The following is a 57,159-nucleotide window of genomic DNA, read 5'->3' on the forward strand; positions in this document are numbered from 1 at the left end:
CCTCAAATACATCGCCGCCGCCCGCGAACGCGGCCTCGGCGTCATCTTCATCACCCACAACCCCCACCACGCCTACATGGTCGGCGACCACTTCACCGTGCTGCGCCTCGGCACCCTGGAACTCTCCGCCGGGCGCAGCGAGATCACCCTGGAAGAGCTGACCAACCACATGGCAGGCGGCACCGAACTCGCCGCCCTCAAGCACGAACTGTCCCAGGTCCGCGGAGTCGACACCGAGGAACTCCCGGAAGAGGAGGACCTCACCGCGCCCGCGGTGACCGGTCCGGAAGGAAAGTCCTGACCCATGGCGAACGCCCTCGACCGCATCCGTGTCGGCTCGGCCCCCGACTCCTGGGGCGTCTGGTTCCCGGACGACCCCCAGCAGGTCCCCTGGGAACGCTTCCTCGACGAGGTCTCGGAGGCCGGGTACTCCTGGATCGAACTCGGCCCGTACGGTTACCTTCCCACCGACCCGGCCCGCCTCACCGACGAGATCGCCCGGCGGAACCTGAAGGTCTCGGCCGGCACCGTCTTCACCGGCCTGCACCGCGGCCCCGCCGTCTGGGACTCCACCTGGGAGCACGTCAGCCAGGTCGCCGCGCTCACCCAGGCGATGGACGCGAAGCACCTGGTGGTCATCCCGTCCTTCTGGCGGGACGACAAGACCGCCGAGATCCTGGAGCCGCACGAGCTGACCGGCGAGCAGTGGGCCCACCTCACCAAGGGCATGGAACGGCTCGGCCACGAGGTGAAGGAGACGTACGGCCTGGACATCGTCGTCCATCCGCACGCGGACACCCACATCGACACCGAGGAGCACGTGGAGCGCTTCCTCGACTCGACCGACACGGACCTGGTCAACCTCTGCCTCGACACCGGTCACTACGCCTACTGCGGCGGCGACAGCGTCAAGCTGATCGAGACCTACGGCGAACGGATCGGCTACCTCCACCTCAAGCAGGTGGACCCCGCGATCCTGGCCGACGTCCAGGCAAAGGGCACCCCGTTCGGGCCGGCCGTGGCCCAGGGCGTGATGTGCGAACCGCCCACCGGGGTACCGGAGCTGGGCCCGGTGATGGAGGCGGCGCAGCGGCTGGGCGTCGACCTGTTCGCCATCGTCGAGCAGGACATGTACCCCTGCGAGCCGGACAAGCCGCTGCCCATCGCGGTGCGCACCCGGCAGTTCCTGCGGTCCTGCGGCGCCTGAGCCCGGGAACACACGCCAGGACCCGGACGTTCTTCCGGACGACGAGACGAAACCGAACTCCGCCGCGGTGGCCACCACGCCGCCGTGGCGGAGGACACGGGCCATGGGGGCGAGGATGACCTACGAAGAGCAGGCGGAGCCGGACGTCGAGGCTGCCGACGAGGTGCTGCGGCACCGGCGTTTCGGCGCGCTGCCGGATCGGATCCGCCCGGAGCAGATGGTCGAGACCAGGCCGGCGATCGGGCACGACCCGGACCGGGACGCCTACGACCCGGACGAGTTCGCGGTGCGTTACGGCCTCTGAACCGCCGGGACCGCGACCGCGCCGCGGGCGAGCAGGCTCCCGGCGCAGTCCAGCACCGTCTCCCGGGCCGGGGCGCGGCTGCCGGCCGAGCAGCCGCGCCGCCTTCTCGGTGGTGTGCCGGTCGCGCCGGCCCAGCGCCGGGGTGATCTCGCGCGGCGCGGGGTCCCGGAAGCGGGCCGCGACAGGCCGTTCGTGCACGCCATCGGAACGGCTCGACGCCGGCGCCGCGGACGGCACGCTCAAGCCGGACCCGGAGGACGTACTCCTCCAGCTCAGCGTGGTGTGGCGGATCGACCCGGCGCGCGGCGGCGCGGCGGCGCGGATCCTGCGGCTGACCGTGGACGGGCTGCGGGCCTGGGCAGGCGGGAAACGACGACGGGGCGGGCGGAGAGACCGGAGTACGGTCTCTCCGCCCGCCCCGCCGCCGTGCCCGGTGTCAGGCGCCGCGTACCTCCGCGATCGTCACCGGACGGTGCTCGTGCAGGGACAGCGTGCAGGCCTCCGCGATCCAGCCGGCCTCCAGGGCGTCCTCGACCGTGCAGGGGGAGGGGCGGCTGCCGGCGACGACCTCGGTGAACGCGGTGAGTTCGGCGCGGTAGGCCGCGGCGAAGCGGTCCATGAAGAAGTCGTGCGGGGTGCCCGCAGGGAAGGTCACCCCGGGTTCGACCGAACGCAGCGGGAGCTTGTCCTCCAGACCGACGGCGATCGAGTCCTGGAACCCGTGCAGCTCCATACGGACGTCGTACCCCCGGGCGTTGTGGCGGGAGTTGGAGACCACCGCGATGGTGCCGTCGTCCAGGGTGAGGATCGCGCCGGTGGTGTCGGCGTCGCCTGCCTCCTTGATGTAGTCGGCGCCCCGGTTGCCGCCGACCGCGTACACCTCGGTGACCTCACGGCCGGTGACCCAGCGGATGATGTCGAAGTCGTGCACGGAACAGTCCCGGAAGATGCCGCCGGACACGGCGACATAGGCGGCGGGCGGCGGCGCCGGGTCCAGCGTGGTCGAGCGGACGGTGTGCAGCTTGCCCAGCTCGCCGGCCTGGACCGCGGTACGCGCGGCGACGAACCCGGCGTCGAAACGGCGGTTGTAGCCGATCTGGATCGGCACTCCCTTGCCCTGCACGGCCTCGAGGACCGCGACACCGTCACTCATGTGCTTGGCGACGGGCTTCTCGCAGAAGACGGGGATGCCGGCCTCGACACCGGCCAGGATCAGGGCGGGGTGGGCGTCGGTGGCAGCGGCCACCACGATGCCGTCCACGCCGGCGGCCAGCAGCGCCTCGGGCGAGTCGACGACCTCGCCGCCGAACTTCTCGACGGCGGCCTTGGCGGCGTCCGCGAACGGGTCGGTCAGGACGAGCGACTCGACGATGTCGAGCCTGGAGAGGGTCTCGGCGTGGAAAGCACCGATGCGGCCGAGGCCGAGGATTCCCATACGCATGGGCGTTGTACTCCTTGCAGTTGAAGCGCCCCGTCAGGGGCGGGGGCTATGTCGATATGCGGCTCCGCCGCGTGGACGCGACCAGCCACAGCGGCGCCGCAGACGACTCACGGCCTGGCGCGGCACATCCTTAGTCGAGCCCGCCCAGCACGTTCTGGTCCCAGTCGATCACCGACCCGGTCACCACCCCTGACCGTTCGGACAGCAGAAACACCACGAAGTCCGCGATCTCGTCCGGTTGGCCGAGCTTTCCCATCGGCAGCCTGGACGCGGCCTCCTCCCGCCAGCCGTCCTCCGCCCCGTGGAACGCCCGCTGCGTCGCGTCCTCGCCCTCCGTCGCCGTCCAGCCGATGTTCAGGCCGTTGATCCGCACCCGGTCCCAGCGGTGCGCGTGCGCCGCGTTGCGGGTCAGGCCGATCAGGCCGGCCTTGGCGGCGACGTACGGCGCGAGAAACGGCTGCCCGCCGTGCGCGGCCGAGGTGATGATGTTGACCACCGTGCCGGGCGCCTTGCGCGCGACCATGTCGGCGACCGCCGCCTGCATCGCGAAGAACGGCCCCTTGAGGTTGATCGCGATGTGCTGGTCGAACAGTTCGGGCGTGGTGTCCAGCAGGGTGCCCCGGGAGGTGAGCCCCGCCGAGTTGACCAGGCAGTCGATCCGGCCGTACGCGTCGACCACCGCGGCCACCGAGGCCTTGGCCTGTTCGGCGTCCGAGAGGTCGGCCCGCACGTACAGCGCCTTGCCGCCGGCGGCGGAGAGCTCGGCCACCAGCGCCTCGCCGGGCTCGGGGCGGCGGCCGGTGACGGCGACCGTGGCGCCCTCCCGGACCGCGGCCCGCGCGATGGCCGCGCCGACGCCCTGACTGCCGCCATTGACAAGGACGACCTTGTCGTCGAGAAGTCCCATGGAATCCTTGACCTTTCAGCTCTCGTGCCGGGCCGAGGCGGCCCGCAGTTCGTCCCGCAACACCCGCGCGGTCCATCCCTCGCGCAGCGCCCGCCGTACCAGGTCCGCCTGGGAAGGCGGGGCCATGCCGTCGACCGGCGGATCGCTGTCGAGGTTGGTCGGGAACGGGTAGCCCTCGGCGCTCGCCGCGATGACGTGTTCCAGCCAGGCCTCGGCGGCCCCCTCCGTCCGGCGCCGGCGCAGTACCGGGTAGACCGCGTTGGTCACCGCCTCCCGGTCCACCGTCTCCATGGCCCGCCCGAAGGCCGAGGACACCTGGAGCAGGTTGGCCATCCGCCGTACGTCGACGCTCCGGTTGGTGCCGGCCGCGTGGAACACCGCCGGGTTGAAGAACGCCGCGTCGCCCTTCGCCAGCGGCAGTTGCACGTGGTGGGCCTTGAAGTAGTCCTGGAACTCCGGCCGCCGCCAGGCCAGGTAACCCGGCTCATAGGTCTGGGAGTAGGGGAGGTACAGCGTCGGCCCGGACTCCACCGGCATGTCGCAGTGCGCGACCGCGCCCTGGAGGGTGAGCACGGGGGAGAGGCGGTGCACATGGGCCGGGTAGGCCTCGGCCTGCTCGTCGGAGAGGAAACCGAGGTGGTAGTCGCGGTGCGCGGTCTGCGCCATGCCGCCCGGGTTGACCACGTTGATCTGCGAGGTGACCTGGTAGCCGGGGCCCAGCCAGGCGCGGGAGACCAGGGCCAGGATGTCGTTGGCGTAGTAGTCGGCGAACCCCTCCGGGTCGTAGAGCGCCGCCTTCTCCAGCGCGTTCCACACCCGTTCGTTGGCGCCCGGCTTCGCGAAGTGGTCGCCCGCCCCGACACCCGACTCCTTCTGCTCCGAGATCAGCGCGTCGAAGACCGCCGTGGCCCGGTCGACGACCGTCGGATCGGGGAACGCGCCCTTGAAGACGACGACGCCCGGGCCGTCGCTGAGGGCGCGCACGAGTTCGGTCCGCACCTCGCGGGGCGCGTCGGCGGTGCGCAGCCGCTCGCTGTCGTAGACGAGGACGTCGCGCTCGACGGCCGAGGCGTGCGGGTAGGCGGCCAGGTCGGTGGTCCGCTCGACCAGCGCGCGGAAGGTGTCGAGGTCGCAGTCCTGCGGGGAGAACCAGGCGCGGCCCTGTTCGGCGGCGAGGGACATCGGTGTCCTTCTTTCGGTCATGGCCACGGTCATGGCCGCAGTCAGGGCCATGGGAGGGTGGGGCTCTGTCATTCTTGTCAGTACAAACCCCTCGAACAACCAGCAGTGAGCCATCAAAAACCCCTCAAGGAGCCAGGCCGTGGGCCATCCCTTCCCGATCCGTGAAATCGCACGTCAGGCAGGGCTCAGCGAGGCCACCGTGGACCGGGTGCTGAACGGCAGGGGAGGGGTGCGGGAGAGCACCGAACGGGAGGTGCGGCAGGCGATCGCCGATCTGGACCGGCAGCGCACCCAGGTCCGGCTGGTGGGTCGCACCTTCATGGTCGACATCGTGATGCAGGCACCCGAGAGGTTCACCACCGCGGTGCGCGGGGCGCTGGAGGCCGAGCTGCCCTCGCTGCACCCGGCGGTGGTGCGCTCCCGGTTCTACTTCCGGGAGACCGGGCCGGTGGCGGAGCTGGTGGGGACGCTCGACCGGATAGCCCGCCGGGGTTCGCAGGGCGTGATCCTCAAGGCGCCGGACGTCCCCGAGGTCACCGCCGCCGTGGGGCGTCTCAGGTCGGCGGAGATCCCGGTGGTCACCCTGGTCACCGACCTGCCCGCCAGCGGCCGACTCGCCTACGTCGGCATCGACAACCGCGCGGCCGGTGCCACCGCCGCGTATCTGATGGGCCAGTGGCTCGGCGACCGGCCAGGCAATGTCCTCACCAGCCTCAGCAGCGGCTTCTTCCGCAACGAGGAGGAGCGCGAGATGGGCTTCCGCAGCGTCATGCGGGCCACCCATCCCGAGCGCACGGTGGTGGAGATCGCCGAGGGACAGGGGCTGGACGCCACCCAGTACGACCTGGTGCGCGCCGCCCTCGAACGCGACCCGGAGATCCGCGCCGTGTACTCCATCGGTGGCGGCAACAACGCGACCCTGCGTGCCTTCGCCGAGCTGGGCCGGGAGTGCGCCGTGTTCGTCGCCCACGACCTCGACCACGACAACACCCGCCTGCTGCACGAGCACCGCCTGTCCGCCGTCCTCCACCACGACCTGCGGCAGGACATGCGTGAGGCCTGCCACCTGGTGATGCGCGCCCAGGGCGCCCTGCCCCCGGCGGGCCCGACCGTGCCGTCGGCGATCCAGGTGGTCACGCCGTACAACGTGCCGGCCCCGACGGGACGCTGAGCCGGGTGGTTCTCGGGGACCGGCCCCCTACCCGTCTCACGGACCGGCCGGACCCCTCTCACAGATTGATCGCGTACGCCTTGCGCAGCGTCTCGTGCACCGTCCACGTCGTACGGTCGCCCGCGCGCAGCACGGCCATGTCCCCGGGGCCCACCGTGAACGCCGGGCCGCCCTCCACCTCGATCGTCGCCGAGCCGCTGACCACCACGAACAGCTCGTCCGCCTCGGTGTCGGTGACCACCCCCGGGGTGATCTGCCAGATCCCCCGGATCTGCTTGCCGTCGGCCGACTCCCAGACCACCTTCCCGCTGACCTCGGGCGTGCCGGAGACGATCTGGTCCGGGTCCAGCGGGTCGGGTTCGAGCTCGGCGTCCGGGATGTGCAGGGCGAAACTGTGCGTCGTCATACGGCGACCCTAGCGACCCTGCCGGTGCCTGGGCGTGGACAGGGTGTGGGGCATCGGGCCTGGTGGGAGGACACTTCGTCGGGCCGTCCGGACTGGCGGGGGCGGCGCGCCGGGGTGATCGTGGAGAGCATGGCCGACTCCACGGCAGCGGTGGCGGAGCCGCACCCGCACGACACCCGCGAGGCCGTCCTGTTCGGCGGGGTCTACGGCGCCGTGCTGGCCTCCTCCATGGTCGCGGCGCTCACCCAGTACGGTCACACCTCCGCCGCGAGCCGCCGCTACGACGCCCTCTGGCTCCTGGTGACCGCCTGTGCCTCCGCCCTGGCCCACGGCTACGCCCACTACATCGCCGAGCGTGCCCCGCACCGGCGCTGGGACGGGCTGCGCTCCCTGGCCGACGAGTGGCCGCTGGTCACGGCCGTGCTGCCCACGGTCTTCCTGCTCGCGGGCGCCGGCTGGGGCTGGTGGCCGCCCAAGGGCGTCGAGTACCCGGCGTTCGTCCTGAACATCGTGATCCTGTTCGGCCTGGGACTCGTCACGGCCCGCTGGTCGGCGCGGAGTTGGCCCGCGGCCGTGCTCATCGGCATCCTCGACGCGTTGCTCGGGGTGATCGTGGTGGTGGCCAACGCGCTGATCAAGTAGATCCGTTCATTGAACGGTGAACGGTCTACGCTCGGGCGTCTACCGCACCGTCCTCACCCCGTCCAGGGCGATGCCCATCACCCGGACGCGCTGGGCCTCGTCCACGAAGGCCGTTGCCGTGATGCCCGAGACCATCCGGAGCAGATCGCCGATCTCCATGTCCGTCCGCACCACGCCCGCCTTCTGGGCCCGCTCCAGCAGCGGGCCGCCGGCGCCGTACATCGAGTCGCGGCAGGCCTGGAAGATCTCCGACTCGTCGTTGAGGGCGTCGCGGACCGCCCGCTTGGTGACCATGTAGGCGGTGAAGCGGTCCAGCCAGGAGGTCAGGGCCTGCCACGGTTCCAGCTCGGCCAGCTCCACGGCCACCCGGCACAGGGTGTTGACCTCGTCGGCGTAGACGCTCTCGAAGAGGTCGCGGCGGGTGGGGAAGTTGCGGTACAGGGTGCCGATGCCGACCCCGGCGCGGCGGGCGACGTCCTCCAGGGAGGCCTCCGCGCCGTTCTCGGCGAACGCCTCGCGGGCGGCCGCGATCAGCGCGTCGTAGTTGCGGGCCGCGTCTTTGCGGTGCGGTCTGCGGGACGCGACGATCTCACTGACGGGGAAGGGACCGACGGTCACTGCTGCCTCCCGGGGGACGGACGAAGGTGAACCGGAGGAATTCCTCGACTTCGATTGAAGCGGAGGATTGCCTCCAGTACAGTGGAGGCGTACCTCCACTTTAGCAGTGTGGAAAGGGCCCGCCATGGCCGGCCGCGGCCTGCGCCCGCGCCCTTCCGCACCGACCCAGACATCTCTTTCCCCGCTCTTTCCCTCCGTGTCCGATGTTCGGAGAGGCTCTTTCATGCCCCGGAAGTCCACCCGCCTCACCTTCGCGGTCCTCGCGACCGGTGCCGGCGTGTTCTCCATGCTCCAGTCGCTGGTCGCGCCGGCCCTGCCGACCGTCCAACATGCCCTGCACACCTCGCAGTCCAACGCGACCTGGGTGATGACGGCCTATCTGCTGTCCGCCTCGGTCTTCACCCCGATACTCGGCCGCGTCGGCGACCTGGCAGGCAAGAAGCGCACCCTGGTCGCCGTCCTGCTGGCCGTCCTGGCGGGCTGTCTGCTCGCCGCCCTGGCGCCGAACATCGGCGTCCTGATCATCGCCCGGGTCGTCCAAGGCGTCGGCGGCGCCCTGTTCCCGCTCTCCTTCGGCATCATCCGGGACGAGTTCGCCCCGGGCGAGGTCAGCGGCAGCATCAGCAACCTGTCCGCGGTGATCGCGGCCGGCGGCGGCGTCGGCATCGTGGCCGCCGGGCCCATCGTCTCGGCGCTGGACTACCGCTGGCTGTTCTGGATCCCGGTCGGCGTGGTCGCCGTGACCGTCCTCATCGCCGCCCGCTATGTCCCCGAGTCGCCCAAGAGGGCCGAAGGCAGCGTCAGTTGGCTCGGCGCGGGGCTGCTCTCCGCCTGGCTGGTGGCGCTGCTGCTGCCGCTGAGCCAGGCCGGGCAGTGGGGCTGGGGCTCGGCCAAGGTGCTCGGTCTGTTCGGTACGGCCGTCGCGCTGTTCGCGGTGTGGCTGCTCGTCGAGGCCCGCTCCCGCACCCCGCTGATCGACCTGCGCGTCATGCGGCTGCCCGTCGTCTGGACCACCAACGCCGCCGCCCTGCTCTTCGGCGCGGGCATCTACGCCCTCTGGTCCTTCCTGCCCGGCTTCGTCCAGACGCCGTCCACCGCCGGATACGGCTTCGGCGCCGGCGTCACCGCCTCCGGGCTGCTGATGCTCCCGATGCTGCTCGCGATGTTCCTCTCCGGCATCCTCAGCGGCCGGCTGGAGCCCAGGGTGGGCGCGAAGGCGCTCCTCACCGCCGGAGCGGCCTTCGGCGCCCTCGCCCTCGGCCTGCTCACCCTGTGGCACACCGCCCAGTGGCAGATCGCCGTCGTCTCCGGCCTGTTCGGCCTCGGTATCGGCCTGGCCTTCGCCTCGATGGCCAACCTCGTCGTCGGCAGCGTGCCGCCCGAGCAGACCGGCGCCGCGACCGGCATGAACGCCAACATCCGCACGATCGGCGGCTCCATCGGCGCCGCGCTCACCAGCGTCCTGGTCACCGGCCGGCTCCAGCCCTCCGGACTGCCCTACGCCTCCGGCTACACCCACGCCTGGGCCCTGCTCACCCTGTTCTGCCTGACCGCCGCCGGGGCCGCGCTCCTGGTGCCGGTCCGCCGCGGACAGCGCGTCACCGCAGCGGTCACGGAGCGGACGGCAGCATCACCGGCACGCGTGCGGTAGTGTTGACCTGCGTGATCACGCGGGACACACCGCGTGACTCCGCAGCGGGACGTGGCGCAGCTTGGTAGCGCACTTGACTGGGGGTCAAGGGGTCGCAGGTTCAAATCCTGTCGTCCCGACTTTTCGAAGTCGCAGGTCAGGGGCCGCTTCAGAGGAAATCTGAAGCGGTCCCTTGATCATTCTCGGGGACCAGTTGGGGACCAGCGCACTTGACTGGGGCGAAGCGCGCCGTGACCCAGTCAAGGCGCCTCATGCGGCCCGTCGTTGTACGCACTTCCACCCTCGACAGGCCAACGCCCGCACGCCCGCGCCCGAGGGGACCGGGGCACGGGCCCGAGCGCGGGGCGACGATCGGCCCTACGGCGGCCGGCTTCCTCCCGCCCTCTGGCCGCCTGCATACCGTCGACGGACGTGGAGCGGCGACTCTGCCCTGCCGTAACTCTGCTCTGCCGTGAACCGGGGTCAGCCGAAGCGCTCGACGCGGATCCGCTCCACGGGCTGGCCCAACTCGGCGAGCAGCCGGGAGGCGTGTTCGGCGAAGGCGTTGGAGCCGCAGACGTATGCCTCCCAGCCCTCGGCCGGGGGCCGCGCCAGGTAGGGCTCCAGGTGGGCGGCCGAGAGGCGGCCGGGGCGTACCCCGGGCGGCCCGGTGCGGGTGAAGACGGGGGTGGTCTCGGCCCCGTACTCGTCCGCGTAGATCAGGTCCTCGGGAGTGCGCGCCGAGACCAGCAGGCGCACGGGTACGGTCAGTCGGCGCAGGCGGTGGTCGCGGACCATCGACATGAGCGGTACGACGCCGGAGCCGGCGCCGAGCAGCAGGGCCGGCCGGTCACCGGGCCAGGCGAAGAACCCGCTGAGCGGGCCGCGTACCTCGACGGTGTCGCCTGGCCGGGCCACCCGGTGGAACCAGCCGGACACCTCGCCGCCCTCGACGTGGTCGAGGGTGAGCTCGACGTGGCCGCTGTCACCGGGCGCCGACGCGATGGAGTAGTGGCGCTGGGCGACGTATCCGTCGGCGGCCGTCAGGCGCAGCATCAGATGCTGGCCGGGCAGATGGCCCGCCCAGCCGGGCACGGCGAAGCGGAACGTCGAGGCGCGCGGCGTCTCGCGTCGGACCTCGACGAGGCGGGCCGGCTGCCAGGTGGCCGCGGCACGGTTGCTCACGGCGATCCGTCCCGGCACGGCGAACCGGGTCGGGGGAGTGAACGTCTCGGTCGCGCCCTCAGTCACCGGCGTACCGCTCCTCGTTCCAGGGGTTCCCGCGGGCGTGGTAGCCGTTCTGCTCCCAGAAACCCGGCTCGTCGTGATCGAGGACGCGCAGGCCCGCGATCCACTTGACGCTCTTCCAGAGGTACAGATGGGGTACCACGAGCCGTGCCGGGCCGCCGTGTCCGGGGTCCAGCGGCTCGCCGCCGAACTCCCAGGCGATCCACGCGCGTCCGCCCGTCAGGTCGGACAGCGGCAGGTTCGTGGTGTATCCGGTGTGCGCGTACGCGACGGCGTGCGTGGCCGAGGGGTGGGGGCGGGCCAGCTCCAGGAACGTGTCCAGGGACACGCCGCCGAATTGCACCCCGAACTTCGACCAGCTGGTGACGCAGTGGATGTCCCCCACGTACCCGGACCGTGGCAGCGCGTGCGCCTCGTCCCACGACCAGGTGCGCTCCTCGGCCACCAGACCGTCGACGCGGAACGTCCAGTCGGCAGGCGTCAGGTCGGGGGTGACCTCGGCGGACAGCACGGGCCAGGAATCCCCCGCGTCGTACTGGCCGGGAGGCAGCCGTGGATCGCGGTCGTCGGCGCGTGAACGTCCGGTGAAGCCCCGGGTGACGGTCATGCCAGAACCTCCAGGTCGGATCGCGCGTCCAGGCCGGACCGTGCGTCCAGGTCCGACAGGGCCTTCAGGGCCGCGGCCTCGTCGAGGGTGGTGAGCGCGCGGTCGCGCATCAGGACCCGTCCGTCGACGACCGTGTCCCGTACGTCGGAGGAGTGGGCGGCGTAGGCGAGCATCGACCACACGTCGTGGCGTGGGGTGAGATGAGGCTTGTCGAGGTCCAGCACGATCAGGTCCGCGCGCTTGCCCGGCTCCAGGGAGCCCAGCTGCCCGTCGAGGCCGAGCGCGTGGGCGCCCTCGATCGTGGCCATGCGCACAGCCTGCTCGGCGCCGACCGCCGTGGGGTCGCCGCCCGCCTTGTGCACGAGCGCGGCCTGCCGCACCGCGCCCAGCAGGTCCAGGGTGTTGGAGCTGACCGCGCCGTCCGTACCGAGTCCGACGGTCACACCCGCATCGAGCAGCCGCGGCACGGGGGCGATGCCGCAGCCGAGCTTGAGGTTCGACACCGGACAGTGGGCGACCGAGGTGCCGGTGCGGGCCAGCGCCGCGATCTCGGGTTCCGTCAGGTCCACGGCGTGGGCGAGCAGCAGGTCGGGGCCGAGCAGTCCGAGCGCGCCCAGCAGCTCCACGGGGCGTCTGCCGTGCGTCGCCTCGACCGTGGCGACCTCGGCGGCGTTCTCCGCGGCATGGATGTGCAGCAGCGCGCCGAACTCCCTGGCCAGCGCGGCGATGTCCGTCAGCTGCTCCGGAGACAGCGTGTAGGCCGAGTGCGCGAAGAGGACGGGCCGGGTGCCGGGCCGGACCTGACGTGCCGCCAGGTCGCGGCGGGCCCACCCGAGGCGGTCCTCGTAGGCGATGCCGTCGGCCGGGTCGGGTACGTCCATGAAGGTGGGGCCGGTGTGCAGCCGCCAGCCCGACTCCCGCGCGACGCGCTCGGCGGCCTCGTGGAACCAGTACATGTCCAGGGCGGAGGTCACGCCCGCCCGCACGCTCTCGGCGACCGCCACGCGGACCGCCGCGGCCACGTTCTCCGGCGACAGCAGCTTTCCCTCCCAGCGGATCACCCGTTCCAGGAAGCCCTGCAGCGTCACGTCGTCGGCGCGGCCGCGCAGCAGCGTCATCGCCAGGTGGGTGTGGGTGTTGACGAGGCCGGGCAGGACCAGGCAGCCGGTCGCGTCGAGGGTGTCGGCGGCGGCGTACCGGACGCGCAGTACCTCCGTGGGGCCGACGGCCAGGATCTCGCCGTCGCGGACGGCGACGGCTCCGTCGCGTGCGAGGGTGCCGGCGTCGTCGACCGTGAGGACGTCACCGCCGTGAACGAGGAGGTCGGCAGGGACGGTCACGCCCGTTCCCCCTCCTCCGCCAGCAGCCGAAGGGCCTCCAGTGAGACGACGGCGCCGCGCTCCACGCCCCGCACCACGACCTCACGGTGGGGGTTGTAGCCGCCTGTCGACAAGACAGCCTCCTCGTCGACCAGTTCGTCCGCGTTCGCGCCGTCCACGACGAGTACACCGCCCGCGACGAGCCCGCGCAGCGAGGCGGTCACCAGCAGCGCCGACAGCTCCATCTCGATCGCGGCGAGCCCGGCCCTGTCGTATCCGTTGAGCGGCAGCAGCCCGGGCTGGAAGGCGGCCCGGGTCCACACGATGCCCCGGTGATGCGGGGCGGCCGCCTCGCGTGCCGCGCGCCGGAGCGCGAACACCGCCTCGGGGGCGGACACGGCCGGGTACTCGGGCGGCAGCAGCTGCTGGGTCACGCCGTCGTCGCGCACGGCCGCCTCCGCTATGACGAGGTCGCCGTCCCGGATCCCCGGCTTCATCGCGCCCGCGGTGCCGAACCGCAGGAGCGTGCGGACACCGGCGTCCGCCAGTTCCTGGAAGAGCAGGATCGCGCCCGGCGCACCCACCCCGTGCGAGGCGACGGTGACCGGCAGACCCTTCCAGCTGCCGCTGAACACCCGGTATTCGCGGTGGTACGAGATCTCCTCGGCCCCCTCCAGCAGCGCGGCCACGTCCGCCGCGCGCGCCGGGTCGCCCACGACCAGGGCACGGGGCGGCAGGCCGGTGCGGGGTATGCGGGTGACGGGCAGCAGGTCCTGGGTCATGTGGTGACTCCGGAAGGGTCGGTGGAACTGGTGGAACCGGTGGTACGGGGGGTACGGGGGGTACGGCCACGGCGCCGGGCCGTGGTGAGGAACAGGGCACCGAGAGTGACGACGTAGGGCGCGGCGTCGGTCGCCTGTTGCGGCAGGCCGAGGCCCTGGAGGCGGAAGCCCGCGGCCTCCGCGATGCCGAACAGCAGCGCGGCGAGCAGTACGCCGAGCGGCATGGCACGGCCCAGCATGACGGCCACGACCGCGATCCAGCCACGCCCGGCCGTCATGTTCTCGGAGAACAACGTGACGTTGCCGAGGGCGAGTTGTGCCCCCGCCAGCCCGCACAGCACCCCGGACAGGAGCACCGCCGCGTACTTGTGGCGGGCCGGGCTCACGCCGAGCGTCGCCGCGGCGTCCGGAGCCTCGCCGACACCGCGCAGGCGCAGCCCCCAGACGTGCCGGGACAGCAGCACGGCGGTGACCACGACGGCGGCCCACGCCAGGTACGTCAGGGGCGAGAAGCCTCCGACGAGCGGGAGCCCGGTGAGGCTCGGGTCGTCGAAGGTGCCCTGGACTCCGAAGACCGTACGGAGCAGGTAGCTGGTCAGGCCGGCCGCGAGGAGGTTCATGGCCACCCCGAGGACCACCGCGTCGCCGCGCAGCGTGACCGCGCCCACGGCGAGGATCAGCGAGTACGCGGCGGAGGCGAGCGCGGCCGCCGGCACGCCGAGCCACGGGCTGCCGGTGAACCAGCTGGTGGTCACGGCGGTGAAGCAGCCCACCAGCATCAGGCCTTCGAGGCCGATGTTGAAGACGCCCGCGCGCTCGCACAGCGCACCACCGAGCGCGGCCAGCAGGACCGGGGTGAGCGCGCGAAGCGCGGACATGAGGAGATCGGAGTCGAAGAACATCAGGCCAACTCCCCCTGGGCGACGACCGGTTCCCCGACCTCGGCTGCCTTGCGTCTGCGCGGAAAGCGCAGCCGGGCCGCCAGGAACACGATGACGATGCCCTGCAGCACCTGCGTCAGCTCCCTGGGCACCTCGGTGGCGCGCTCCATGGAGAGCCCGCCGACCTGCAGCACGGCGAAGAAGAACGACGCGAGGACCGTGCCCAGCGGGGCGGCGGCCGCGAGCAGCGCGGCGGTCAGACCCGTCCAGGTGTAGCCCGGCGAGGTGAGCGAGCCGTCGAGGAACCGGTACGGGAAGCTCAGCACGCCGATCGCACCGACGAGCCCGGCCAGCGCCCCCGAGGCCGCCATCAGACGCAGCGTCAGGCCCTTGTGGTCCACGCCCGCGTAGGCGGTGAAGCGGGAGTTGAGGCCGGTCATCCGGATCTCGTAGCCCATGGCCGTACGGGAGTCGGCGAACCGGTACACGGCCGCGGCGAGCGCCACCAGCAACAGGCCCACCGTCACGGTCGACGAGCCGAAGGCGGGCAGCGCCACGCCCTCGGGAAGCCGGCGCGTCTGCGGCAGGCTGGAGCCCGGCTCCTTGAGCGGATAGCGCACCAGATAGGAGGCCAGGCTGACCGCCGGATAGCTGAGCAACAGGCTGCTCACCAGGAGCGGAACCCCGAGGTGGTTCTCGCACAGCGCCGCGAGTGCGGCGTACGCGCCGCCGACAGCCATGCCGGCGAGCAGCGCGAGCACCACGGTGAGGGACGGCGGCAGGGGCGAGTACAGCCCGGTGACGGCCGTGGCGATCCCGCCCAGCACCATCTGCCCGTCTCCGCCGAGGTTGATGAGCCCGGCGCGCAGCGGGACGGCCAGCGCGAGCGCCATGCCCAGCACACTGGTGAGGGTGCTCAGCGTCGCGCCGATCCCGTCGGACCCGAGCGATCCGGTGATGACGGCGCCGTACGCAGCGACCGGATCCGCACCGGTGCCGATGAGGAACAGCGCGCCGATGATGACTCCGGCGAGGAGGGAGAAGGTGACGGGGGAGCGCAGCGCCTTTGATGCCCACGTCACGTCCGGTATGCGGGCCATGTCAGTCTCCGTCTCCGTCCTGCACGGCATCGGGCCGCCGCGCCGTGACGCCGGCCATCGCCAGGCCGAGCGTGCGTTCGTCCGCCGCGTCCTTCGGGTACGCGGCCGTGACCCGGCCCTCGTACATCACCAGGACCCGGTCCGAGAGTCCGCGGATCTCGCTCAGCTCGGCCGAGACCAGCAGGACGGCGTGGCCCGCGTCGCGGTAGGCGATGATCTGGTCGTGGATGGTCTGGATGGCGCCGATGTCGACGCCCCGGGTGGGCTGCTCGACCAGCAGCAGCGGTGCGTCGTGGGCGAGTTCGCGTCCGATCAGCAGCTTCTGCAGGTTGCCGCCGGAGAGCGTCGCCGCGGGCAGTTCGGGCGTGGCCGCCTTGATGCCGAAGCGTTCGACGAGACGCCGCGCGTGGGCGCGTACGGCCGCGGGCGGCAGCAGGCCGCGCCGGGAGGACAGCGCTGTCCGGTGATGTCCCATCGCCAGGTTGTCCGCGACGGACGCGGCGGGTGCGGTGCCCACCGCGTGCCGGTCCTCGGGTACGTAGGCGAGGCCCGCGGCGCGGTGGTCGGCCGCCGAGGCGTGGGTGACGTTCCGGCCGGAGAGGGTGACCCGGCCGGCGGTGACCGGTCGCAGCCCGGCCAGTGCCTCGACGAGTTCGCTCTGGCCGTTGCCCGCGACGCCCGCGACACCGACGATCTCGCCCGCGCGGACCATCAGGTCGACGTCGCGTACGGCGCCCCCGGCGCACAGCCCGGCGACGTCGAGCACGACATCCCCGGCGGTGCCGGGTGCGTGCACGCGGTCCAGTTCCACCGAGCGGCCGGTCATCGCGGCCGCGATCTCGTCGGCGCTCGTCGCCGCGGTACGCAGCCGGGCGGCGACCCGGCCGTCGCGCAGCACCGTGACGTTGTCGCTGACCTCCAGCACCTCGCGCAGCTTGTGCGTCACGAGAATCACCGTGCGGTCCTGTGCGGCGAGCGACTTGAGCACGGCGAACAGGGCGTCGGCCTCGCCCGGCGTGAGCACCGCGGTCGGTTCGTCGAGGATGAGTGTGCGGGCGCCACGGTGGAGCAGCTTCAGGATCTCGACGCGCTGCCGCAACCCCACCGGCAGGTCGCCGACCCGGGCGTCCGGATCGACGGTGAGACCGTGTGCCGCGGCGAGTTCGTGTACCCGCCTGCGCGCGGCGGCACGGTCCACCAGCCCGAACCGGCGCGGCTCGGCCGCGTAGACGACGTTCTCGGCGACGGTCAGCGAGTCGAACAGCTTGAAGCTCTGGTGGACCATGCCGAGCCCGGCGGCCATCGCGTCCCCCGGATCGCCGAAGGACACCTCGTGCCCGTCGATGTGCACGGAACCGGCGTCGGGCCGCTCCATCCCGTACAGCACCGACATCAGCGTGGACTTGCCCGCACCGTTCTCACCCATCAGCGCGTGGATCTCACCGTGGCGGACGGTCAGGTCGACGGCGTCGTTGGCGAGCGTGCCGGGGAACCGCTTGGTGATGCCCCGGAGTTCTACGGCCGGGGCCTCGACGGCCCCGACCGGCTGGTCACTTGGCCGCGGGGTCATCGACCGTCAGCTCACCGGACACGATCTGGTCGCGCAGCGCCTTGACCTTCGTCAGGACGTCCTGGTGCTGGGCTATCACGCACTTGGACGAGTCGACGCCGTCCTCCAGCCCGGTCAGGCTGATGCCGCCCTCCTTCAGGCCGTACGACACGGTCGTGCCCGTCTTGCCGCCGAGGACCGCCTCGATGCCCTTCTCAACGGCGACGTCCGTGCGCTTGATCACGTTGTCGACGACGGTGCCGGGCGCCGACGGGCACTGGTTGACGTCGACGCCGTAGGCGAAGGCGCCCTTGGCCTTCGCGGCCTCGAAGACGCCGTAGTTGCCGGCCGCGGCGGCCGCCATGACCTGGTCGTAGCCCTTCGACAGGAGGGTGTTCGCCTGCTCCTTGGCGCGGGCGGAGTCGTCGAACGGGGACTGGCCGCCGACGAAGCGGGTCGACGTCTCGGTCTTCGCGGCGACCTTCTTGGCGCCGGCCGCGAACGGGTCGCTGTAGCGGCGGAACTGGGGGGTGTCGAGCACGTCCACCGCGCCGACCCTGCCCGACTCGCTGAGCAGGCCCGCCTCGGCGCCCGCCAGGTAGACGCCCTCGTGCTCGCGGAAGACCGCGCAGCTGACGTTCTGATACGTCTTGGTGGTGCACGCGTCGACCATCAGGAACTGCTGCTTCGGGTTCTTCTCGGCCTGCTGCGCGACGAGGTCGGCGAACTCGAAGCCGACCAGCACGATGACGTCCGGCTTGGCGTCGACGGCGGCCTGCACGTTCTGCTGCTGGGAGGCGGTGTCCGTGGACTCGTAGACCTTCGAGGTCCCGTCGTGCTGCTTCGCCGCGTCCTTGATGCCGCTGACGGCCAGCTTCAGGAACTCGTTCTCCCCGACGGAGTCCGGGGTGACGAGGGTGAAGGCCTTGCCGCTGCTGCCCGCGGAGGCGGACGAGTCGTTCTTGGCGGCCGCGTTGCAGGCGGTGGCGAGGAGAACGGTTCCGGTGGCGAGCGCGGTCAGCTGGAGGGTACGGCGGTGTCTGCGGTGCATCGGGGACCTTCCGGGTACGGCAAGGCGCGCTCGGCGGTGGGCGCGTGGGAGTGGGTGATCGGACGACGGTCTGCTGAGGGGGACGGCTCAGCAGCGACAGGCGTCGCCGGTACAGCGGCCGAAGTCGAGGAACAGGCGCCGGGTGAGCAGCGGCATGTGTCCTCCTTCGTCGTCTCGGTCCGCGGAATGGAGTATTGACCCGTGGAATGCGGGTGCTGGACTGTAACACCCGGATCCGGCCAACCGTCCATCTGTCTCGAACTGTGGTTCTCCCAGGTCATGTACGGTGGCAGGCACTGTCAGAACATCAGGAGCGTCCCGTTATGTCCCAGGAATTGCGTGCCGTCGACTGGACGGGATCCGGCCTCACGCTCATAGACCAGACCCGACTGCCGCATCGCACCGAGACGGTGAACGTCCGGGATGTGGACACCTTGGTGGACGCGATCCAGCGGCTCGTGGTGCGTGGCGCGCCCGCGATCGGGGCGGCGGGCGCCTACGGCGTGGCTCTCGCGCTGCTCGAAGGCGAGCGGGAGGGCTGGAGCGAGGCGCAGGTGCGTACGGCCGTGGGCCGCATACGCGAGGCCCGCCCGACCGCGGTCAACCTGATGGTGTGCGTGGACCGGGTCATGACCCGCTTCGCGGAGGGCCTCGACGCCGTGCTGGCCGAGGCCGCCGCCGTCCAGCGCGAGGATGTCGAGGCCAACCGCGCGATGGGCGCGTACGGAGCCGACTGGCTGCTGAAGAAGGCCGACGAGGACCGGCCCCTGAGGATCCTCACCCACTGCAACACGGGCGCGTTGGCCACGGCCGGCTGGGGCACGGCGCTCGGCGTCATCCGTGAACTGCACGCGCGCGGACGCCTGGAGGTCGTCTACGCCGACGAGACGCGCCCCCTGTTGCAGGGCTCGCGCCTGACCGCCTGGGAACTCGTCCAGGAGGGCATCCCGCACTACGTCCAGGCCGACGCGGCCGCCGCCGGGACCATTCTGCGCGGCGAGGTCGACGCGGCGATCGTCGGCGCCGACCGGATCGCGGCCAACGGCGACACGGCGAACAAGGTGGGCACCGTGGGGCTGGCCCTCGCTTGCGCGTACGCCGGGATCCCGTTCCTGGTGGCGGCACCGACCACCACGGTCGACCTGGCCACGCCGACCGGTGACGACATCCACATCGAACTCCGCGGCGAGAACGAGGTGCTGGAGTGGGCGGGCGTCCGCACGGCGCCGGCCGGGTCGCGCGGCCACAATCCGGCGTTCGACGTGACGCCGGGCCGGCTGGTGACGGCACTGGTGACCGAGCGGGGCGTGCTGGAGGTGTCGGCGGGGGAGCTGCCCGGGGACCGGCTGCGCTGAACACGCCGAAGGCCACGGTCGACCGACCGTGGCCTTCGTTCCTCTCAGCGCAGCTCAGCGCAGCGCAGCGCAGCTCGGCTCAGCTCAGCTCAGCTCGGCTCGGCTCGGCTCGGCTCAACGCCGTGTCAGCTCCAACTCCAGCAGCCATTCAACGACTTCCGTGTGGTGCCGGGCCTGCCGCGGATCGGCGCCCCACACGTACAGCCCGTGCCCGGCCACGACCACTGCCGGCATGCGCGGATCCCGCGCCGCCTCCAGCCGGTCCCCGAGCACCTTCATGTCCTGGCTGTTGCCGATGACCGGCAGCGTCACCTCGACGTCATGAGCCGGCTGTCCGACGCCCTTGAGCATCTCCAGGTCCCGGAAGACGATCCCGCCCGGCTGCCGGTGCCCCATCGCCACCGAGGCCACGGTGTGCACGTGTACCACCGCGCCCGCGCCCGTCAGTGCGGCCACGCGCGCGTGCAACTCGGCCTCCGCCGAGGGCCTGCCCTCGCCCACGGCGGTGCCCTGTCCGTCGACCAGCACCACGTCCGCGGGCGTCAGTTCGCCCTTGTCGTGGCCGCTCGCGGTGACCGCGAGGCGCAGCGGGTCCTGGGAGAGCACCACGGACAGGTTGCCGGACGTACCGCGCATCCAGCCGAAGGAGGCGAACCGGGCGGACTCGGCGGCGAGGACCGCCCCCGCCTCCTGAAGGTCGGATGCGGTGATGTCGGCGCTCACGTGGTGCTCCTGGTTGTGCTGACGCTGATCTCGTCGAACGTCCCCGCCTGTGCGTGGTCGCCGACGCCTTGCTGGTAGAACGGCTCTCCGGGGCGCCGGATCCCGACGGTGTGCCAGCCCGCCGCGCGGGCCGCGTCCAGCTCGCCGGGCCGGTCGGAGAGGAACAGGAGCCGCTCGGGCGCGAGGTCCGTCGACTCCGCGATACGGCGGTAGGACCGCGGCTCCTGCTTGGGACCGGCGTTCTCGGTGTCGTAGAGGCCGGAGACCAGGGGCAGCAAGTCGCCCTCGGGGGTCGAGGAGAACCACGCCCGCTGAGCCGCCACCGAACCGGACGAGTAGACGTACAGCCGCAGGCCCGCCGCGTGCCAGGCGCGCAGGGCCGGGACGACGTCGTCGTAGAAGTGCGAGACGAGGTCGCCGCGTGCGAAGCCCTCCGACCAGATGAGGCCCTGGAGGGTCTTCAGCGGGGTCGCCTTGCGGTCCTCGTCGAGCCAGGCGTCCAGGGTCTTCACGACCGCGGCTGCGTCGGCGTGCGGGTCGCCGCTCAGCTCGCGTACCTGCGCGAGGGCCCGTGCCACCTCCGGATCACCGCTCCGCTCGGAGAGCAGTGCCGCGAAGCGAGCGCGCGAGTACGGGTACAGCACGTCCACGACGAAGCCCGTGGCGCTCGTGGTGCCCTCGATGTCGAGCACCACGGCGTCCACGTCGAATCGGAGGGCCGGGGTCGGCAGGCTCACACCGTGCCCTTGTCCGCCTCGTACCCGGCCGCGATCGTGTCGTAGTCCGGGAAGCGGGAGGAGATGGTCGCGCCGGTGAAGTTGCCGATCCAGCCGTCCTCCTCGTGGAAGAAGCGGATCGCGGTGAACGACGGGTTCGTACCCATGTCGAACCAGTGGGTGGTGCCGCGCGGCACGCCCAGCAGGTCGCCCTTCTCGCAGAAGACCGCGTGCACTTCCCCGTTCACGTGCAGGTAGAAGATGCCGGAGCCGGAGACGAAGAAGCGGACCTCGTCATCGTCGTCGTGAGTGTGCTCCTGGAGGAACTTTTCCCGCGCGGCCTTCGCCTTCGCCGGGAACTCGGGGTCGTCGCTGGGGTGCAGGCCGAGGACGTCGACCGTGGTGAAGCCCTCCTCGGCGTTCAGCTTGTCGATCTCGGGGCCGTACGCGGCGAACACGGTCTCGCTGTCGGCGTCGAACGGCACGTCCTCGCGGATCGGCCACTGCTCGTAGCGCACACCTAGCGGCTTGAGCGCCTCCGCGATCTCGGCGGGGTCCGAGGTGCGGCGGATCGGGGTCTCGGGGCCGGATTCGGACCATGTCGTCAGCAGCGTCATGGGAGCAACTCCAGGAGAAGGAAAGGAAAGTCCGGATACCGAGACGGACCGGACGTGCGGGAGGGGGAACCGTGGACGGCGCGGCAGCGGCGGACAGCGGATCAGCCGCGACACCGCGCGCCGGTACAGCGCCGCATGCCAGGCATGGGCAGCGCGTTCGCGCGGGGTGTCGTCATCGGGGCCTCACCGTGCCGGATCGGGTGCCGGTCCCGTGATGGTAACTCCCGGCCGGACGACCACCGGCTCTGACGCCTCGTCGTCTCACGTGGTGAGAAACCGCTTCCATTCTTTTGACGGACGGCTGAAAACGTTCTCATGATCTGCCTATGAAGACGCCGCTGCTCGTGCGGCGGCTGTACGTGGACCTGCTCCGGTCGACCACGGCCAGCTGTCGCTGACCTCTCCCGGAGCCCCCGCACGCCCGCCGCACGGGCGCATGCCACGTGGTGTGCAGTGGCGCATTCCTGTCCCCGCTCCGGTACAAGCCACCGTCTTCCTCCCGCGTCCCCTCTTCGCGCCACCCCTTGCACCTGGAGCCCCTCATGTCCCGTGTCCGCCTGCCCCTTGCCGCCCTCTCGCTGGCGTCCGTCTCCGCCCTGGTCCTCTCCGGCTGCTCGCAGTCCTCGGACGCCTCCACCAAGTCCGGCAGCGACACCGCCGCCTCGGCCTCGGCCGCCACCGGCAAGAAGCCCGCCCCGTTCAGCAAGGGCACGGTCAAGGTCGCCCTGGTCCGGCAGAGCGGCGCCGGCGACTACTTCGAGCAGTGGGGCAACGGCGCCAAGGCCCAGGCCAAGGCCCTCGGGGTCGACCTGACGGTGTACGACGCCCAGGCCGACAACGCCAAGCAGGCCACCGACCTCTCGTCCGCCATCAACTCCGGCGCACAGGCGATCATCGTCGACCACGGGTTTCCGGCCACGATCCAGCCGGAGATCGACAAGGCCGTGAAGAAGGGCATCAAGGTCGTCGTGTACGACGTCGACCAGACCAACAAGTCCGTCGTCAGCACCGAGCAGGACGACGCCAGCATGGCGCAGGCCGTCCTCGACGTGATGGCCAAGGCGGTCGGCGAGAACGCCAAGGTCGGCTATGTCAACGTGGCCGGCTACGCCGCCCTCGACAAGCGCGACTCGGTCTGGAAGAAGGCGCTCACCGCCAACGGCTGGACCCAGGAGTTCAAGGTCGGCAAGGTCACCGACTCGACCGCCACCGACAACGTGCCGCTGGTCTCCGCCGCGCTGACCCAGCACTCCGACGTGACCGGCGTCTTCGCGCCCTACGACGAGCTCGCCAAGGGCACCGTCCTCGCCGTGCAGAACAAGAAGCTCCAGGGCAAGGTGAAGGTCTTCGGCGCGGACGTCTCCAACGCGGACATCCAGAACATGACGGCCACCGGCAGCCCCTGGGTCGCCACCGCCGGAACCGACCCGTCCGCCGTGGGCGCGGCCGTCGTCCGCACGGCCGCGCTGGAGCTGGCCGGTCAGCTGAACAAGTCCTCGGTCGAGTTCCCGGCCGTCGCCATCACCCGGGACTTCCTGGTCAAGAACAAGATCGAGAACATGAACCAGCTGCGCACCGCCCTGCCCGCGCTGAACCTCTCCAAGGTCAGCACCGCGGACTGGATCCCCAATGTCGCCCACTGAGACGGCTCCTGAGGGGACGCCCGCGGTCGGCCTGACGGACGTCAGCATGGCCTTCGGCGGCAAGACGGTGCTCGCCGGCGTCTCGCTCGACATCGCACCGGGCAGCGTGGTCGCGCTGCTCGGGGCGAACGGCGCCGGAAAATCCACGCTGATCAAGATCCTGTCGGGCGTGCACGCCGGCCACGGTGGCGAGGTACGGGTCGCGGGGGAGCCGGTAGCTCTCCCGTCGCCCCTCGCCGCCCGCCAGTTGGGCATCCAGACGGTCCACCAGCGCATCGGCGAGGGCATCGTGCCCGGCCTCAGCGTGGCCGAGAACCTGGCCTTCGAGGAGCTGGCACAGAAACGCGGCAACCCGTTCCTGAGCGGCGCCCGCACCCTGGCCCGGGCCCGCGAGATCCAGGCGGCCCTCGGCCTGGACTGGAGCGACGCGGTCCTGCGCCAGGACGTCATCGACCTCGGCATCTCCGACCGCCAGTTGCTGATCCTCGCCCGTGCCCTGGCCACCCGCCCCCGCCTCCTCATTCTCGACGAACCCACCTCCGCGCTGTCGGCGGCCGAGGCCGAGCGCCTCTTCGCGCTGGTCGAGAAGATGCGCGACGACGGCATCGCGGTGCTCTACGTCTCCCACCGCCTCGGCGAGATCGACGCCCTCGCCGACCGGCTGGTCGTGCTGCGCGACGGCCGGCTCACCGAGGACCAGGCCAGGCCCTTCGACTGGGACACCGCCCTGCGCGCGATGCTCGCCCAGGCGCAGGAGGCCAGGACGGCCCGCCCGACACGCGAGGGCGACCAGGGCGAGACCGTCCTCTCCCTGCGCGGCGTCCGGCTCTTCGACGGCCGTGCCCCGCTCGACCTCGACCTGCGCACCGGCGAAGTCACCGGTGTCGTCGGCCTGCTGGGCGCGGGCAAGACCGAACTGGCCCGCGGCCTGTTCGGCGCCGAGCCCTTCCGCAGCGGGGCCGTCGCACTGGACGGCAAGGCCTACGCGCCGCGCCGCCCGGCCGACGCCATCCGGGCTGGCGTCCACCTGGTCCCCGAGGACCGGCACGCCGACGCGCTCGTCCCGGGCTGGTCGGTGGCGCAGAACATCTCGCTGCCGTTCCTCAAGTCCCTCTCCCTCGCGGGTCTGGTGAACCGCTCCCGCGAGGACGCCCTCGGCCGCGGCACCATCGACGCCCTCGGTGTCGTCGCCCGCGACGAGCACAGCACCGTGGAGGAACTCTCCGGCGGCAACCAGCAGAAGGTGGTCGTCGGCCGCTGGCTCGCCGAGACCCCCCGCGTCCTCATCCTGGACGAGCCGTTCCGAGGCGTCGACATCGGCGCCCGCCGCGACATCGGCCGCCGCGCCCGCGCACTGGCCGCCGAGGGCGCGGCCGTGCTCGTCCTGTCCGCCGACGTCGACGAGATCCTCGAGATCGCCGACCGGGTCGTCGTCCTCGCGGCCGGCGAGGTCCACCTCGACGCGTACGGCGAGGACGCGGAGCGCGACCGCGTGATCCAGACCATCGCCGGCTCCGTCTGAGCCCCCCGACACCGGCCGCCGAAGGAAGCAGCACCCATGACCACCACCCAGAGCACCGAGGTCCCCGCCAAGGCGGCGACCCGGCCCGCGACCTCCACCGCCGCCCGCGTCCAGAACGCCGTGATCAAGTACGGCTTCATCCTCGTCACGGTCGCGCTCTTCCTGTACTTCGCGCTGAGCGAGGGCGCCTTCCGTGAGTCGGCGACCCTCCTCGACACCCTCCGGTACGTCTCCGTCGCCGCGATCCTCGGTCTCGGCGTCACCCTCACCATGGCCGTCGGCGGCATGGACATGTCCGTCGGTGCCGTGGCCGGCCTCGGCGTCTCGGTCGCCGCCCAGGCGATGGTCGTCCACAACCAGGTCGGCATGGTCGCGATCATCGCGGTGCTGGCGGCGGGAGCCCTCGCGGGCCTGCTCAACGCACTCCTGATCGTCGTACTCAAGATCCCCGACATGCTGGCCACCCTCGGCACCATGTTCGTGATCCAGGGCGGCAAACTCATCCTGGTCGACGGCCAGTCCATCACCCCGGGCATGACGATGTCCGACGGCTCCACGGCGCCCGGCAAGTTCACCGCGGGCTTCCTGCGCATCGACCGCGGCACGGTCCTGGGGATCCCCATCTCGGTCCTGATCTTCGGCGCGCTCACGGTCGCCGCCTGGGTCTTTCTCGCCCGTACCCGCTGGGGCCGGGTCCTGTACGCCATCGGTGCCAACCCCGAGGCCTCCCGGCTGGCCGGCATCCGCGTCGGTGCCTACCGCGCCCTGGCCTACGTCATCTCCGGCATGCTCGCCTCGGTCGGCGGCCTGATCCTGGCCTCCCGCATCGGCCAGGGCGACGTGAGCGCCGGCACCTCCCAGCTCCTGGAAGCGGTCGCCGTCGCCCTCGTGGGCACCTCGGTGCTGGGCCGGGGCCGCCCGAACGTCTGGGGCACGGCCCTGGGCGCGGTCCTCATCGGCATCATCACCACCGGCTTGACCATCAAGGGCCTGCCCTACTACACGCAGGACGTCGTCGAGGGCGCCGTCCTCATCCTGGCCCTGGTCTTCAGCTTCACCCTGTCCAAGCGCCGTACCGCATAAGGAGACCGAGACGATGGGTTACCGCATCCTGGACACCGGCGACATCCCGGGCTACCTGCGCGAGCGCGGTCACTGGGACGACCTCGACGACATCCTCGTCCGCGAGGTCTCCGACGGCAATCTCAACCGGGTGTTCCTGGCTTCGAACGGCGCCGGTACCCGCAACCTCGCCGTGAAGCAGGCCCTGCCCTGGGTCCGTGTCGCCGGCCCCTCGTGGCCGCTGAGCCCCGACCGTTCCGACGCCGAGGCCCGCGCTTACGAGCAGATCGCCAAGGTCGCCCCGGACAAGATCCCCGCGATCCACGGCTACGACGCCGAGAACCACGCCCTCGTCATGGAAGACCTGTCCGACCTGCAGGTCCTGCGCACTCACCTGAACGAGGGCGGCTCCTACGGCCCGGACGCCTCGGCCCGCATAGGCGAACTCGTCGCGCAACTCTCCTTCGCCACCAGCGACTTCGGCATGCCCTCCGCCGAACGCAAGAGCCTGATCGCCACCTCCGTCAACCCCGAACTCTGCAAGATCACCGAGGACGTGGTGCTGTCGGAGCCGTACCTCGAGCACGAGCACAACCACTGGCACCCCGGACTCGACGACCTCGCCGCCGAGTTCCGCGCGGACACCCGGCTGCGCACCGAGGTCGCCGAACTCCGCCACGTCTTCATGACGAGCGGTCAGGCGCTGCTCCACGGCGACCTGCACAGCGGTAGCGTCATGGTCGGCCGACGGGACGGCGCCGAGGTCGTCCGGGTCTTCGACCCCGAGTTCTCCTTCGTCGGACCGATCGGCTTCGACCTCGGCCTGTACTGGGCGAACGTCCTCGTCTCCGAGGCCCGCGCGCACGCGCTGGGGGCCGAGCGCGATCACGCCGAGCAACTGCGCCTGAGCTGGGAGGGGTTCGAGGCCGAGTTCCGCCGCCGCTGGCCGTCGCGGGTCGACACCTTCTTCGACGACGCCTATCTGGAGCGGTTCCTGCGCCGGGTCTGGACGGAGTCGGTGGGCTTCGCGGGTACGGAGATCATCCGCCGTGTCATCGGCTTCGCCCATCTCACCGACCTGACGACACTGCCCGACCCCCTCCAGGTGACCGCCTCCCGCCATGCCCTGCTGATGGGCCGCGAACTCGTCGTTCGCCGCGCCGAACTGGGCGACCCCGAGTCCATCCGCGCCCTCAACGCCAGCCTCACCTCACGCGGCCTGTCGAACCATCGGCGGGCGGCGGTCTGACCGGGCTGTCGGTCGGAGGCGAGGGTCTCGGTGCCGGCGCGGCGCCGGTGAAGTCGTAGGCACGGGTGGTGGATTCCTGCGCGGTTCCACGCATTCCGTCGCGGAGCCGCGGTGCTCGGGCGGTGGTTTGGCTCCTCGCACTCGATGCGGTCGAGGGCCGCGTTCACCGTCGCCGCGGTGCCGCCGAGGTCCTGGATGGTGACCGAATCCAAGGGTCTCGCCGTGGATCTGGATAACCGCTACCGAGCGGCTCGCGCTGGCGGTCAAGGCTCGGTGGGCCGATGAGGAGGGTCGCCGTCGGTGAGGCGTTCCCGAGGGTGTGGAGCCGGTGGGGCGGAGGATGGTGGGCGGAAGCGGTTGCGGGGGCAGCCGTAGAGGGCGTAGGCGGACCAGGTCGGGTCGCCGCGTTCGTAGGCGTCGAGCCTGGCGTGCCGGAGGGCTTCTCCGACGGGCATGCCTTCCCAGAGAGTGGTGTAGAAGACTTCGGCGAAGAGGCGGGAGCCGGTGTCGAATACTGGCCAGAGACTGCCGAGATAGTTGCCGGCGCCTGCTGCGAGGAATGCCGCGGCGATACCCGTCCACAGGACACCGTCCGAGGACGTGGTCGGGGTGAGCAGCCCCGATTCGCAGGCGTTTCCGAACACGAGCGGGTGGGCGCCGAGGACTGCGGTGAATGTGCTCGCGGTGAGGATGCCTTCACGGAAGACCAGGCCGCTTCGGTCGGGGTCGTCGCTGACGAAGCGGCAGTGCCCGGCGAAATGGAGGACGGCGGCGCCGGGGGCCGTCTGGAGGAAGCCGGTGAGGTCGTCGACCAAGCGGACGTGGACACGGGGCTGGGCGGCGAGTTGGTCGCGCAGGGCGAGGATCTCGGCCCGCGCGTCGGGGACGGTCTTGTCGGGGATGGCGTCGGAGCAGTCGGCGAGGACCGCGTGGACGTTGACGGGCCGGGTGATGTCCTCGGAGAGAGCGGCGCGGGCGATGAGCAGAGCCGTCGAAGCCAGGTCAGGGCCTGCGAGCCTGCCGAGGGCGAAGCGGGTGGCGAGCGGTGGAGCTCCGATGAGTTCGATGGGGAATCCGGCGAAGGGGGTGACCAGCGAGACATAGGTGGGCGACAGCAGATCCAGGTCGGCCAGGGTCGCGGGAAAGAGGTCGGCGAGTTCTGTGGGCAAGGTGTCGGCTTCTTCGGCGAGGAAGTCGCGGGAGACCGGACTGCGGCTGTTGCCGGATCCGGCGGTGGCCAGCGTTTCGGCCCGGCCTCCGATGAGTGGGTCGATGGGTTCGGCCATGAGATAGAGCGGGGCGTTGAGCGAGGCGGCATAGTTCGCGGCGAGGTAGGCGTACGGTCGTTGGGCCGGGTCCCGCGGGCCGAGCAGGACGTAGTCGGCGGGGCCGGTCTCTGCGAGGAGTTCCGTGCTGCCGACCAGGTGCGGATGGGTGCGTGGCAGGTCGGCGATCCGGCGTCCGTGGTCCTCACGCGCCAGCTCTTGGAACATGAGCGCTATCGCGGCGGGATCCTCGGGAAGCGGCAGAACGGTCCACGGGCCGCTAGGCACGGTGCCGGTGAGTGATTGCCGGATATGGACCTCGGGCGGGTTCAGGTGCTCCAGCAGGGCGAACGACTCGTCGTTCGGGGGGAGGACGAGTGCTCCGGTGAGGCGGGCGTGGGGGAGCGCGGCGATCGCGGCGGGTTCGTCGTGGTGGCGGATGTGGACGGGACGGCGTGCCATGGTCGCGTGCAGGACCTCAAAGACCGACGCCGTCTGCGGTGAGGAGTAAAGGACTGCCTGACCGTGCACGCCGGTGCCCAGGAGGGACACGTAGCGGTCGAGGTAGGTGTCCCATTCGACCGGTCCGTCGAACAGGATCTTCAGCAGGCGTGCCCCGACCGGGTTGCCTTTGGTGTTGATGTAAGTGGGCCGTCCTTCGAGTACGACGGGGACGTTCTCGGTGTCCCGCCGCCGGGCGGCTGCTAGGTCGAGGCCGATCTGTGCGGCCGCCGCGGCCAGGTCGCGGGGGACGATTACGATCTGCAGGTGGTCGGCGGGCCGGTAGGCCGTGTTCGCCGAGGACGCGGCGCGCAGGAGATAGCGGGCTCCGGGCGCTTCCTCCAGCCGCTGGACGAAGGTGGCCTGCGCTTGCGCGGCGCGATCAGCCTCGTCCGGTTCCACCAGCCAGAGCAGGCCTCGTCGCGCGTCGAACAGGTCACTGAGCAGCCCGATGGCGTCGTCGATGTCGTCGGGGACACCGACCAGGACGATCTCCCGTGGCCGGACTTCGTTGAGAAGGCTCCTGGCGCCGGTGTCGAGTCGGTCGCGGAAGTAGTAGAGCGGGCTGAAGGTGTGCACGGCGTTGGCGGGGAAGCTGATGCTCGGTGTTGCGTGGGTGAAGGACGCGGCGCAGACCGACGCCGCGGTGCTGCCGTCGTCCTTGACGATGAAGGCGGCGTCGGAGGAGGCGATCCGTGGGGTGCTCTTGATGAGAAGGTCGATCTCGCGGGTGCGCATGATCAGTCCGTGATCCTCGGCCAGCACCTCTCCGGCTTCGGCGAAGGGGACGCCGACCTCGATGGTGATGCCCTGCTCGCCGAAGACCAGCACGTGGACGTCGTCGGTGACGTTGCCAGTGGCGCTGGTGTCCAAGGTGCCGGAGATCGGGTCGTACAGACCCTGATAGGGCATGTTCAGGCCGATGGCGGTATCGCCGTTGCCGCCGTGGGCGAGGTTCACCAGCCAGGTCTCCCAGGTTCCGGTCGGGAGCCGGAAGGCCTCGAAGGAGACGGGGGTGCTGCCTATGGTGCCGGTGCCGCGGGCGACGAGTACCTCGCCGGGCAGGTCGTCCCAGGAGACCATGGGCGACAAGTGGCGCAGGGAGTTCAGGCTGACCGTCCGGAGATGGTGGACGTCGCGCCGCTCGCAGCGCAGTTCGTCGATGCGCAGCCCCGTGATCTGGACAGCGCGTTGCAAGGATGGCAGGACGAGCGAGAGCCGGTCGTCGTCGGGCTCGACGAACAGCCCGTTGACCAGGAGACCGTCGGCACGCCGTTCGAACTCGTGAGACAGTCGGTAGGGGAGTGCCAGGGCCCTGAGCAGCGGAGATCGGCTACGCCCGAGGTTCTGCAGCATCCGGGAGGCGAGGCTGAGCTGGTCTTCGCCCGCGCTGCCGATGGCGTGCGCGTCAACCAGGGCGAGCGCCTGCCAGAGCGGCCGTAGCTCGGCGACTTCGGACAGTTGGTCGGGGAAGGCGGCGAACATGCCGGAGTCTTCGAGTGCGTCGGTGAGTTCGACCAGGAGCGCGAGCGCGTGACGGGCATGTGCGCGGGGGATACCGTTGCGCCATTGCCCGAGGCTCCACAGACGGACGGCGGCCTCGACGCAGGTCAGGACCAGGGTGGGATTGCCCCCGACGGCGATCCGGGCCGCGTGGGAGATACTAGCCAGGGCGCTGCCCGCCCAGTCGCTGAGTAGCCAGTCCGTCCTGATGTGATCGCCTGCGAAGGCGCGCAGCCAGTCGTAGAACGCTTTGGTCAGATCTCCGCCGGCCCAGTAGCGTTCTAGCGCGTACCGGTCGCACAGATCCATGGTGACGGCGGCCGCCTTGAGCAGGATGGCGGCCTGGTGCTCCGGGGAGCCGCTCTGGTCCGCAAGTTCGGCCGCGTGGTGGTAGGCCTCCAGAGCCGACCGATACCAGTGTGCGGACTCCACCGGCTTGTGGTCGATCGTCTGGGCGTCATAGGTGGCCAGGGCGAGGGCCATGCGGGTCGCGCCGAGGTTGCTGTAGTCGATGAACCGGGTGTCGCCTCCTCTGCCGACGTTCTCTTCGTCGATGCGGGTGGCTTCGAGGAACAGGTCATGAGCTTTGTGGAGTGTGGTGATCCGTTCGTCGTCTTGGTGCATTTCAGCGACGGTCATTTGGCACAGCGCCAGGTTGTTGGCGCGGGTGGAGTAGGTGAGCGGTTCGTGGTCGGGGTCGGTGCGCAGCAGCGTCTCGGCGAGGAGGTCGGCCGCGAGCTGGAGAACCTCGCGCGAGGCCCGGTGGTCGGAGAAGTGGGCGGCCATGGCATGCCCGAGGTTGGCCGCGGCGTTCAGGACGAGCCGGTGGCCCGCTCGCTGGGGGCCGCGGACGGCGGCCAGCAGACCGGGGCCGAACCGCACGCCCTGCCGGAGGATCTGAAGGGCCAGGCCCTCGCCGAGATCCGGGTGGAGTTCGATGCTCGAGCTCAGGGCGAGGCCCAGGTATCCGGCGGTCAGCAGCGAAGGCAGGCCTGCGGGGTCCCGGCGTTCGTGTTCGTCGAGTTCGGCACTCAGCAGGATCGAGGCACGCGCCCAATCCTGCTCGCCGAGCATGCGCAGGGCCTCTTCGGACAGGAATTCAGGGACGTCAAGGACGTCTTGTGATGGGAGGTCGGGCTCGTTGGCGGGGCGCGACTCGTCGGGGCGGTTCTGGCCGCAGACCCGTGACAGCGCGGTCTGCAGGGGCCGGTGCCCGATCGCCCCGGCGGCCCTGGCACCGAATTCCGCGATCGCGTCCGCTTCGGCCGGCGCGCCCTGGGCCGTCATCTCTTCCAACAGGTGCAGCAGTACGTCGATGGCCCGGTCCTGGACGCGCCAGTCCACGAGATCGCAGATCGTGATCAGCTCGATCAGTGCATGGGCCCGCTCGGCCGCAGAGGGCCGGGCCAGGGCGTCGGCGAGCGCCGCTTCGAGGCAAGGGTCGGCGTCCGGGTCGTGGCGTGCCACGATCGCGGCGAGCCTGATCTCCAGGTGCGGCTCGTCCGGGGTCCATCGCGGCAGGGAGTCCAGGACCGCCTCGATCTGCTCCTGGGATACGGCGGCGTCGACGCGGGACACGACGTCGCGGGCCCGGGAACTCTGGGCCGCTGTGACGTATTGCTCGGCCGCCGCGGCCCATTCGGCCTCATCGAGCTGGTGGCGCAGGGGGATCAGGTCTCCGACGAGCCATTCCACGTCGTCGTCGGTGTCAGGCTCCCACAGCTCGGCTCTCAGGCCTTCGACCAGTGCCACCTGTTCGGCCAGCCGGTCGGGGGCATCGAGCGCATCGACGGCACTATCGATCAGGTCGCGCACCCGCTGGTCCCGCGACTGTGTTTCGCTGAAGTTGCTCAGTCTTCCGTCGGCGCCCACGTTCTCCAGGAGCAGGGAGCCGTGACGCACGCCTATGTCGTGCATCTTGGCCAGGCTGGCGGCGAGCTTCTGGATCGTCTGTGAACGGTCCTGGGACGGATCCGCAGGCGGCTGGCTCGGCCGGTTCAGAACCCGGTATCTTGCCCTCAATCGGAGGGCCAGCGGCCACTTTCCGCGTTTGCCGGCCGCCGCGGTGAGGAGCGTGAGGCCGTCCTGGAATCGCAGTCCCGCGGTTTCGGCGAGCGCTGAGAGCCCGGTCTGGTCCGCTGCGGCCATCAGCTTTTCGACCTGGTCGAGGAGCCGTTCGCACCGGGGCCAGTCCACGGCCTCAGGTGCGCGTGATGAGCGTGGCCGGGTGCCTGCGCCGACGATGAAGACCGGCAGCAGCGACAGGGCATCAGAGGGATTCGGCGGACGCTCCTCGATCATCGTGAGGAAATGCGAGGTGTCCCAGTCGGGTGTCTGGACGGGGCCGGTCAGGGCTTCGATATGAGAGGGGGCCCCGAGCGCGGGGAGAAGGCGGACCACGTCGAGGAGCGCGGCGAGCTGGTGCCAGCCCGCCTCGGCGACCCGGGCGCGGAGGTCAGCGGCGCGCAGAGCGGCCGTGACGCCGTCCGGCAGCGTCATGCATTCCACGGCGGCCTCGAACAGAGCGGCGTCCGGGCCACCGATCCCCGGTGGCGGATCGTCCGTGCCCTGGTCGAGGGCGTCTCGGAACCAGCCGGCAGCCTGCTCCCGGTCAGAAAGGCACATGGGTGTAGACCTCCCGAGGAGGGTCGCCAGCGTAGATCTCGTGCAGGACCATGTCGTGCAGGGGCGGCATCCACAGGCGCGTGCCGGGCACGAGCAGCAGCTCGGGGACGTCCGCCAGGCCCGTCAGGGCGGTTTCCGCACGGTGGAGGGCCAACTCAGGTGCTGCGGTGACCGTGGCGAGGACGGTGTCGCCCGGGTAAAGACCTGTGACCAGGGTGAGCCCTTCGGGAGCCAGTGTGATCCCGTCGACGGTCGCCAGGGCGGCGTCCCGGTGGGAGGCGCCGAGGCTCCGCGCGGCGTGGAGGACGGGGGCGAACTCCCTTTCGAGGTCGATCGGGCCGTCGAGCAGCCGGGCGCGGACCTCGCACGCGGACCGGGCGAGCTCCACGACGTCAGGGAATCCGAGCAGCCGCGGCGGGAGCTCGTTGTGGAGGAATGCCTCGGCTTCGGCGAACCTGGCCCACTGCGGCTTGGTTTCCGCTGCCCAGATCCGGCTGGCCTCGGGCACAAAGAACGCGGGATGACCTCCGCCCGCCGTGGCGCTGGCCAGGGCCATCGCCATCAGCCCCTCGTAGGATGCGAGTTCGTCAGAGGGTGTCCCGAGGTTGCTCAACCTGCGGTCGATGCTGTCGAGGTGGCCGGCCAGACCCGCGTCGAGTAACTGGCGGGTGATCGCGTCAGGGAGACCGTAACGGGGCACGTCCGCTGGAGGATCGGCTTCCTCGTACAGGAACAACAGTCCCAGATCGCTGAGGTACTGCAGCAGGGGAAGTTCATCGACGAACGACACAGGTGCGAAGCTGACGAGCTGGTATTCGGGGATCTCATACGGGTGGCGGTGGGGGACGATCGCCCCTCTGCGGATCTCTTCCGCAATGAGGTTGACGAGGTCGCCCGGGTAGCCGACCTCGCCGTGCAGGACTGCCAGGACGGTGAGCCGCCGCGTGGGCATCCACCAGGCCAGCCCGTTCCGGTCCTCGAAGATCTTGAACAGCAGGCGGGCGAGCCTGCGGTCGGCATACGCCCTGGGGGCCTGCCGCCTATGCATCGGGGGAATTCTTCGGCAGGTCGGTGCGGACTTCGAGGATCGAGGTCGTCCATTCGTAGACCTCTTGCGGCGCGTCGCCGAAGTCGCGGCGCAGCGCCAGGGTCTCCAGGATTCCTCCGCCCACTGCGCGGACGGGAGGGTGTACGCCGTCGAGGACGGGAAGCTCGAAGGCGTCACTGGAGAACCGGCGTTCGGCGGCCACCACCTTGAGCCAGTCACGGACTTCCGGTTCGACACGGGAGAGCCGTTCGCGGGGGATCGACACACTCACCGGTCGGCCTCCGTGGGCGACCGCGGTTCCGCCCGCCGGAATGTGGTCGCCGGAGAAGAGCCCGGCATGGCAGCGATAGCGGTCGGTCAGATTGAGCAGCACGACGAACAGCGGCCGGTCGCTCAGGTTGTGAAGGTAGACGTAGACCTGGGGTGCCTGGTGGGCCGAGGGGTAGGGCAGGTGGACGGCGCCGTCTACCGCCGGCGTCAGGGGTGCGCGGGTACCGGGCCGCGGTGGGGATTCCCCGGGGAGCGCCGTGAGGAGTTCCACCGAGACCGATCCCGGAAGGCGGGTGAGGGGATTGTCGAGCCTGCGCAGCGTGTGCCACCGGGCGAGGTGGTCCAGGCGCGACACGGTGCGCCTGGCTCCAGCGGGAGTCGCGGGGGAGGGAGCCGCCAGCGGTGTGCCGTCTGCCCGCGTGACGGTGAGGGTGTCGGAGGTGGCCAGCACGAGGAACCGGTCGCCTTCGGGGCCGGGATCCGTGCCCTCCGCGGTATGCACGGATCCGCCGAGCGCTTCGCGCACCAGGGCGATCGCTGTCGGATCCCCCTGGAGATCGACAGACGCCGGCGGCAGGGGGACCCCGACAATTCGCACCGGATGGCGGTCGCCCGGCTCCAGCCCGTCGGCGCCGGCGACGCGGGAGCGGACGGGCTCGACTTCGGTCACCGTCACCCGGGAGGGCGGAGCCGTGCCCGTGACCGCAAGTGTTGTGGTGAGTTCGCCTATCGGTGGCACGATGCCGTGGACCGAGCCGGCGTTGAGCCACCAGGACCCCCGGTAGCTCTCCACCAGCAGGTCGAAGACGGGAGGCGTGGCGATCCCGCCCAGCACGGGCTGGTCGAGATCGTCCGGTTCGGCGGCGAAGGCCACCGGATCCTGGCCGTGAACCCGGTCGCGGACACCCACCGCGGCCGACCCGATCAGGTCGCGGTAGGTGGCGGAGCGGCCGAGCCGGGACAGGGCCCGTTGGAGGACGACCGAGAAGACCCCGCGGACGCTTCCCCCGATCCGCATCTCGGCGGCCGTCTGCCCGGACTCGCAGGCGGCCAGGCTCACATGCCGGGCTGTCTGCGGCAGGGCCCCTGCGGCGAGCGCCGCTCGGACACCGGGGGCATAGGACGACAGGGGGCGTGGTCGGGTGACCGGGGAAGCGGCACGGATTCGCAGCCGGCCGTGGGCCTCCCGTGTGGCGCCACCCGAATGGCAGGAGTCGAGGACCGCGAGGACGTGTGCTCCACCCGCCGCGACCCCGCCGAGCAACTCGTTGAGTTCCTTGTCGGCGAGATCTGGCAGGCCGCCAGTTCGGCTGTCGGCACACACCAGCGTCTGCTGGAATCCGCTGGGCTCCAGATGCCAGAACCGCTCCTCCACCGGTTCCTGCGAGCCGTGACCGGCGAAACAGAAGAGCGCTGTATCGCCCGGCCCCGCCTGTGTCAGGTGCCGAGTGAACCCGTCCATGACGTTCTCGCGGGTCGCGTCCGCGTCGAGGAGGACATGCGCTCGCAGCCCTCGCGGCCCGGCGAGCGCCCCGAAGTGCTCCGCGAAGGCCCGCACGTCCGCCACACACCCCCGCAGCGGCGGGACCGGTCCGCTGTACTCGTCGATCCCCACGAAGAGTGCGTACAACGCCATGCGGTCAGTATCGCCGCCTCCGGACACCGATGACGGGAAAACGGGTGATTCCGGTCGGGGCCCACCCCACCCACGCCGGCCGACCATGTCCGGGCGCTGGGTATGGACTTCGGCCTTGGCTGACGGCAGCCCCGGACGACTGGCTCACGGTGCCCGGCGCCGTCCTGGCCACCGCCGGTCTGCCGATGCCCACCCCCAACCCGGCGCAGGCGCTCCTCGTCGAGGTCCGCCGCCAGAAATGAAGGCCCCTGCCGCACCGGGAGTTCGGTTCTCCGGCACCGGTCCGTAGTGGCCGGGTGCGAGGGTGCCGTGCGGGTCCAGCGTGTGCTTGATCCTGCGCAGGAGCTGCTGTGCGTCGGCGCCGCGTACGCCGGCACCTTGCTCGCGCGTGCGCACATTGCGGTGGCCGCAGAGGCTCGCGTCTGTTCAGTCGGCCTGCGCTCCGGGTGCTCCCGCCCGCAGTCCGTCCATGACCAGGTCGAAGAGGCGGGCGGCTCGCGTTTCCCAGTCGCCCTGCGGATCGATCGTGAACAGGCCGACGATGGCGAGGAAGAAGTCGTCCGCGGTGACGCCGGGGCGGATGGTACCCGCCTTCTCGGCGGCGCGGAGCAGGAGTTCGGACGCGGCGGTCACCGGCGTGTACTCGGGCTTCGCCGCCGTGCCCGTGACCTGGCGGATCGCGTCGGCCAGACCGGCCTTGGCCATGGCGAACCGGGCGAGCCGGTCCATCCACTCACGCAGGGCCCGGTCGGGCTCCCGGGTCTCGAGCAGGTGGGTCGCGTAGTCGGCGACCTGCTGCATCTCGTGGCGGTAGATCTCCAGGACGAGCGCCTCGCGGTTGGGGAAGTTGCGGTAGAACGTTCCCTGGCCCACCCCCGCCTTCTTGGCGATCGTACTCAGCGGGGCGTCGGCGCAGCGGGTCAGTTCGGCCAGGGCCACTTCCAGGATGCGTTCGCGGTTGCGCTGCGCGTCGGAGCGCAGCGGTGCGTCCTTCTTCTCCGGCACTCGTGCCCTCCTCGCGGGCTCGCGGAGGGGCCCGGCCTTGCTAAGCGGACAGCTGTCCGGTACGTTCCCTGGTAACGGACAGCTGTCCGGTTGGATCCATGATAGCCCTGGCCGAGCTGATCCAGCCACGTACTGAACTGCTTCTTTGTCTCCCGGTGCACCCCGATTCTCCAATACGCCTGCGTGCCGGACCGCCTTCTCGGCGCGTTCCGGATCTGCGAAAGAAGGCTGATCATGACTCCAGCCGGTCCCTCGACGCACAGCGCCGTCACCCTGAACATCAACGGCGAGAAACACTCCCTGTCCGTCGACCATCGCACCACCCTCCTCGACGCCCTGCGCGAGCGGCTTGGTCTCACCGGTACCAAGAAGGGCTGCGACCAGGGGCAGTGCGGGGCCTGCACGGTTCTGGTCGACGGCCGCCGGGCCGTGGCCTGTCTGCAGCTGGCGGTGGCCGTCGAGGGGCGGGAGATCACCACCGTCGAAGGCCTGGCCGACGGCGATCGGCTGCACCCTGTGCAGCAGGCCTTCCTCGACCTCGACGGCTACCAGTGCGGTTACTGCACACCTGGCCAGATCTGCTCGGCCGTCGCGGTGATCGAGGAGCACGCGGCCGGCTGGCCGAGCGCCGTCACCGGCGACGTACGGCCCGAGGCGGGGCCGCCGCCCCTGACCGCCGAGGAGATCCGCGAGCGGATGAGCGGCAACCTGTGCCGCTGCGGTGCGTATGTGTCGATCGTCCAGGCGGTCGCCCAGGCGGCAGCGGCCCAGACGGAGACCACGGAGGCGGCGGCATGAGGGAGTTCGGCTATCAGCGTGCGCGCGACGTCTCCGGCGCGGTCGCGGTGCTCGACGCCGATCCCGACGCGAGGTTCCTCGGCGGCGGCACCAACCTCGTCGACCTCATGAAGACCGGCGTCGAGCGGCCCGCCCGGCTCGTCGACATACGTGAACTGCCCCTGGACCGCATCGAGTCGACGCCCGACGGCGGCCTGCGGATCGGGGCTACCGTCACCAACAGCGACCTCGCCGCCCACCCCGAAGTGCGACGCCGTTACCCGGCGTTGACGCAGGCGGTGCTGGCCGGCGCCTCGGGCCAACTGCGCAACATGGCCACGGTCGGCGGGAACCTGCTCCAGCGCACCCGCTGCGGCTACTTCGCCGACGTGACCCAGCCGTGCAACAAGCGCACCCCCGGCAGCGGTTGCCCCGCCATCGCGGGCGAGCACCACAACGCCGCGATCCTCGGCGCCTCCGACCACTGCGTGGCCGTACACCCGTCGGACATGGCCGTGGCGCTCACCGCCTTCGACGCCGTCGTGTCGTACGAAACGGCCGACGGGCCCGGCGAGACGCCGCTGGCCGAGTTCTATCCGCCGGTCGGTGACAGCCCGCACCGGGAGACCGCCCTGCCGCAGGGCGCGCTGATCACCAGTGTCACCCTGCCGCCCGCGCCGGTCGTCTCCCGCTACCGGAAGGTGCGGGAGCGGGCCTCGTACGCGTTCGCGATCGGGTCGGTCGCCGCCGCGCTGGACGTCGAGGCGGGAGCGGTACGCGAGGTGCGGCTCGCGCTCGGAGCGGTCGCGTCGCGGCCTTGGCGGCCCCTGCGGGCCGAGCGGGTGCTCAAGGGCGCGCCGGCCGATGCCCGCGCCTTCGCCGCCGCCGCGGACGCCGAACTGGCCGCGGCCCGGCCCCTGCCGCACAACGGATACAAGGTGACCCTGATGCGCAACCTCGTGGTGGCCGTGCTGACCGAACTCGCGGAGGAGGCGGCCCGATGACCACCGTCACCCCCCTGAAGGGCTCCGTCGGCACGGCGCACACCCGCGTGGAGGGGCGGGACAAGGTCACCGGCGCCGCCCGGTACGCGGGAGAGATCCCCTTCGCCGAACTCGCCCATGGCTGGCTGGTGTTGTCCACGGTCGCCCGCGGCCGCGTCCGCGCCGTGGAGGCCGACGCCGTCCTGGCCATGCCCGGCGTCCTCACCGTCCTGCACCACGGGAACGCCCCGCACCTGGAAACCGACTACGCCGGGATCATGGGGAACAAGCCCGACCCGTCCGTCGCGCTCTTCCAGCACGACCGGGTGCCGCACGCGGGCTGGCCCGTGGCGCTGGTCGTCGCCGAGACCTCCGAGCAGGCCAGGGAGGCCGCGGAGGCGCTCGTGGTGCACTATGACCGGGAGCCGCACGACATCGCGTTCGGCGGCGGACGCCCGGACGCGTACGTCGTGGCGGACGTGCCCCACGCCGCGGCCGTGACCGCGAAGGGCGACCTGGAGGCCGAACTCGCCCGCTCCGCCGTCGTCGTGGACGCCGAGTACACCACGCCCGAGGAACACCACAACCCGATGGAGCCGCACGCGGCGACCGCCCACTGGGACGGCGGCCGCCTCGAGGTCGTCGACTCCAACCAGGGCGCCATCTGGGTGAGGGGCGAACTCGCGAACCTGTTCTCGCTCGACCCGGACTCCGTGCGCGTACGCTCCGAACACATCGGCGGCGGCTTCGGGTCCAAGGGCGTCCGCGCCCACCAGGTGGCCGCCGTCATGGCCGCGACCCTCCTGCGCCGGCCCGTCCGCGTCGTCCTGACCCGCCGTCAGATGTTCTCCCTGGTCGGCTACCGCAGTCCCACGGCACAGCGCGTCAGGCTCGGCGCCGACCCCGACGGACGGCTGCGCGCACTGGAGCACCAGTCGCTGAACCTCTCCTCGACGGTGCACGAGTTCCTGGAACCCAGCGCCACGCCGGCCCGGGTGCTGTACGACGCCCCGGCCCACCACACGGCCCACCGGATCGTACGGCTCGACGTGCCGACCCCGACCTGGATGCGCGCGCCGGGCGAGGCACCGGGGTCGTTCGCGCTGGAGTCGGCGCTCGACGAGCTGGCCGAGAAGTGCGGCGTCGACCCGATCGACCTGCGCGCCCGCAACGAGCCCGGGACCGGGCCCGTCTCCGGGCTGCCCTTCGCCGGCCGCGGACTGATCGCCTGCTTCCGGGAGGGCGCCCGACGGTTCGGCTGGGCGGACCGCGATCCACGTCCCGGCCTGCGGCGCGACGGCCGCTGGCTGCTCGGCACCGGAACGGCGGCGGCGACCTTCCACGCCGGGGCCGTTCCGTCCACGGCGGCCGTGACCGCGGAGGCCGACGGCGGCTTCACCGTCCGCATCTCCGCGGCGGACCTCGGCACCGGCGCACGTACGGCCCTCACGTTGATCGCCGCCGACGCGCTGGAGGTGACGCCGGACCGCGTCCAGGTCCTGATCGGGGACAGCGACTTCGGGCCGGCCATGATCGCGGGCGGCTCGATGGGCACCAGCTCCTGGTCCTGGGCGGTCACCGCGGCGGCCGACGAACTGCGCGAGCGGCTCGCCCTGGGCGGCGGCATCCCTCCGGGGGGCATCACCGTCCGCTCGAACACAGCGGAGGCCATCGCCGCACTCCCGCAGAAGGAACGGCACTCCTACGGCGCCCACTTCGCCGAAGCCGCCGTCGACGTCACCACCGGCGAGGTGCGGGTCCGCCGGATGCTCGGCATTTTCGCGGCGGGCCGGATCATCAACCCGCTGACCGCCCGCAACCAGTTCGTCGGCGGCATGATCTGGGGCATCTCCATGGCCCTGCACGAGGAGGCGGTCCGGGACCGGGCTTCGGGCGCCCACATCGGCGCCGACCTCGCCGGCTACCACTTCGCGGCCAACGCCGACGTCCCCCTCGTCGAGGCGGACTGGCTGGCCGAGGACCCGGACGAGGACGACCCCCTCGTCATCAAGGGCATCGGCGAGATCGGCATCGTGGGCGCCGCGGCGGCGGTCGGCAACGCGGTCTGGCACGCGACCGGCGTACGCCATCGCAGCCTGCCCATCCGCCCCAACCGCGTCCTGCAGGCAGGCCGAGATGCTTGACCTCGCCGCGGAGTTGAGCAAGTGGGCCGGGGAGGGCCGCGACTTCGCCGTCGCCACGGTGGTGTCCGTCAGCGGCAGCGCGCCGCGCCCTCCCGGCGCCGCACTCGCGGTCGACAGCGCGGGCACGGCGATCGGCTCGGTCTCCGGTGGATGCGTGGAGGGGGCGGTGTACGACCTGTGCGTACAGGTCCTCGATGACGGCGAGCCGGTCCTCGAGACATTCGGCTACAGCGACGAGGACGCTTTCGCGGTGGGCCTGACGTGCGGTGGAGTGATCCGGATCCTGGTCACTCCGGTGACGCGGGACGCACCGGACAGAGAGCTGTACGAGGCGGCGCTGGCGTCCGCGGCCCGGGGGGAGCCGACGGCACTGGCCAGGGTGATCCGTGGGCCGGCCGAACTTCTCGGCACGCCTGTGCACGCACCCACCCCGGGGCACGGCGCGGTGCCCTGTGCGGCTCCGCCGCGCGGGCGCGACAGGCCGCCACGGACCCGCGGCGTATCCACGGCCTTCCCCGTGGATCACATCACCGCCGAGGCTCTGGCCACGCTGACCGCCGGAGGCACCCGCATCCTCGACATCTCGGAGGACGGCACCCACTGCCCCGGCGGCCTCACCCTGTTCATCGAGACCCGTGTCCCACCACCCCGCATGATCGTCTTCGGGGCGATCGACTTCGCCGCCGCACTCGTGCGGGCCGGAAAGCTCCTCGGCTACCGCGTGACCGTGTGCGACGCCCGCCCCGTCTTCGCCACCCGGGCCCGTTTCCCCGATGCGGACGAGGTCGTGGTCGACTGGCCGGACCGCTACCTCCTGAGTACGGAGACCGACGCGCGCACGGTCCTGTGCGTGCTGACCCACGACGCCAAGTTCGACGTACCCCTGCTGGAGGCGGCCCTACGGATGCGGGTCGCCTACGTCGGCGCGATGGGCTCCCGCCACACGCACGCCGACCGGGAGCGCAGGCTGCGTGAAGTCGGCCTGGATGATGCGGAGTTGGCCCGGCTCCGGTCGCCCATCGGCCTCGACCTCGGCGCCTGTACGCCCGAGGAGACGGCGCTGTCCATCGCGGCGGAGATCGTCGCGATGCGGCGGGGCGGCACGGGCACACCACTGACCGGTTCGGAGACACCGATTCACCGGGGCACGGCGGAGTGGGGCGTGCTGGCGAGCCCGGCAGCCGGCCGGGCACCCTCGCCGAGGTCATCGAGCGTCCGGCCGTAGGCCGCGAGGACCGGGACGCATTCGGCGGCGCCGGCGAGGCCGTGTACGTTCCCGCCGGGACACCCGTCCAGGAGCGGAAGGCGAAGTACCCCTGCGTCCACGGCGAGGAGAAGGACGCATCCGCCGACGAAGGCGTTGCGCGGCTGTCACCTGCCCCAGATCTTCCGGTACGCCTGCCGGTAGCCCGACGGGTCCCAGGCCGAGGCCCCGGCGCTGTTGGCCGCCGTGGAGACGTGCACAGGTGCGACGTAGCCGCTGGCCGGACGGCCGGAGAAGGCGCGATTGAACTCGTCGGCGATCTGCCAGCCCTGCAGCGACAGCGGCTCGGGGACGGTGGCCGCCTGGTACTGGTCGCCGTTGATGCGCTGGAAGGCGGACGGGTCGCCGTCGCCTGCGCCGATGTTGAAGGGCGGGCCTGCGCCCTTCTCGCCGGCCGCGCGGAAGGCGGGGGCGGCGTCGGCGAAGTACAGGTCGTTGATCGCGACGGAGTAGCTCCACCGGCTTCCGAAGCGGGCGAGGAGGGTGGAGACCTCTCTGGCGGTACGGCTGCTCGCGTCCGGGATCGGGATGTTCTCGTACGCCAGCAGCCGCACGCCCGCACAGGCGGCCAGCCCCTTCCTGATCAGCTCGGACTTGTGGTGGGCGAACGGGATCGAGGCGTCGGTGAAGAGGACGACCCCGGCGTTGCCCCGGGAGTGCGCGATGACCCACTGCGCGCTGATCGCGGCGACTTGGCCGACGTCGGTGGTGACGTTGGTGAAGAGCTTGGGCTTCGCACTGGGGCCGGGGGAGGTGACCGCGTGCCAGCCGATGAGGGGGATGCCCGCCGCGTTGGCCATCTGGACCTGCTGCGAGGTCGAGTTGGGGTCGAAGCCGCCGATGACGATGCCCGGGGGCCGGAGGGCCACGGCCTCGCTCAGCGCCGCCTGGATACCGGCGGGGGTGCCCTCGCCGTCGATCACCCGGACGTTCCACCCGATGACCTTCGCGGCCTCCCGCAGACCCTTCGCGACGCCCGCGACTCCGGGGTTGGTCATGGTCTGCGCGACGAAGACGATCGTCTTGCCGGACACCGCCGTGGGGCCGCTGGTCGGCCCGTTCCAGGGGACGTCGGTCCGCTCCGCCCGGGTGACGGCGGCCTGGGCCCGTGCCTGGGCCGCGGAGCAGCCGCTCGGGCCGGTTGCGGAGGCGGCGGGGCCGTCCGGCTGGCCGCGTTCGCAGCCCGCGAGGGCGGTCGCCGCCGCCAGCAGGGCGAAGGAGATGATGCGAGCGGGAGAGGCCTGGCGGCTGCGGTGCACGGGGACTCCTCGCGGAGGAGAAGGCGGAGGAGAAGGCGGAGGAGAACGACGCGGGGGACTCATGGCGTGGGGCCCGCCGTGTCACCGTCCCGGGCCGAGGGGTGCGGTTCGCGGGGTACGGCGGACGCGTCCGTCCCGGTGCGCAGCCGGCGGGCGGAGTAGCCGGCCAGCCCGACGGCGAGCAGCAGCGTGCCGCCGTAGAACAGCGGGATCGTCCAGAAGTCCGCGCCCAGCTGGGCGATACCGGTGAGGCCGACCGCGAGTACGGCGACGGCGACCAGCGTGCCCAGGGCGTTGGGGCGGCCGGGCCTGATCGCGGTGGCGCCGAGGAGGGCACCGGCGAAGGCGGGCAGCAGATAGTCGAGGCCGACACTGGGATTGCCGATCTGCTGCTGGGCCGCGAGCAGCACACCGGCGAAACCGACCAGCAACCCCGATGCGGCGAACGCGTAGACGATGTACCTGCGGGTCGGGATGCCGACGAGCTCCGCCGCGCGCGGGTTCGAGCCGACGACGTAGAGGTAGCGTCCGAGGGGCAGCCGCTCCAGCACCAGCCAGAGGACGACGGCGAGGGCCAGCACGTAGAAGGCGGGAACCGGAAGCCCGAGGAACCTGGAGTTGTAGAGATCGGTGAAGGCGCCGGGGAGTCCCCGCGGACCGGGGACGATCCGGCCGCCGTCGGTGATCCAGCCGGTCACGGCGTACATCATGCTGCCGGTCCCGAGGGTGGCGATGAAGGAGTCGATCCGGCCGAACTCGACCACGACACCGTTGAGGACGCCCACGACCGCCCCTCCGGCGACCACCACCAGGCAGGCCCACGGCCAGGGCCACCGCTCGTCGACCACGAGGTGCATCGCCATCACGTGCGCCAGGCCGAGGCCGTAGCCGAGGGAGAGGTCGAACGCACCGGTCACGATGGGGACCGTGGCGGCCAGCGCGAGGACGGCCGGGATCGACTGGTTGAACAGGATCGAGTCCACCGTGTCCCGCGTGGGAAAGGTGCGGGGCAGCGTGAGCGAGAAGACCAGGAAGAGCAGCACGGTGAGGACGAGCAGGCCGTAGGCGCCGACGTGGTGTCCGGCGGGGCCTGGGCGCGGCCGGGACGGGGACCTGGGCGGCGCGGTCATGAGGGCGTCGCGGTTCCGGCGGGAGGTCTGGCCGAGGCCGCCCGGGTGAGTCCGGCGACCGTGAGGGCCGGACCGCTCAGCTCGGCCGTCACGGACCCGCGGACGAACACCAGGGCCCGCCGGCACACCGCCACGACCTCCTCGAAGTCCGTGGCGACGAGCAGCACCGCGAGGCCGGCGGCCAGTGCCTCGTCGAGCAGACGGTAGACGGCGGACTTGGCCCCGACGTCCACGCTCGCGGTCGGCTCCTCCAGGATCAGCAGACGCAGGCCCACCGGGTGCCAGCGGCCGATCATGACCTTCTGCTGGTTCCCGCCGGACAGCGTGCCGATCGGGGCCTCGCCGTCCCGGGGGCGCACCGAGAACCGTTCGATCAGGCCGGCGGCCACCGCGCGTTCCCGGCGGGGGGCCATCCAGTGCAGCGCCGGCACGCCCGCGGCGCGCGGATTGGCCAGGAGGTTCTCCCGCACGGTCAGTGCGGCGGCGCAGCCCTCCCGCTGTCTGTCGCCGGGTACCAGGCCGACCCCGAGACGGACGGCGTCGGCGACCGTGCGGGGGTGGTACGGCCGGCCGCCGAGCAGCACCCGGCCGTCGAGGAGGGGCCGGGCACCGGCCAGGGCCCGGCCCACTTCCACGTGCCCGGCGCCGGAGAGGCCGACCAGGCCGAGGACCTCGCCGGCCCGGAGGTCCAGGCCGACCGGTCCCGCGCCGGCGGTCCGTACGCCGTCGAGGGTGAGGACGGCCGGGCCGGTCGCGGGGACGGTGGCGGGGCGATAGCGGGTGAGTTCCGCGCCGACGATGTCCCGCACCAGACGGGCGGGGCTGTGGCCCGCCAGGTCGCCGTGGCTCACGAGCCGGCCGTCGCGCAGGACGGCGAAGGCGTCGGCGACCTCGTGCACCTCGTCCAGCCGGTGGGTGACGTAGAGCAGGCCGTGCCCCTGGTCGCGCAGGGTGTGCAGGACGCGGAAGAGCCGGGCGCAGTCCGCGGCGGGCAGCCGGGCGGTCGGCTCGTCGAGGACGATGAGGCCCGCCCGGGCGGCCAGGGCCCGGGCGATGGCGACCAGCGACCGCTCGGCGGGGGAGAGCCGGGAGACCGGCGCGGCGGGGTCCAGGTGTCCGGCGACGGTCCCCAGGGCGTCGGCGCACCGCTCCCGGGTGCGGCGCCACGAGATCAGTCCGGCGCGGCGCGGGTATCCGGTGCTCAGGGCGATGTTCTCGGCCACCGTCATCCACTCCACCAGACCGAGGTCCTGGTGGATGAAGGACATGGCGCCGGAGGCGGCGCGGCTGCCGAGCGGGTGCCCGGCCACCGTGACCTGTCCCGCCTCGGCGCGGTGGATGCCGGCGAGCACCTTGATGAGGGTCGACTTCCCGGCTCCGTTGGGACCGAGGAGGGCGAGGACGCTGCCCGCGTGGACGTCGAGGTCGACCCCGTCCAGCGCGAGGGTCCCGCCGAACCGCTTGGTGAGTCCGCGGATACGGACCAGCGGGTGCGCAGAGGTGTCGGGAGGGTCGTGCACGGGACATCTCCGAGGGTCGGCCTGGCGAGTTCTTCCCGACGGTCACCAGCGATCCTAATGCGACTTTCTGCATTATTTCGGGCACCTGTCGCGCTGTGTGACACCAACGGGTCAGTGGCGTCGGCGGGTCTCAGTCGCCCCCGAGGCCGCACTCGGCCCAGATGACCTTGCCCTGGGGCAGATAGCGCGTCCCCCAGCTCTGTGCCAGCTGGGCGACGAGGAACAGGCCCCTGCCGCCCTCGTCGGTGCTGGCTGCCCGGCGCAGATGCGGGGCGGTGTCGCTGGTGTCGGAGACCTCGCAGATCAGCCCCCGGTCGAACAGCAGCCGTACCCGGATGGGGCCGGAACCGTGGCGGATGGCGTTGGTGACCAGCTCGCTCAGCATCAGTTCCGCGGCGAACGCGGCTTCGCCGAGTCCCCAGTCCGCCAGCTGCCGCATGGCGTCGGCCCGGACCTCGCCGACGAGAGACGGGTCGGGTTCCAGGTCCCAGACGGCGATCCGGTCGGGGGGCAGGGCGCGGGTGCGGGCGACGAGCAGGGCGATGTCGTCACCCGGGTGGACGGGCGCCACGCTGTTCAGGATCACCTGGCAGGTCTCCTCCGGTGTGCGCCCCGGCTGCGCCAGGACCTCGCGCAGCCGGCCGAGGGCCACGTCGACGTCGCGGTACCGGTCCTCGACGAGGCCGTCGGTGTAGAGGACCAGCCGGCTGCCCTCGGGGAGGTCGACGTCGACGGCTTCGAAGGGCAGGCCGCCAAGGCCGAGCGGAGGCCCGGCGGGCAGCTCGGGGAAGGACACCGTGCCGTCGGGGCGGACCAGCGCGGGCGGAGGATGTCCGGCACGGGCCATGGTGCACCGCTGGGTGGTCGGGTCGTAGATGGCGTACAGGCAGGTCGCACCGAGGATGTCCGCCTCGGCGGCGAAGTCTTCCCGGTCCAGCCGTCCCACCAGGTTGTCGAGGTGGGTGAGGACTTCGTCCGGCGGGAAGTCGAGTTCGGCGAAGCTGCGGGCGGCGGTGCGCAGCCGGCCCATGGTGGCGGCGGAGAGCATGCCGTGACCGACGACGTCCCCGACCATGAGGCCGACCCGGGTCCCGGAGAGGGGGATGACGTCGTACCAGTCGCCGCCCACGTCGGACTCGGCCGGCAGATAGCGGTGGGCGACCTCGACGGCGTCCTGGTCGGGCAGGCCCTGGGGGAGCAGGCTGCGCTGGAGGGCCAGGACCATGGTGCGTTCGCGGGTGTAGCGCCGGGCGTTGTCGATGGACAGGGCGGCGCGGGCGGCGAGTTCCTGGGCCAGTGAACGGTCGTCGTCGCCGAAGGGCGCGGGGTCCTGTCCCCGGTAGAAGGCGGCGATGCCCAGGACGACACCGCGGGCCACCAGCGGGACCGCGATCAGGGAGTGGACGTGGGCGAGCAGTTCCGCGGTGTGCTCGGGGTCGTGGGCGAGCCAGCCCGCGGCGGCCTCCAGATCCGGTTCCAGCACCGGCTCACCGCCGGTCAGGCAGCGCAGCTGCGGAGTGGTCGGGCCGTAGTCGACCTGCTTGCCGACCGGATGGAAGGGGCAGTCGTCGCGGATGCCGTGGACCACCGTACGGCGCAGGTCGGCGTGCGGGTCGGCGGACTCCTCGCCGCGCAGTACGGCCTCGGGCAGGTCGATCGTGACGTAGTCGGCGAGTCGCGGCACCGCCGTCCGGGCCAGTTCCTGGGCGGTGCGGCGCACGTCCAGGGTGGTGCCTATGCGGGTACTGGCCTCGGACAGCAACTCCAGCCGGTGCCGTGCGGCGAGGGCGTACCGTCCGACCTCCGGCTCCCCCACCAGGAGCAGTCCTCTCGACGGGGGCGCGGGAGCACGGCGACCGGCCTGCGCCGCCACGACCGTGACGCCCCTGCCGCCCGAGGCGACCCGGCCGGGTGCGGTGACGGCCCCGGGAGGCAGCACGATGCCGGGGGAGGCGGGCTCGGCGGGGAAGTCGGTCAGCTCGTCGAACTGCCACGGGGCGACGAGGGGGTCCCGTGGTGCGGGGCCGGGCAGGACGGCCTCGATGGCCACGCCCTCGACCCCGGTGGCACTCGTCATCGGACGGCTGAGCAGCGTGACACGCCGGCCGTCGGACAGGCGGACGTGGAGAGCGGCCCGCTGCGCGCGGGAGAGCAGCTCGGTGGCCCGCTCCATGAGGATCGCACGGTCCCGCGGGTGCTGTCCGAGGGCCAGTTCGTCCAGCCCGATGGTGTGGTGACGGCCGATGGCGGCCTCCGCCTCGGTCTCCACGTAGGCCCGCAGCAGCGCCCGCTCGCGTGCGGAACTCTGCTTCAGCAGCCGCCGTTCGATGGCGCGCGCCGCCTTGCGGATCACGGTGGCCAGTCTGGGGTCGTCGAAGGAGCGTGGATAGCCGAAGCAGAGCACACCCTCGATACGTCCGCTGAGCGGGTCGCGGACCGGGAGCGCACGGCAGGCGCTCGTCTGGCCCCGCTCGGCGAAGTGCTCGGCGCCATAGACCTGGATGAGCTGCCGCTCCGCCAGTGCCAGACCGATGCCGTTCGTGCCGGCGACCTGTTCGGCGAACACGAACCCCGGCACGCACTGGATCGCCGGGAGGCTCCTGGCCAGGGACGCCTCGCCGAAACGGCGCAGCAGGACGGTGCCGTTCGCATCGGCGACAGCGATGTTCAGCCGGCTGCCGGCGAACCTGTACTGCAGCCGGTCCACCACCGGCACGGCCGCGCGGACGATCCGGGCGTCCCGCTCGAAATCATCCCGGAAGGGGAGGTCGGAGCGATCCGCCGAGAGGCCCAGGGACCGGCAGCGCTGCCACGAGTTCAGGATCGAGGTGCGCACGTCCGCTGCGCCGGGTTCGCCCCCCAGGAAACGCTCACGCGAACGCGCGGGTCCTGCGTCGCCCGTCGCACGCCCCGTGGGCGTCGGTGCCCCGCCGATCAGCACCACGCTTCGCCTCACTCGCGATAGTCCACTCTCCGTAGAATGATCCGGCTTTTATAACAATACGGACATTAAGGGTGGGAGTCACGGGGAGGCGCTTCCGCCAGGCGCAAGCCGTTGGCCGGTCGTCACAGGACCGCCACCGGGTTGACGGGCGAGCCCGTCCCGCCCGGGATGTTCAGCGGCGCCACGACCAGCAGGAACTCGTATCGCCCGGCCTCCGCGGTGGCGGCCGAGAGGGCTTCCAGGTCGAGGTTGTCCAGCAGCGGGACACCCATCGCGGCCAGGGCCAGGGCATGCACCGGCGAGTGCACCCCTTCGACGGGCGAGGGCCGTACATCGCTGTCGCCGTCACCCCCGAGCAGCGCGATGCCGCGCTCCGCCAGCAGCGGTACGGCGTCCACGTGGAAGCCCGCGCTCGCGGTGTCCGGGTCCCAGGCGCCCAGCTCCGTACGGCGGCGGACGTGCCCGGACCGCAGCAGCACCGCGTCACCCTCGCCGATCGTCACCCCGAGCGCCCGCTCCGCGTCGGTGACGTCCTGCGCGTGCACCGCTCGTCCCGGCTCCAGCCAGCGGGTCCCGAGGACGGCGGGCAGGTCGAGGAGCACACCCCGGGTGACGAGGGGCCCGAGCGCCGACACCGCTCCGAAGCGGGCGCCCGCGGTGCCGACGACGTCGGCCGCCGTCCGGCCGTCGTAGAGCTGCCCCCGGTAGGCGATATGGCACAGGGCGTCGAGATGCGTGACGCCTTTGCCGTGGTAGTCGGCGCCGATGAAGTCCTTGTGGGCGGTGGGCTCCGGGCTCTCCGCCTCACCGAGGTCGGTCATGTGGTGCAGCGCGGGCCTGCGGTTGTCCGGGCCCGGCCGGGTGTTCCACGGCAGCGCCAACGGGACGACCACCCCGGACCGCACTCCCGTCGTGGCCCGCCGTGCCCGGTCGGCGGTCACCCGGTTCCAGGCACCGCGGTCGGGCGGGTCCCAGCGACCCCAGGTGCGGACCGCCTCGAAGAGCGCGTCGAACTCCCGACGGGAGACGGCCGGCCCGTTGCCGGTGACGGCTGGTCCGGACCCACAGGGATCGGACCCGGGGGGATCGGACCCGGGGGGATCGGACCCGGGGGGATCGGGGGCAGCGGCGGACTTCGAGGTCATCGGTACTCACCGTTCTCCGCTCCCCGGGCGGGACGCAGGGGGAAGTGGCGCCTGTGATCGGCTCCAGCTTCGCACGGCGGCTCGCGCGGACAGGCCCAGATGTGGGCCGCCCGGGTCTGGGGCGACCATGGATGAAGACAGCACGCCCGCCGATGCCGCACGAGCCAGGGCACCGGGCGGGAGGGAAGATGAGGGATGGGCACGACGGACTCCTCCCGAGCAGCCGCCGGCCGGCCGGCGGCGGGTTCCGCCGCGCCGCCCGGTGGCTTGCTGGATCTGCTCAGCGTGGCCGCGGTGGTGCTGAACGCGGAGGGCCAGGTGGTCCTCTGGAGCCCGAAGGCCGAGGAACTGTTCGGCCACAGCGCGGCGGAGGCGCTGGGGCAGTACGCGGCCCGGCTGATGGTCCACGAGGAGCACCGGGACGAGGTCATCAAGCTGTTCACGCAGGTCATGGAATCCGGCCAGGACTGGGCCGGGGTCTTTCCGGTCCGGCACAAGGACGGCAGCACCCGCCTGGTGGAGTTCCGCAACATGAGGCTGCTGGACGACCTCGGCGGCTTCTACGCCCTGGGCCTCGCCGCCGACCAGGCCGCGGTGGAGCGGGTCGAACGGGATGCCGCCCTGGCCATGCGGCTGGTGTCCCAGTCCCCGGTCGGCCTGGCCATCCTGGACGCGGACCTCCGGTACCTCGCCGTCAATCCCGCCCTGGAACGCATCACGGGTCAGACCGGCGCCGACCGTCTCGGCCGACCGGTCGGCGAGATCCTGACCTACCTGGACACGGACCCCGAGGCGCGGCTGCGCCGGGTCCTGGAGACGGGCGAGTCGGTCGTCGACCGGGACATCGTCTGCCGTCCGCCCGGCGACCCGGACCACGACCACGCCTGGTCCGTCTCGTACTACCGGCTGGAGGATTCCGGCGGGCGGGTGCTGGGTCTGGCCTACTCCGTCATCGACGTCACCGAACGCCATACGGCGGCCGCCGAGGCGGCCGACGCCCGGCAACGGCTTGCACTGATCGCCCGGGCCTCCGCCTCCGTGGGCACCACCCTCGATCTGGAGACGACAGCATGCGAGCTGGCCGACGTCGTCATACCGGACCTGGCCGACGTGGCCGCCGTGGACGTGCTCGACAGCGCGCTCGACGGCCGGACCGCCCCGCACGACGGCCCGGCGTGCTTCCGCACCCTCGCCGTCAGCGCGTTCCACGCCGGCGAGGCGGCCTGCGTGGCCGACCCGCCGGGGAAACTCGCCACCTATGACAGCGACCGCCTGATCACCCAGTGCGTGCGCACCCGCCAACCGGTCCTGCTGCCCCGCACCACGCGTCGGGACCTGGAGCGCATCGCCCGCAACGACGCGGCCGCCGCCCTCCTCGCGGCGGTCGGTGTCCACTCCTACCTGGCCGTACCGCTGCCGGCCCGGGGCGAGGTCCTCGGCGCCCTGGCCCTCGCCCGCACCCGGAACAACCCCGCGCCCTTCGACGACGACGATGTGTTCCTCGCCTGTGAACTGGCCGCCCGGGCCGCGGTCTGCATCGACAACGCCCGTGGCTACCAGGCCCAGCGCCATGCGGCCCTCACCCTCCAGCGCAGTCTGCTGCCGCAGCTCGCGACGCACCTGCCGGGCCTGGAGGTGGCCTGCCGCTACCAGCCCGCCGGCGCCACGAGCGAGATCGGCGGCGACTGGTACGACGCCATACCCCTGCGGGGCGACAAGACCGCCCTGGTCGTCGGGGACGTCATGGGCAGCGGCATCAACGCGGCCGCCACCATGGGGCAACTCCGCAGCGCCGCCCGCGCCTTCGCCGAACTCGACCTCGCCCCGGACGAGGCCCTCTACCACCTCGACCACCTCACCGAAGGGGGCGAGCAGGCCATCACCACCTGCCTCTACTGCGTCTGCGACCCGCACCGGGGCGAGTGCCGGATGTGTCTCGCCGGCCACCTGCCCCCGGCCCTGCTGCGGGCCGGCCACCCGGCACGGCTGCTCGACCTGCCGGCCGGCGTACCGCTGGGTGTCGGCGGGGTGCCCTTCGAGGCCGCCACCATCGCCTTCCGGCCCGGCGACGAACTGGTCCTGTACACCGACGGCCTGGTCGAGACCCGCAGCGAACCCATCGACGCCCGCCTGGACGCCCTGCTCGACGCCCTCACCGCGACCCGCGGCCGCGATCTCGAAGAGACCTGCGAACGCATCCTGGAGACGCTGCGACCGCCCGGCGGCGAGGACGACGTCGCTCTGCTCATCGCCCGAGCCCAGCCCCTGCTCCCGGCGGGTCCGGCGGGTCCGGCGAGTCCGACGGGTCCGGCGAGTCCGGCGAGTCCGGCGGTCCCGGCGAGTCCGATGGGTCCGGCGGTCCCGGCGAGTCCGATGGGTCCGACGGGTCCGGCGAGTCCGGCGGTCCCGGCGAGTCCGATGGGTCCGGCGGGTCCGGCGAGTCCGATGGGTCCGGCGGCTCCGGGGCCGGGGGAGGCCCCCGATGCCGGGCGTCCGGCCGGCAAGCGGTCTCGGGAACAATCGTCGCCATGAACGACCGCATGGGCGATGCCGAGAACCGGCTGGCCAGGATCGAACGGCTGCTGGCTGACGGCGAGCGCGAAGTGGTACCCGCGTGGCGCAGGGCCACCCGGGGCGAGCCACGGTGGGCCGTGACCGCCGTGATCCTGGTGGCCGTCGTGCTCCAGCTGGCGCTGCCCCACCGGCTCGCCCTCCAGCCGTTCTGGGCCCTGCCGACCCTCGAACTTTCGCTGCTGGCCGGCCTGATCGCCGGCAACCCCCGGCGGGTGGAGCCCCGTACCCGGTGGCTGCGCGTGCTGGGTCTGGTCCTGACGTGTGTGATCAGCCTCGCCAACGGCTGGGCGGCGGTCCGGCTGGTGGCGGGGCTGGTGAACGGCACCGAGGGCGAGGACGCCGGACCGCTGCTGCTGACCGGTGGCGGCATCTGGCTGACGAACGTCATCGTCTTCGCGCTCTGGTACTGGGAGTGGGACCGCGGCGGACCGATGGCGCGGGTCGAGGGCCACCACCAGTACGCGGACTTTCTCTTCGTGCAGATGCAGAGCCCCGAGACCGCGCCGCGGGACTGGGAGCCGACCTTCATCGACTACCTGTACCTGTCCTTCACCAACTCCACCGCCTTCAGCCCGACCGACGTGATGCCGTTGTCGCGCTGGGCCAAGATGCTGATGATGCTGCAGTCCTCCGTCTCCCTGGTGACCGTGGTGCTGGTGGTGGCGCGGGCCGTGAACATCCTGCACTGACGGCCGGGCTGCCATAGGTTCGTCGGTATGAGCGAAGACTCCCTGCGCCTGGTCACGGTCGAGCGCACCGGCACCGGCCGCTTCACCGCGACGAACGCACGCGGCGGCACGATCGCCTTCGGCACCGGCGACGGCACGGAGTTCACCCCGGTGGAACTCCTGCTCGCGGCGATCGGCGGCTGCACCGCGGCCGACGTCGACGTCGCCACCAGCCGCCACATCGAGCCGGCCGCCTTCACCGTCACCGTCAGGGGCCACAAGGTCGGCGACGAGGGCGGCAACCGGATGACGGACCTCGCGGTCGCCTTCTCCGTCACCTTCCCGGACGGCCCGTCGGGCGATCGCGCCCGCGCCATCCTGCCCCGGGCGGTCGCCGTCTCGCACGATCGGCTGTGCACCGTCAGCCGCACGATCGAGGCCGGGACGCCGGTGGCCGTGTCGGTCGAAGACGACTGATCTGTACCGGCGGTTCGTCATGTCCCGGGGCGGCGAACCGGGCGGCGGGGCGCCATGCTTAGGTGGGAAGGTGAATCCCTCTCCCCGGCCGGACCACGCGATGAGCACCACCGACGCGTTCCCGATCGGCGCCTCGACCACGCTCGCCGAACTCGCCCGCGATCCGCACCCGCGCCTGGCACGGCTGCGCGCCCACGAACCGGTGTCCTGGCTGCCCGAGTTGAACGGCTGGCTGGTCACCCGCCGCGACCTCGCGCTCGACGTGATGCGGGATTCCGCCACCTTCACCGTCGACGACCCCCGCTTCTCCACCGCCCAGGTCGTCGGCCCCAGCATGCTCTCCCTGGACGGCGCCGCGCACACCCGCCACCGCGAGCCCTTCGCCGCTCCCTTCCGGCCCCGCGAGGTGCACGACGGGTTCGCCGCGTTCATCGAGCGGGAGACCGACCGCCTCATCACCGCACTGGGACCGTCGGGCGCCACCGAACTGCGCCGGACCTTCGCCGGACCGCTCGCCGTCGCCGTCGTCACCGAGGCGCTCGGACTGGTCGGGGCGACCACGGACACGGTGCTTGCCTGGTACGACGCGATCGTACGGTCCGTCTCCGACATCACCGAAGGACTGGAAGCGGGTCCGGCGGGTTCCGCCGCCTACGCGGAGCTGCGGGCAGCCGTCGAGGCCACGGTCGCCGACCGGCACGCGTCCTCGCTCCTCGTCTCCGCCGCCGGACGGCTGACACCGCCCGAAGTGGCGTCCAACGCGGCGGTCCTGATGTTCGGCGGCATCGAGACCACCGAGGCGATGATCACCAACGCGCTGCTTCACCTGCTGGCGGACCCCGGCCAACTCGCCCTGGTCCGGGCCGATCCGAGCCTGCTGGACGGCGCGGTCGAGGAGTCGCTGCGCCTGGAGCCCGGCGCGGCGGTGGTGGACCGCTACGCCACCCGGGACGTCGTCCTCGGCCCGGCCGCCGTCCGTCGCGGCGACCTGGTCACCGTCTCCCTGACCGGCGCCAACCGTGACCCGGCGGTCTTCCCCGACCCGGACCGTTTCGACGTCCGCCGGGGCAACGCCCGCCTCCAACTGGCCTTCGCCCACGGCCCGCACCACTGCCTCGCCGCCCACCTGGCCCGCCTGGAGACCCGCATCGCCCTCCAGCGCCTGCTCGAACGCCTCCCCGGACTGCGCCTCGACCCGGAACGGCCCGCCGCGCCGTACGGACTGGTGTTCCGCAAGCCACCCAGCCTGCACGTGCGGTGGTGACGGCCCTGTCCGGCTGTCGCGACCGCTCCGGAACCCCCTGGTACACCGCCTCCAGGAGCCCGAGGATCTGCTCCTCGGTCGGCTGCCGCGGGGCGTTGGCGGTCACCGCGTCCGCGAGGGATGTCCTTGGCCGCGTCCAGGACCGAGCCGCCGCCGAGAGCGACGACCTGGACCTCGCCAGGGCGGCCCGCTCCGCGCGCGGCCCGGTGAACGGCTGACACCTCCCGACGTCACGAAGGCCCCGCGGGGCGAGCACCCGCGGGGCCTTCACGGAGTCTCAGGCCGTCGCCAGGTCGAACTGCTCCCAGGTCCCGATCGCCGTCCGGTTGGCGATCAGCGCGTCGGCGCCGCCGTTCTCGGCCGTCACGTACCTGCCGTTGGCCGCGGACAGCAGACTCACCGTGCCGTTGGAGTTCTTCACCAGCTGGAAGGTCTCGTAGCCGCCGACGGCGGTGCGGTTGGCGATCAGCGCGGCGGCGCCCGCGTCGTCCGCGCAGACGACCTGGCCGTTGGCCCGTGAGCGCAGCGCGATGTCGCCGTCGCCCAGGTCGATCTGGTCGAACCGCTCCCAGGTGCCGGCCGTGTCACGGTTGGCGATCAGGGCGGCGGCGCCCGCGTTCTCCGCTGTCACGAACCTGCCGTTGGCGCGCGCCTTCAGGGTGACCGTGGCGGTGGCCGGGGTGCCGGCCGAGGTGCCGTTGACGTAGGGCTGGGTGGGGCGGGTGGCGGTCAGGGCCAGGTCGCCCTTGAGCATGCGGCCGCCGTCGCCGGTCAGGCGCAGGTAGTAGTCGGCGGAGCAGGCGGTGCCGTCCTCGTCGAGGGCGAGCAGTCCCGAGTCGGTCGGCACCCAGGCCTGCGACTCGGCGGTCTTGGCGATCTGGTTGCCCTCGTTGTACTCGTCGTACATGGAGATGTAGATGCCCTGCGCCCCGGCCCGGACCATGTTGTAGAACTGCCGCCACATGAAGTCGCCGTGCGCGCGCTGGCGTTCGTTGACATCGCCGGGCAGTACGCACGGCTGGTAGTCGATGCCGTTGGCGGCGCAGTCGGCGAGGTCCGGCACGGTCGCGTCGGTGTAGAAGTTGTCCGCGTCCGAGGAGTTGCCGATCCGGCCGACCATCCACGGCGAGATCATGTCGAGCGCGTGGTAGACGTCGGAGAAGCCCGAGCGGGAGTCGCCCGTGCCGGGGCGCCACCAGGTCGGCACCCCGCCGATGACGTAACAGCCCTGGCTCTTGAACCAGTTGATGACGTCGAGGCAGGCGTCCGCGCCGAACGCGTGCTTGTCGTCGTTGAACCCGAAGCCCCAGACGCACACGACCGGCTTGCCGTTCTGTACGGCGTACGCCGAACTCGCCGTGTGCGCCGACATCTTGTCCGTCCAGTCGGTCTTGATCTCCGACTGCATGTTCGTCCAGCCGCTGACGTCGTACATGACGTAGAACTTCCGGCCGTACGCCTCGGCGGCGCTGCGCACCTTCTGTGCCATGTCGTCCCGCGTCGGGCCCTCGCCGCCGGTCGGGTTGAAGCGCTGGAGCGCGGCGGTGTCGATGCCGTACTGCTGCATCCACAGGAAGTGGGTGTTCACCGTCTGCTGGTCGTACGACGAGAACAGCCCCGGGGCGCGGCCGTTGCCGAAGTTCGCGAACGCCGTCGTGTACGTCTTCGTGTAGTCGCGGACGTCCGGCCAGGCCTTGATGCCGTTGTTGGACGGCGAGGGGGTCGAGGCGCTGTTGGGGGCCCAGTGCCACCAGGCGTTGATCGGCGCACCGTCGCCCTTGCAGGCGAACCAGCCCTGGTAGCCGACGGTGACCTTGCCGACGACGTCACCGGTGGCGCTCGCGGTGGCGGCCGCCGACGCGGTGCGGGTGACGGCGAACGCGCCGAGGGCGGCGGCCGCCGTCCCCCCGGCGGTCGCGCCGAGCACCCTGCGGCGCGTCCAGGGGGAGGTGCGGTGGGACTTGGGCATGCGGGAACTCCGTAGACGGGGGAGGAGAGGGGGGAGGTTGAGTCGGGGGCGTAGCTCACGGCGTGAGTCAAGAGGTGATGCGGGTGGGGGCAGGACGAGTCTGCGGCATGCGTGGCGTACCCGGAATGGTCTAGTCCTTTTTTGAGGATGTCTTAAGACACGTGTGAGCGTCATTAAAGGAACGGGTCGCAGGCTCGGTGGCAGCTACCCCCTACGAAGGGAGCGCCATCATGGGCGCGTTCGGCAGGAAATGGTT

General features: G+C 71.7%; 46 protein-coding genes, 1 tRNA gene and 1 pseudogene (1 of these 48 only partly in view). 22 read left to right on the forward strand and 26 right to left on the reverse strand.

From position 1 onward, the window contains the following. The 3 genes and pseudogenes from AB0N16_RS04020 to AB0N16_RS04030 form a co-directional block, all read left to right on the forward strand. A pseudogene (locus AB0N16_RS04020) lies at positions 1-301 on the forward strand (sugar ABC transporter ATP-binding protein); the annotation flags it as partial. 3 nt (positions 302-304) lie between these two features. Next, positions 305-1,207, forward strand: coding sequence for a sugar phosphate isomerase/epimerase (locus AB0N16_RS04025; protein WP_365792814.1), 903 nt, complete (start codon positions 305-307; stop codon positions 1,205-1,207). Between the two features lie 115 nt (positions 1,208-1,322). Beyond that, on the forward strand, positions 1,323-1,511 hold the full coding sequence (locus AB0N16_RS04030; protein WP_365792816.1) for a hypothetical protein: 189 nt from the start codon (positions 1,323-1,325) through the stop codon (positions 1,509-1,511). Positions 1,512-1,947: 436 nt separating this feature from the next. On the opposite strand, the gene AB0N16_RS04035 is transcribed toward AB0N16_RS04030, so the two are convergent. The 3 genes from AB0N16_RS04035 to AB0N16_RS04045 all read right to left on the reverse strand — a co-directional run bounded on the left by AB0N16_RS04035 (position 1,948) and on the right by AB0N16_RS04045 (position 5,041). Next, positions 1,948-2,952 carry a Gfo/Idh/MocA family oxidoreductase gene (locus AB0N16_RS04035; RefSeq protein WP_365792818.1) on the reverse strand — a complete coding sequence of 335 codons (1,005 nt, stop codon included), beginning with the start codon at positions 2,950-2,952 and terminating at the stop codon, positions 1,948-1,950. A 130-nt stretch (positions 2,953-3,082) separates the two neighbouring features. Then, on the reverse strand, positions 3,083-3,859 hold the full coding sequence (locus AB0N16_RS04040; RefSeq protein ID WP_365792820.1) for an SDR family oxidoreductase: 777 nt from the start codon (positions 3,857-3,859) through the stop codon (positions 3,083-3,085). Positions 3,860-3,874: 15 nt separating this feature from the next. Beyond that, positions 3,875-5,041, reverse strand: a complete 1,167-nt coding sequence (locus AB0N16_RS04045; protein ID WP_365794007.1) for a phytanoyl-CoA dioxygenase family protein — start codon at positions 5,039-5,041, stop codon at positions 3,875-3,877. Between the two features lie 139 nt (positions 5,042-5,180). Between AB0N16_RS04045 and AB0N16_RS04050 the strand changes: the two genes are divergently transcribed. Next, positions 5,181-6,212, forward strand: coding sequence for a LacI family DNA-binding transcriptional regulator (locus AB0N16_RS04050; protein ID WP_365792822.1), 1,032 nt, complete (start codon positions 5,181-5,183; stop codon positions 6,210-6,212). Between the two features lie 58 nt (positions 6,213-6,270). Here AB0N16_RS04050 and AB0N16_RS04055 read toward each other — a convergent pair whose 3' ends face one another. Continuing rightward, positions 6,271-6,618, reverse strand: a complete 348-nt coding sequence (locus tag AB0N16_RS04055) for a cupin domain-containing protein (RefSeq protein WP_365792824.1) — start codon at positions 6,616-6,618, stop codon at positions 6,271-6,273. A gap of 129 nt (positions 6,619-6,747) precedes the next feature. Between AB0N16_RS04055 and AB0N16_RS04060 the strand changes: the two genes are divergently transcribed. Continuing rightward, the gene (locus tag AB0N16_RS04060; RefSeq protein ID WP_365792825.1) at positions 6,748-7,260 is read left to right on the forward strand and encodes a hypothetical protein; all 513 of its coding nucleotides are present in this window, start codon (positions 6,748-6,750) and stop codon (positions 7,258-7,260) included. Positions 7,261-7,299: 39 nt separating this feature from the next. Here the strand turns inward: AB0N16_RS04060 and AB0N16_RS04065 are convergent, their stop codons facing one another. Then, the gene (locus tag AB0N16_RS04065; protein ID WP_365792827.1) at positions 7,300-7,878 is read right to left on the reverse strand and encodes a helix-turn-helix domain-containing protein; all 579 of its coding nucleotides are present in this window, start codon (positions 7,876-7,878) and stop codon (positions 7,300-7,302) included. Positions 7,879-8,101: 223 nt separating this feature from the next. Between AB0N16_RS04065 and AB0N16_RS04070 the strand changes: the two genes are divergently transcribed. Together AB0N16_RS04070 and AB0N16_RS04075 are read left to right on the forward strand one after the other, a co-directional pair. Further along, positions 8,102-9,529: an MFS transporter gene (locus tag AB0N16_RS04070; RefSeq protein WP_365792829.1), complete on the forward strand. Its 1,428-nt coding sequence runs from the start codon at positions 8,102-8,104 to the stop codon at positions 9,527-9,529. Between the two features lie 45 nt (positions 9,530-9,574). Next, positions 9,575-9,648 (forward strand) — tRNA-Pro (locus AB0N16_RS04075). Between the two features lie 343 nt (positions 9,649-9,991). On the opposite strand, the gene AB0N16_RS04080 is transcribed toward AB0N16_RS04075, so the two are convergent. The 8 genes from AB0N16_RS04080 to AB0N16_RS04115 are packed head-to-tail and all read right to left on the reverse strand — an operon-like array spanning position 9,992 to position 18,045. Then, complete coding sequence (locus tag AB0N16_RS04080; protein ID WP_365792831.1) at positions 9,992-10,759, reverse strand: ferredoxin reductase; 768 nt, start codon at positions 10,757-10,759, stop codon at positions 9,992-9,994. Then, on the reverse strand, positions 10,752-11,363 hold the full coding sequence (locus AB0N16_RS04085; protein WP_365792833.1) for a sulfite oxidase-like oxidoreductase: 612 nt from the start codon (positions 11,361-11,363) through the stop codon (positions 10,752-10,754). The genes AB0N16_RS04080 and AB0N16_RS04085 overlap by 8 nt, the downstream gene beginning before the upstream one ends. After that, the gene (locus AB0N16_RS04090) at positions 11,360-12,703 is read right to left on the reverse strand and encodes an amidohydrolase (RefSeq protein WP_365792835.1); all 1,344 of its coding nucleotides are present in this window, start codon (positions 12,701-12,703) and stop codon (positions 11,360-11,362) included. The genes AB0N16_RS04085 and AB0N16_RS04090 overlap by 4 nt, the downstream gene beginning before the upstream one ends. Continuing rightward, entirely contained in the window at positions 12,700-13,464 is a 765-nt protein-coding gene (locus AB0N16_RS04095; protein ID WP_365792837.1) for a nucleoside phosphorylase, read from the reverse strand. Before AB0N16_RS04095 ends, AB0N16_RS04090 begins: the two co-directional genes overlap by 4 nt. Then, a complete protein-coding gene (locus tag AB0N16_RS04100) occupies positions 13,461-14,366 on the reverse strand; it encodes an ABC transporter permease (RefSeq protein WP_365792839.1) in 906 nt (301 codons plus the stop codon). Before AB0N16_RS04100 ends, AB0N16_RS04095 begins: the two co-directional genes overlap by 4 nt. After that, positions 14,366-15,445, reverse strand: a complete 1,080-nt coding sequence (locus tag AB0N16_RS04105; protein WP_365792841.1) for an ABC transporter permease — start codon at positions 15,443-15,445, stop codon at positions 14,366-14,368. Before AB0N16_RS04105 ends, AB0N16_RS04100 begins: the two co-directional genes overlap by 1 nt. A gap of 1 nt (position 15,446) precedes the next feature. Then, positions 15,447-17,015 carry an ABC transporter ATP-binding protein gene (locus tag AB0N16_RS04110; protein WP_365792843.1) on the reverse strand — a complete coding sequence of 523 codons (1,569 nt, stop codon included), beginning with the start codon at positions 17,013-17,015 and terminating at the stop codon, positions 15,447-15,449. Continuing rightward, positions 16,996-18,045 carry a BMP family ABC transporter substrate-binding protein gene (locus AB0N16_RS04115; protein ID WP_365792845.1) on the reverse strand — a complete coding sequence of 350 codons (1,050 nt, stop codon included), beginning with the start codon at positions 18,043-18,045 and terminating at the stop codon, positions 16,996-16,998. Before AB0N16_RS04115 ends, AB0N16_RS04110 begins: the two co-directional genes overlap by 20 nt. A 323-nt stretch (positions 18,046-18,368) precedes the next feature. Between AB0N16_RS04115 and mtnA the strand changes: the two genes are divergently transcribed. Beyond that, the gene (gene mtnA, locus AB0N16_RS04120; protein WP_365792847.1) at positions 18,369-19,400 is read left to right on the forward strand and encodes an S-methyl-5-thioribose-1-phosphate isomerase; all 1,032 of its coding nucleotides are present in this window, start codon (positions 18,369-18,371) and stop codon (positions 19,398-19,400) included. A 114-nt stretch (positions 19,401-19,514) separates the two neighbouring features. Here the strand turns inward: mtnA and mtnB are convergent, their stop codons facing one another. Genes mtnB through AB0N16_RS04135 form a run of 3 tightly spaced genes read right to left on the reverse strand, consistent with a single transcriptional unit; the run spans position 19,515 to position 21,456 of the window. Continuing rightward, positions 19,515-20,123, reverse strand: a complete 609-nt coding sequence (gene mtnB / locus AB0N16_RS04125) for a methylthioribulose 1-phosphate dehydratase (protein ID WP_365792849.1) — start codon at positions 20,121-20,123, stop codon at positions 19,515-19,517. Continuing rightward, positions 20,120-20,860: an acireductone synthase gene (gene mtnC / locus AB0N16_RS04130; RefSeq protein WP_365792851.1), complete on the reverse strand. Its 741-nt coding sequence runs from the start codon at positions 20,858-20,860 to the stop codon at positions 20,120-20,122. The genes mtnB and mtnC overlap by 4 nt, the downstream gene beginning before the upstream one ends. Beyond that, positions 20,857-21,456 carry a cupin gene (locus AB0N16_RS04135; RefSeq protein WP_365792853.1) on the reverse strand — a complete coding sequence of 200 codons (600 nt, stop codon included), beginning with the start codon at positions 21,454-21,456 and terminating at the stop codon, positions 20,857-20,859. Before AB0N16_RS04135 ends, mtnC begins: the two co-directional genes overlap by 4 nt. 542 nt (positions 21,457-21,998) lie before the next feature. On the opposite strand from AB0N16_RS04135, the gene AB0N16_RS04140 reads away from it, so the two are divergent. From AB0N16_RS04140 to mtnK, 4 genes are read left to right on the forward strand one after another with little or no spacing between them, the layout of a single operon-like run. Then, positions 21,999-23,099: a substrate-binding domain-containing protein gene (locus AB0N16_RS04140; RefSeq protein WP_365792855.1), complete on the forward strand. Its 1,101-nt coding sequence runs from the start codon at positions 21,999-22,001 to the stop codon at positions 23,097-23,099. Beyond that, entirely contained in the window at positions 23,086-24,621 is a 1,536-nt protein-coding gene (locus AB0N16_RS04145; protein ID WP_365792857.1) for a sugar ABC transporter ATP-binding protein, read from the forward strand. Before AB0N16_RS04140 ends, AB0N16_RS04145 begins: the two co-directional genes overlap by 14 nt. Before the next feature lie 36 nt (positions 24,622-24,657). Beyond that, entirely contained in the window at positions 24,658-25,704 is a 1,047-nt protein-coding gene (locus AB0N16_RS04150) for an ABC transporter permease (protein WP_365792859.1), read from the forward strand. Between the two features lie 13 nt (positions 25,705-25,717). Next, on the forward strand, positions 25,718-26,932 hold the full coding sequence (mtnK, locus tag AB0N16_RS04155) for an S-methyl-5-thioribose kinase (RefSeq protein ID WP_365792861.1): 1,215 nt from the start codon (positions 25,718-25,720) through the stop codon (positions 26,930-26,932). Between the two features lie 263 nt (positions 26,933-27,195). Here the strand turns inward: mtnK and AB0N16_RS04160 are convergent, their stop codons facing one another. The 4 genes from AB0N16_RS04160 to AB0N16_RS04175 form a co-directional block, all read right to left on the reverse strand. Further along, positions 27,196-32,826 (reverse strand): CHAT domain-containing protein, encoded by a 5,631-nt coding sequence (locus AB0N16_RS04160; RefSeq protein WP_365792863.1) that lies wholly within the window; start codon positions 32,824-32,826, stop codon positions 27,196-27,198. Further along, a complete protein-coding gene (locus AB0N16_RS04165) occupies positions 32,813-33,874 on the reverse strand; it encodes a hypothetical protein (protein WP_365792865.1) in 1,062 nt (353 codons plus the stop codon). The genes AB0N16_RS04160 and AB0N16_RS04165 overlap by 14 nt, the downstream gene beginning before the upstream one ends. After that, the gene (locus tag AB0N16_RS04170) at positions 33,867-35,780 is read right to left on the reverse strand and encodes a caspase family protein (RefSeq protein ID WP_365792867.1); all 1,914 of its coding nucleotides are present in this window, start codon (positions 35,778-35,780) and stop codon (positions 33,867-33,869) included. Before AB0N16_RS04170 ends, AB0N16_RS04165 begins: the two co-directional genes overlap by 8 nt. 426 nt (positions 35,781-36,206) lie before the next feature. Further along, positions 36,207-36,785, reverse strand: a complete 579-nt coding sequence (locus AB0N16_RS04175; RefSeq protein WP_365792869.1) for a TetR/AcrR family transcriptional regulator — start codon at positions 36,783-36,785, stop codon at positions 36,207-36,209. A 234-nt stretch (positions 36,786-37,019) separates the two neighbouring features. Here AB0N16_RS04175 and AB0N16_RS04180 point away from each other — a divergent pair, with 234 nt between their 5' ends. The 4 genes from AB0N16_RS04180 to AB0N16_RS04195 are packed head-to-tail and all read left to right on the forward strand — an operon-like array spanning position 37,020 to position 41,914. Further along, entirely contained in the window at positions 37,020-37,583 is a 564-nt protein-coding gene (locus AB0N16_RS04180; RefSeq protein ID WP_365792871.1) for a 2Fe-2S iron-sulfur cluster-binding protein, read from the forward strand. Beyond that, positions 37,580-38,566 (forward strand): xanthine dehydrogenase family protein subunit M, encoded by a 987-nt coding sequence (locus AB0N16_RS04185; RefSeq protein ID WP_365792873.1) that lies wholly within the window; start codon positions 37,580-37,582, stop codon positions 38,564-38,566. The genes AB0N16_RS04180 and AB0N16_RS04185 overlap by 4 nt, the downstream gene beginning before the upstream one ends. After that, a complete protein-coding gene (locus AB0N16_RS04190) occupies positions 38,563-40,689 on the forward strand; it encodes a xanthine dehydrogenase family protein molybdopterin-binding subunit (protein ID WP_365792875.1) in 2,127 nt (708 codons plus the stop codon). The genes AB0N16_RS04185 and AB0N16_RS04190 overlap by 4 nt, the downstream gene beginning before the upstream one ends. Beyond that, a complete protein-coding gene (locus AB0N16_RS04195) occupies positions 40,682-41,914 on the forward strand; it encodes an XdhC/CoxI family protein (RefSeq protein ID WP_365792877.1) in 1,233 nt (410 codons plus the stop codon). The genes AB0N16_RS04190 and AB0N16_RS04195 overlap by 8 nt, the downstream gene beginning before the upstream one ends. A gap of 146 nt (positions 41,915-42,060) precedes the next feature. On the opposite strand, the gene AB0N16_RS04200 is transcribed toward AB0N16_RS04195, so the two are convergent. The 5 genes from AB0N16_RS04200 to AB0N16_RS04220 all read right to left on the reverse strand — a co-directional run bounded on the left by AB0N16_RS04200 (position 42,061) and on the right by AB0N16_RS04220 (position 49,951). Further along, positions 42,061-43,212, reverse strand: a complete 1,152-nt coding sequence (locus AB0N16_RS04200) for a substrate-binding domain-containing protein (protein ID WP_365792879.1) — start codon at positions 43,210-43,212, stop codon at positions 42,061-42,063. A gap of 59 nt (positions 43,213-43,271) precedes the next feature. Then, the gene (locus tag AB0N16_RS04205) at positions 43,272-44,342 is read right to left on the reverse strand and encodes an ABC transporter permease (RefSeq protein WP_365792881.1); all 1,071 of its coding nucleotides are present in this window, start codon (positions 44,340-44,342) and stop codon (positions 43,272-43,274) included. Beyond that, on the reverse strand, positions 44,339-45,862 hold the full coding sequence (locus tag AB0N16_RS04210) for a sugar ABC transporter ATP-binding protein (protein ID WP_365792883.1): 1,524 nt from the start codon (positions 45,860-45,862) through the stop codon (positions 44,339-44,341). Before AB0N16_RS04210 ends, AB0N16_RS04205 begins: the two co-directional genes overlap by 4 nt. 130 nt (positions 45,863-45,992) lie before the next feature. Then, positions 45,993-48,797 (reverse strand): SpoIIE family protein phosphatase, encoded by a 2,805-nt coding sequence (locus tag AB0N16_RS04215; protein WP_365794009.1) that lies wholly within the window; start codon positions 48,795-48,797, stop codon positions 45,993-45,995. Positions 48,798-48,928: 131 nt separating this feature from the next. Then, positions 48,929-49,951 (reverse strand): cyclase family protein, encoded by a 1,023-nt coding sequence (locus tag AB0N16_RS04220; protein WP_365792885.1) that lies wholly within the window; start codon positions 49,949-49,951, stop codon positions 48,929-48,931. Between the two features lie 195 nt (positions 49,952-50,146). On the opposite strand from AB0N16_RS04220, the gene AB0N16_RS04225 reads away from it, so the two are divergent. From AB0N16_RS04225 to AB0N16_RS04245, 5 genes are all read left to right on the forward strand, one after another. Continuing rightward, entirely contained in the window at positions 50,147-52,483 is a 2,337-nt protein-coding gene (locus AB0N16_RS04225; protein ID WP_365792887.1) for a SpoIIE family protein phosphatase, read from the forward strand. Next, positions 52,480-53,214, forward strand: coding sequence for a hypothetical protein (locus AB0N16_RS04230; RefSeq protein WP_365792889.1), 735 nt, complete (start codon positions 52,480-52,482; stop codon positions 53,212-53,214). The genes AB0N16_RS04225 and AB0N16_RS04230 overlap by 4 nt, the downstream gene beginning before the upstream one ends. Positions 53,215-53,241: 27 nt before the next feature. After that, entirely contained in the window at positions 53,242-53,670 is a 429-nt protein-coding gene (locus tag AB0N16_RS04235) for an OsmC family protein (protein ID WP_365792891.1), read from the forward strand. Between the two features lie 100 nt (positions 53,671-53,770). Continuing rightward, complete coding sequence (locus tag AB0N16_RS04240) at positions 53,771-54,934, forward strand: cytochrome P450 (protein WP_365792893.1); 1,164 nt, start codon at positions 53,771-53,773, stop codon at positions 54,932-54,934. After that, positions 54,931-55,152 carry a hypothetical protein gene (locus AB0N16_RS04245; RefSeq protein ID WP_365792895.1) on the forward strand — a complete coding sequence of 74 codons (222 nt, stop codon included), beginning with the start codon at positions 54,931-54,933 and terminating at the stop codon, positions 55,150-55,152. Before AB0N16_RS04240 ends, AB0N16_RS04245 begins: the two co-directional genes overlap by 4 nt. Before the next feature lie 59 nt (positions 55,153-55,211). Here the strand turns inward: AB0N16_RS04245 and AB0N16_RS04250 are convergent, their stop codons facing one another. Further along, positions 55,212-56,903 (reverse strand): xylosidase, encoded by a 1,692-nt coding sequence (locus AB0N16_RS04250; RefSeq protein ID WP_365792897.1) that lies wholly within the window; start codon positions 56,901-56,903, stop codon positions 55,212-55,214. Between the two features lie 230 nt (positions 56,904-57,133). Between AB0N16_RS04250 and AB0N16_RS04255 the strand changes: the two genes are divergently transcribed. After that, positions 57,134-57,159, forward strand: partial view of a hypothetical protein gene (locus AB0N16_RS04255; protein ID WP_365792899.1) — the beginning only. 595 nt of this gene lie beyond the right edge of the window; only the first 26 of its 621 coding nucleotides appear in the window; it begins with the start codon at positions 57,134-57,136; its stop codon lies beyond the right edge, outside the window.

Origin of the sequence: Streptomyces sp. NPDC051105 (assembly GCF_040682795.1) — a bacterium.
Taxonomy (GTDB): domain Bacteria; phylum Actinomycetota; class Actinomycetes; order Streptomycetales; family Streptomycetaceae; genus Streptomyces.

Coding starts and splice junctions, on each gene's coding strand:
- AB0N16_RS04025 (WP_365792814.1), top strand. CDS start 305: ATGGCGAACGCCCTCGACCGCATCCGTGTCGGCTCGGCCCCCGACTCC.
- AB0N16_RS04030 (WP_365792816.1), top strand. CDS start 1,323: ATGACCTACGAAGAGCAGGCGGAGCCGGACGTCGAGGCTGCCGACGAG.
- AB0N16_RS04035 (WP_365792818.1), bottom strand. CDS start 2,952: ATGCGTATGGGAATCCTCGGCCTCGGCCGCATCGGTGCTTTCCACGCC.
- AB0N16_RS04040 (WP_365792820.1), bottom strand. CDS start 3,859: ATGGGACTTCTCGACGACAAGGTCGTCCTTGTCAATGGCGGCAGTCAG.
- AB0N16_RS04045 (WP_365794007.1), bottom strand. CDS start 5,041: ATGTCCCTCGCCGCCGAACAGGGCCGCGCCTGGTTCTCCCCGCAGGAC.
- AB0N16_RS04055 (WP_365792824.1), bottom strand. CDS start 6,618: ATGACGACGCACAGTTTCGCCCTGCACATCCCGGACGCCGAGCTCGAA.
- AB0N16_RS04060 (WP_365792825.1), top strand. CDS start 6,748: ATGGCCGACTCCACGGCAGCGGTGGCGGAGCCGCACCCGCACGACACC.
- AB0N16_RS04070 (WP_365792829.1), top strand. CDS start 8,102: ATGCCCCGGAAGTCCACCCGCCTCACCTTCGCGGTCCTCGCGACCGGT.
- AB0N16_RS04085 (WP_365792833.1), bottom strand. CDS start 11,363: ATGACCGTCACCCGGGGCTTCACCGGACGTTCACGCGCCGACGACCGC.
- AB0N16_RS04095 (WP_365792837.1), bottom strand. CDS start 13,464: ATGACCCAGGACCTGCTGCCCGTCACCCGCATACCCCGCACCGGCCTG.
- AB0N16_RS04100 (WP_365792839.1), bottom strand. CDS start 14,366: ATGTTCTTCGACTCCGATCTCCTCATGTCCGCGCTTCGCGCGCTCACC.
- AB0N16_RS04105 (WP_365792841.1), bottom strand. CDS start 15,445: ATGGCCCGCATACCGGACGTGACGTGGGCATCAAAGGCGCTGCGCTCC.
- AB0N16_RS04110 (WP_365792843.1), bottom strand. CDS start 17,015: ATGACCCCGCGGCCAAGTGACCAGCCGGTCGGGGCCGTCGAGGCCCCG.
- AB0N16_RS04115 (WP_365792845.1), bottom strand. CDS start 18,045: ATGCACCGCAGACACCGCCGTACCCTCCAGCTGACCGCGCTCGCCACC.
- mtnA (WP_365792847.1), top strand. CDS start 18,369: ATGTCCCAGGAATTGCGTGCCGTCGACTGGACGGGATCCGGCCTCACG.
- AB0N16_RS04135 (WP_365792853.1), bottom strand. CDS start 21,456: ATGACGCTGCTGACGACATGGTCCGAATCCGGCCCCGAGACCCCGATC.
- AB0N16_RS04140 (WP_365792855.1), top strand. CDS start 21,999: ATGTCCCGTGTCCGCCTGCCCCTTGCCGCCCTCTCGCTGGCGTCCGTC.
- AB0N16_RS04145 (WP_365792857.1), top strand. CDS start 23,086: ATGTCGCCCACTGAGACGGCTCCTGAGGGGACGCCCGCGGTCGGCCTG.
- AB0N16_RS04150 (WP_365792859.1), top strand. CDS start 24,658: ATGACCACCACCCAGAGCACCGAGGTCCCCGCCAAGGCGGCGACCCGG.
- mtnK (WP_365792861.1), top strand. CDS start 25,718: ATGGGTTACCGCATCCTGGACACCGGCGACATCCCGGGCTACCTGCGC.
- AB0N16_RS04160 (WP_365792863.1), bottom strand. CDS start 32,826: ATGTGCCTTTCTGACCGGGAGCAGGCTGCCGGCTGGTTCCGAGACGCC.
- AB0N16_RS04165 (WP_365792865.1), bottom strand. CDS start 33,874: ATGCATAGGCGGCAGGCCCCCAGGGCGTATGCCGACCGCAGGCTCGCC.
- AB0N16_RS04170 (WP_365792867.1), bottom strand. CDS start 35,780: ATGGCGTTGTACGCACTCTTCGTGGGGATCGACGAGTACAGCGGACCG.
- AB0N16_RS04180 (WP_365792871.1), top strand. CDS start 37,020: ATGACTCCAGCCGGTCCCTCGACGCACAGCGCCGTCACCCTGAACATC.
- AB0N16_RS04185 (WP_365792873.1), top strand. CDS start 37,580: ATGAGGGAGTTCGGCTATCAGCGTGCGCGCGACGTCTCCGGCGCGGTC.
- AB0N16_RS04190 (WP_365792875.1), top strand. CDS start 38,563: ATGACCACCGTCACCCCCCTGAAGGGCTCCGTCGGCACGGCGCACACC.
- AB0N16_RS04195 (WP_365792877.1), top strand. CDS start 40,682: ATGCTTGACCTCGCCGCGGAGTTGAGCAAGTGGGCCGGGGAGGGCCGC.
- AB0N16_RS04205 (WP_365792881.1), bottom strand. CDS start 44,342: ATGACCGCGCCGCCCAGGTCCCCGTCCCGGCCGCGCCCAGGCCCCGCC.
- AB0N16_RS04220 (WP_365792885.1), bottom strand. CDS start 49,951: ATGACCTCGAAGTCCGCCGCTGCCCCCGATCCCCCCGGGTCCGATCCC.
- AB0N16_RS04225 (WP_365792887.1), top strand. CDS start 50,147: ATGGGCACGACGGACTCCTCCCGAGCAGCCGCCGGCCGGCCGGCGGCG.
- AB0N16_RS04230 (WP_365792889.1), top strand. CDS start 52,480: ATGAACGACCGCATGGGCGATGCCGAGAACCGGCTGGCCAGGATCGAA.
- AB0N16_RS04235 (WP_365792891.1), top strand. CDS start 53,242: ATGAGCGAAGACTCCCTGCGCCTGGTCACGGTCGAGCGCACCGGCACC.
- AB0N16_RS04240 (WP_365792893.1), top strand. CDS start 53,771: ATGAGCACCACCGACGCGTTCCCGATCGGCGCCTCGACCACGCTCGCC.
- AB0N16_RS04250 (WP_365792897.1), bottom strand. CDS start 56,903: ATGCCCAAGTCCCACCGCACCTCCCCCTGGACGCGCCGCAGGGTGCTC.